The organism is Streptomyces sp. NPDC048353 (genome assembly GCF_055587165.1).
Window position 1 is genome coordinate 109297 of record NZ_JBVJGU010000009.1, and the last position, 53239, is coordinate 162535.

Consider the following 53239-nt stretch of genomic DNA (forward strand, 5'->3'; position numbering starts at 1 on the left):
ACGTGACGTCTGCGGTCTGCGTCCACGTGGTCATCCTCGCAGACGGCTCCCCGGCCGCGACCCGGAAGCCACGCGCCCCCGCCACCGCGCGCCCGCAGTCCCCTCCGACGCTGCTGTTCGCGTCAACATCCGGCTGATTCCCTTCGAAAACCTTCGTACGGCAAGGGTGTTGCAAGGCTCCGCTCACGTGCGCGCATTACTCTTCATTGACTCATCCTTGAGCTTGCCTTGGTGAATTCCGTCGAGGGCGTGACCGGAGGGAGGGGCCGTCACCATGCCGTCCGTCCGCGCGTCCGCGGCCCGCCTGATCCTCCTCCTCGTCCTCGCCCTCACCTGCGGCACCAGCGTCCCGCCCGGCCCCGCCGGGTCCGCGCCCCGGCTCCAGCAGCTCTCCGTACGACAGGCCGCGCCGCCCCCGGCCTACGAGTCCGCGCATGCCGGGGGCGGCGAAGCGGAGGCTCCCGCCGGATCCTCCGTCCTCCACCGCGACCGGCGGCGGACCGTGACCGCGCCCGCCGGGCCTTCCGGCCCGCCGCCGCTCGTCACCCGCGCCGCCCCGCTCACGGACCCGCCGGCCGGCCGTGGCGGCGGCCCGGACCCCCGGCGCAGACCCCTCGCCGCCCCTGACGTCTCCACCCTCCAGGTGTTCCTCTGCTGACAGGCCGGCACCGCCTCGCGCCGACCTGTCAGCCCGACGCGCCCTCGTGGCGCGCCAGGAGGAAACATTCATGCAGCCCCTCATCGACAACGCCCGCCGGTTCGGACAGCGCCCTGAGGAGTTCGCCCGGTACGCCGCGGGCCAGTCCCCCGACGTCCTGTTCGTCACCTGCTCCGACTCCCGGGTGGTCCCCGCCCTGATCACCGGCGCCCGGCCCGGCCAGCTCTTCGAGCTCCGCACGGCGGGCGGCATCGTGCCCCCGTACGGCCCCGGCACCCCCAGCGGGGAGGCCGCCACGATCGAGTTCGCGGTCGAGGTCCTCGGCGTCGAGGACGTCGTCGTCTGCGGTCACTCCCACTGCGGCGCCGTGGGCGCCCTCGTCCGCGGCGACGACTTGAGCGCCGTGCCCGCCGTACGGGACTGGCTCGCCCACGCCGCCCCGGGCGGCGTCCCGGGGCGCGCCGACGACCCGGCCGTCGCCGACGCCGTCCACGGCCACGTCCTCTCCCAACTGCTCCGCCTGCGCTCCTATCCCTGTGTCGCACGGAGGCTGGCGGACGGCCGGCTCCGTCTGCGCGGCTGGTACTACGAGGTGCACACCGGTGCCGTCCTGGAGTACCGCTCCGGAGCCGACGCCTTCGAGGCGCTGTGAGCGGGGGCGTCCGGATGCCTCGGTCCTTCGCCTTCTCGCGGCAGGACGTCGCCGCCTCGCTCGTCGTCTTCCTCGTCGCCCTTCCGCTCTGCCTCGGCGTCGCCGTCGCCTCGGGCGTCCCCGCCGAACTGGGCCTCATCACCGGCATCGTCGGCGGGATCGTCACCGGCCTGATGCGGGGCAGCAGCCTCCAGGTCTCCGGTCCGGCCGCCGGTCTCACCGTGCTCGTCCTGGAGGCGGTCCGGGCCTTCGGCCTCGCCGCGCTCGGAGTCATCGTGCTGTCGGCGGGCGTCCTGCAGATCGCCATGGGCCTCCTCCGGTGGGGCCGCTGGTTCCGTGCGATCTCGCTCTCGGTCGTCGAGGGCATGCTCGCGGGCATCGGGCTGGTCATCATCGCCGGGCAGCTCTACGCCGCGGCGGGGATTCCCGCACCGGACTCCGGCCTCGACAAGCTCACCGGCCTGCCGGGCGCGCTGGTCGAGGCCCTGGGCAGCGGGACGGCCCTCGTGTCGCTCGCCCTCGGGGCCGGCACCGTCCTCGTCGTCGTCGGCTGGCGGTGGATGCCCCGCAGGGCCCGGGCGGTGCCCGGCGCCCTGGTGGCGGTCCTTCTGGCCGCCCTCGCGACCGCCGCGCTCGGCCTCCCGGTGGAGACCGTACGCGTGAGCGGCGTGCTGGAGGCCGTCCGCCTGCCGGGCTCCGAAGCCCTCTCCTCCCTCGCCGAGCCGGCCCTCCTCGGTACCGTCCTCGCGTTCGCCCTGATCGCCTCCGCCGAATCGCTGTTCAGCGCGGCGGCGGTCGACCGGCTGCACTCGGGACCGCGCACGGACTACGACAGGGAACTCGTCGCCCAGGGCGCGGGCAACACGCTGTGCGGCCTGCTCGGCGCCCTGCCGCTCACCGCGGTCATCGTGCGCAGTTCGGCCAACGTCGAGGCGGGCGCCCGGACGAAGGCGTCCCGGGTTCTCCACGGCGTCTGGCTGCTGCTCTTCGTCGCCCTGCTGCCCGCCGTACTCGCGTACATCCCGCTGGCGGCGCTGGCCGGGATCCTGGTGCACGCCGGATGGAAGCTCATCCCGTTCAAGGGTGTCCGGACGCTCTGGCGCCGGCACCGGGGCGAGGCGGTCGTCCTCGTGGCGACGGCGACGGCGATCGTCGCGGTCGGCATGTTCGAGGGTGTCCTGATCGGCCTCGTGCTGTCGGTGGCGAAGGCGGCCTGGGAGGCCTCGCACCTGCGGATCGAGCACAGCGACGACGGGAGCGACGCGGTCCGCGTACGGCTCCAGGGGACGGTCACGTTCCTGCGGCTGCCGCAGATACTCGACAGCCTGGAAGCCCTGCCCGGTGACCGCCGGGTGGTCCTGGACCTCTCCGGGGTCCACCATCTCGATCACGCCTGCCGGGCGGCGTTGGAGACATGGGCCGAACGGCACAGCGGCGCCGACCCCGACGCGGTCCGCGCCGACACGGCCCGGCACCCCCGCGAGGGCGCCACCGCTGGCTCGGCGACGACCCGACGCTGAGACCGCGGCCACCCGACGGACGGGGGCGACGCACGCCGCGTCGCCCCCGTTCGCCGTGCGGCGGCTGCCGCACGGCCCCGGTCGGCTTCGCCCGAGAGGGCATGCGGGAGTCGGAGAGGTGCCGGTCGAGGGCTCCGGCGGCGGGGCGCGGGCGCCGACGCGGGAGGCCGGTCAGGCCGGTGTCCCTGTTCGCGCGGTCTGGGGGTTACTTCTGAGTCACCGCAGGGATCGGGTAGCGTCCGGAGCTGCTGAATCCGCTTGTGTGTTCCCCCCACCTTGAGGACCTATGCCTGCCCGTCACGTCGCCGCCCGTCGCGCCCCTCTGCGGCGCCGTCCGTCCAGCGGAGCCGTACTCCGGCCCGCCCGGGTCCAGCAGGCCCGCATATCCGGCGGAGCGCTGCTCCCTTGAGATTCCGGATCAGACGCCCGGCCAGTACGCCCGCCGGCTCCTTCCCTCAGGACCCGTCCCTCGCCCCGGCCGTGGACACGGGCGAGCCGGAAGCGCCCGAGGCGCCCCTGTCGCCCCGCGAGATCGAGCTCATCCGCGCTTCCGCGTCGCTGGTCGAGCCGCTCGCCGCCGACATGACGGTCTATTTCTACGCGATCCTCTTCGCCCGGTATCCCGCAGTCCGGCCCCTGTTCCCGCCGGGAATGGACGTCCAGCGCGGCCGACTGCTGCGCGCCCTGCTCCGGATCGTCGACCTGGTCGACGATCCGGAGAACCTCGTCCGCTTCTGCGGACATCTCGGGCGGGATCACCGCAAGTTCGGCGCCCTCGAGGCGCACTTCCCCGCCGTCGGCGAGTGCCTCCTCGCCTCCCTGGCCCGCTACGCCGGTTCCGCCTGGACCGAGGAGATCGCCGCCGCCTGGACGAAGGCGTACCAGACGGTCGCCGAGGTGATGATCGGCGCCGCCGAGCAGGACGCGCGCGTACGGCCCGCCCTCTGGCCCGCGACCCTCGTGCACCGCGTCTCCCGGGCGCCGGGGATCGCCGAGCTCACCCTGCGCCCGCATCTGCCGTACGACTACGCCGCCGGTCAGTACGCCGCCATCGAGACCCCCTGGCACCCCCTCCTATGGCGTTCCTACTCCCCCGCCCACGCGCCGCGCGAGGACGGCACCCTGACCTTCCACGTACGGGCGGTGCCGGGTGGCGCGGTCAGCAACGCGCTGGTGCACCGCGCCGTGGTGGGTGACGTGGTCCGGCTGGGCGCCCCGATGGGTGACATGGTGCTGGACGCCGCCGTGCACGGCGATCTGCTCTGTGTGGCCGGCGGCACCGGATTCGCCCCCATCCGCGCGCTGGTCGAAGAGGTGGCGCGGCGCGGCGGCCGGCACCAGGTGAACCTCTTCATCGGGGCCCGCACCGGCGCCGAGCTGTACGGGGTGGACGACATGCTGCGCATGGCCCAGCGGCATCACTGGCTGACGGTCAGGGGCGCGGTCTCCGACGAGTACATCGCCGGGATCCGGGGCTCCCTGCCGGAGGTCCTGGCCGAGTACGGGCCGTGGTACCAGCACGACGTCTTCCTCAGCGGGCCGGCCGCGATGGTCGCGTCGGCCAAGGAGAGACTGGTGTACGACGGCACGCCGCCGGAGCGTATCCATCACGACCCCTTCGACACCCCGGTCCTGCACGCTTCCTGAGTCGGCGCCGGTGGAGGACACGGATCGCACCGTTCCGGGCCCGGTTCGTCGGAGGGCCGGACCCTCCGCACGGGGTCCGGCCCTGCGGCGAGCGCCGCGGGCGTCAGGTGCGGGCCGACAGGGGGCCGCACAGCTCGTTACCCGGCTCGGCCGGGTCGTCGCTGATCCAGAACTGGATCCACAGCTCGGTGAACCGGGGGCGGCCGAGGTAGCCGTCCCCGTCCTGGTCGAGGCGGTCGAAGACGTCGGCGACGTCGACGCTCTCGCCATGCCAGGTGTCGACCAACCGCTGGTGCTCGGCGGCGGAGATACGCCCGTCACCGTTCTCGTCGACGGCGTCGAACACGGTCTCGGCGGTCGCGGCGACGACCTCGCGCATCGCGGGCAGCCGGTCCACCATGGCGAGGATCTCGTCCAGGTCGACCTTGCCGTCCTTGTCCGTGTCCACGTGGGCCGCGAGGAGATCCCACCAGCCCAGCATGACCGTGTCCACGCGGTCGGCCAGTTCGGACCCCGGTCGGACGGCGGGCAGGCCTCTCCAGCGTTCCGCGAGTGCCTGGAAGTCGCGCTGGTCGAGGTAGCCGTTGCCGTCGGCGTCGAACGCGCGGAACATGTTCACCAGCTTGTCGCGCTGGAACTCACTGGCCACGGGCGGCCTTTCGGTCGGGGTCGTTCCCGGCGATCCTGCCCACGGCGCCCCCCGCCCGAACGGCGCCCAGGCGCACGCCGAGGCGCGCGCCGCACCTCCACGCGCACCCCCGGCGACCGCACAGGCCCGGCCGGCTGTCAGGCCGCCACGAGTTCCTCGGCGATGAACTTCTCCACGAACTCCCCGGCACGCCGGTCGAGGTCGGTGTACTGGGCCTCTCGCTCGGCGCCCGAGACCGCTTCTCCGACCAGGAGGTTGCCGTCGGCGTCGACGAGCTGCGGGCGCTCCTCCGCGTCGGTGAGCAGGCCGACGGTGGAACGGGAGAAGCCGCAGTAGTAGGCGATGCCTTCGCTCAGATTGGTTTCGAGGACGGCTTGCATCCCCGCCACGATGGGGTCGTCGCCGGTGGCGCCGGCCAGGCCCAGCCACAGGATGCGCTTGCCGGCGAGGCGGGGCTTGCTGCGGCCGTAGGCGAACCCGTAGTTCCACACGCGGTCGATCCAGCCCTTGAGGATGGCCGGCACGCTCTGCCAGTACACCGGGAAGACGGCGACGACGACATCGGCGTCGAGGATGCGCCGCATATGGGCGTGCGCTTCGTCCGAGTACGGCTTCTCCCTGTTGCCCCAGTCCGGCTGGTCGGACGTGTTCATCCGCGGGTCGAACCCTTCGGCGTGCAGGTCGAGCGTGTCGATGCGGTATCCGGCGGCTTCGAGCCGGGCGGCGGCACGGCGGGCCGTGTGAGCGGTGAGGGAATCGGAGCGGTGGTGCGCAATGACCACAAGGGCTGTCCTGGCACGGCTGTCGTGCTGCGTCACGGTCTCTCCCGGCTGGTGTCGGTCGGTTCGATGGATCCAGTACAACCGCCGTGACGTAGATGATCCATGGGAGAAGCGCTCCGGAACATAGGAGATCGTCTACGCTGGGTGCCGTGGATCCTTTGAGTTCGTTACTGAGCGGCATCCGGGCAGAGGGCTCGGTCGTCAGCCACGCCGTACTGACGGCGCCCTGGACCATCCGTTTCGCCGACGGCGCACCGCTCACCATGATCAGCGTGCTGCGCGGCGGGGGCACCCTGATGCTGCCCGACGGCACCGAGCGAGCGGTCGGCGCGGGCGATACGGCCATCGTGAACGGCCCCGCGCCGTTCCACCTCGCGGACCGGCCCGGCAGTGTCCACGGCTCCCATGTCCCGTACGAGATCGCCTGCTTCGCCACCGACGCCGACTGCGCCGCCCAAGAACTGGGCGGTATCCGATGGGGCACCGACTCGGAGGAGGCGACCGCGCTGATCGTGGGTGCCTACCGCGCTTCCGGGCACCGTCACGAGGGGCTCCTGCGTGCCCTGCCGCCCGTCCTGGTGGTCAAGGAGGACGTCGAGGTGTGCGCCTGGCTGGAGACGGCCGCCGCCGACGCCGCCCAACTCTCGGCCGGTTCGCAGGCGCTGATGGACCGGCTTCTCGACTGGGCCCTGGTGTGCACGTTGCGCACCTGGTTCGACCAGGCCGGCGCCGACGCGCCCAGCTGGTACCGGGGCCTCGCCGACCCCGTCCTCGCCCCCGCCCTGCAGGCCTTTCACGACCGGCCCGCCGAGGCGTGGACGGTGGCGTCCCTGGCCACTCGGGCCGGTGTCTCCCGGGCGCTGTTCGCCAGGCGCTTCACCCAGCTGATGGGCCGCCCGCCCCTCGCCTACCTCACCGAGTGCCGCATGGACGAGGCCCAGGCGCTTCTGGCCGACACCGATCTCAGCATCGCCCAGATCGGACGGTCGGTGGGCTACGCCGACGCTTTCGGCTTCAGCGCCGCGTTCAAACGCCACAAGGGCCGAAGTCCCAGCGCCTTTCGCACCGCGGTGGCCTGAACGCCGCCCTGGACGATCGCGGGATCCACATCCGCGGCCCAAGGGCGTCCGCCGGGGCGGACGCCTGCCGGCGGCCGTCGGCTTGCTGTGAGATGACGTACAGCGTGGGCGCCCGGCGGCGGCCCTGTCATCATCCACGGCAGCGCCGCGCCCGCACGGGCCGTTCACCCCGATGGCAGGCGTCGCCCTCCGCTGTCCGTGACCGCCCCCGCGCATGATCGTTACCGCTGTGGCAGGGCGTGAGGGCTGCGGCATCCTCACTCCTCGATTCCCGGACGCGCGGACGGAGTCCGAGCGCGACGAGAGGAATGACGCGTGGGTGGCTGGATCAGTGTGGGCCTGGGGGCAGCGGCGGCCCTGTGCCCGCTGCCGCAGCACGGGGACGTCGCCGTGCTCATGGACCACACCCCCACGAGCCCGCGCCTGACCGTGTGCGCCCCGGACGTGTGGGTCGACATGGGCTACGGCGATCAGGCGCCCGCCGCCGCACCTTCCCCGTGCACCTCACCGTCCCCGCCGACGCCGGTGCCGTCTCCACCGCCCCCGTCCCCCTCGGCTTCCCCGGCCCCCGAGCCGTCGCCGGCGGCGGTTCCGCCGCACGCGGCCGAGGCCGCCGCCCCACGGCAGGTGGCCCCCCTCCCCGCCGTACCGGCGAACCCCGCTCCCGCTCCGACGCCGCCACCACCGGCGAGCCCGGTGCCGCGTACGCCCGCGGCCGCGCCCTCGTCTCCGCCCGCACAAGCGCCCGCAGCGTTCCGGTGGGTGGCACGCGACCACTACAGCGGCGGTCCGTCGCGTCCGGCTCCGGCCGGGATCCCGATGACCATGTCCACGGTCGTGATCACCCTCCCGGCCGTGCTGGCCGCGGCCGCCCTGCGGCCGGGCTCCCGTCGCCGGGGCCGTGGCTGACCTTCGTCCTCCCGGTGGGCCGGCGCGTCCGCGTCCGGCCCGCCCCGTCCTTCCCCGTCTCGTTCACCTCGCATCGCCTGTCCTGGAGTTGTGCAATGCCGGAATGGCTCGTCTACACCCTGGCCTCGGTCATGGTCTGCGTTCTCGTCGTCACGGCGACCGTCGTGCGGCACCGCCGCGTCGACGTCGACGAGGACACCTCCCAGACTCCGGACGTGCTGGAGTACATGGTCATGATGGTCGGCGTCGTCTACGCCATCGTGCTCGGCCTCGCCATCGCCGGAGTGTGGGAGGCCCGTAGCGCGGCAGAGGACACGGTCCAGCGCGAGGCCCAGGCCCTGTACGAGATCGACCAGCGCCTGGACGTCTACCCGGCCGCCTTCCGGACGCAGATCAAGGAGCACATCGACGCCTACGCCCGGCACGCCGTCACCGCCGAGTGGCCCGCCCTGAAGGACGGCGCGCCCGTCGACGGCACCGGCGCCGAGCTGCTGGGCCGCATCCGGAGCGACATCGCTCACCGCACTCCCTCCGACGAACTGCAGGCGCAGGCCTACCAGCCCCTGCTGGACCAGGTGGCGGCCGCGGACGACGCCCGTCACCAGCGCCTGGACACGTCCGGCACCACGCTGCCCGCCGCACTCTGGTTCGGTCTCGTCGCGGGCGCCCTGGTGACCCTCGGCCTGCTGTACACCCTGCAGATCCGCCGCTCCGCGCGGGAGTTGCTGCTCGCCACCACCTTCAGCGCACTCGTGGTCTTCCTGCTCTTCCTCGTCTGGAGCTTCGACGCCCCCCTCGGCCACTCCGGGACGGACTCCGCCCAGCCCCTGAGCGACCTGATCACCACCGCGGTCTGATCACGCGGCCCGCTGGGCCTACCGCTGCTGCTCCGCGTCCCTGGCCTGCCGGGCGATGTCCTCCAGGACGGCCTTCGGGTCGGCGGAGGGTGCCACGGCCTTGCCGATGTTCCGCTTGATGGTGTTGCTGACCTGGAGCCAGGAGGGTTCGTTGACGGGGTAGAGCTCGGCGCCGCGCAGTGCGTTCAGGAACTGCGCGCCGCTGGGGTCCGCCGCCGCGTCCTTGGACGACTGGGTCGCGGACACCGTGGAGGGCAGCAGGTGGTAGCGGCCGGCGAACTCGTTGAGGTTCTTGTCCTCGTAGACGAATTCCAGGAACGAGCCGACCAGTTCACGATTGCCGTCGTGCTTGAAGGCCATCATCCAGTCGGCGACGCCGGCCGACGGCAAGGTCTGGCCGACTCTCAGCGTGTCCGACACCGGCATGCTCAGGGTGCCGACCTTCAGGCCCTTCGCCCTCGCCTCGTGGAGGAGCGAGGGGTAGCCGTTGAGCATGCCGACATCGCCGCGCAGGAACGCCGCGAAGGCGTCCTGCCGGTTGAGCTCGGCCGGTGCGATCGGGCCGGTCAGGCCGGGTGACACCAGGTTGTCCTTGATCCAGCGGAAGGTCTGGGTGTTCTGCTCGGAGGCGATGGCGTAGCCGCCGGTGTTGCCGGAGTACCCTCCTCCGTTGCTCAGTTCCCATATCAGCGCCTCGGCGTGCGCCTCCTCGGGACCGAGCGGCAGGGCGTACGGATAGAGCACGCCCTCCTCTTTCAGCGCCTCGGCCGCGTCCTTCAGGTCGGACCAGGTCTTCGGCGGCTTCGCTCCGGCCTGGTCGAACAGCTCCTCGTTGTAGAAGAGGAGACGGCTGCTGGCCACGAAGGGCAGGCCGTAGAGGGTGTTGTCCACCGAACCCGCCTCGGCGAGCGGCCGCAGGAAGTTCGCCTCCGCCCTGATCGACAGCAGGTCGCTGGCGGCGTAGAGGCGGCCCTGCGCGGCGAAGTCGGAGTAGGCGCCCATCAGCGCCACGTCCGGGGCGTTGCCCTCGTCGACCATGCGGGTGACCTCGCGGTCGACGTCCGCCCAGGGGTAGAGGGTCACCTCGACCTTCTTGCCGGGGTGGGCGGCGGAGAAGGTGGTGGCCAGTTTGTCCCAGTACGCCTGGGAGCTGGTGGCCGGGCTGGTGCCGTACTCGGCGGCCACCAGGCGCAGAGTCGTCCCGTCGTGGCGGTCGGACGAACCGCAGGCGGTGAGGAGGGGGCCTAGGAGTCCGAGTGCAGCCACGGAGGCGGTGGCGCCGGAGAGTCTTGGTCGCACGGATCGTTCCTCTTGCTCTTTCTGGACAGTGCGTCCGGAATCCTCTCCCGGCTGGGGCCGAAATGCGCCCCCTGCTCGGAGGTTGTGGCCCTTGCTCCAATCGCGGCGGTTGCGAGTGGTGTCTTCCGATATGCCGTCGGCGGTTCCGAGGGGCGTAAAACCTTCCGGAGTGGCCGGTACCGCTCCCGGATGGAGCATTGACGCCTCACCCGGAAGCGGCGTCGGACCTCGGGTACCGGGGGCGGTGGCAGGGGCCGCTACGGGCGTGTCGTTCCTCGTCCCACCACCACCGCCCCCGCACGTCGGTCCGTTCCGCTCAGGCGTGGGCGGAGGGGGCCGCAAGCGTGGCGAGGTCGGCCAGGGTGCGGGCCGCAGGCGCGGGGTCGACGAGCCACTTCAGGTGGCTGCCCTCCAGGGTGCGGACGTCGTACGGGTTGTCGGGCGTCAGCTCGTCGCCCTCGCGGATGAGGCGGTCCTGAAGGGCGAGGGGCAGGCTCCTGTCGTCGGTCAGGCGGATGTACGTCTTGGGGATGCGGCCCCAGGTCGCCGCCTGCGCCCGGTCGGCGGAGCCGCCGGCGTCGAGGTTCTCGTCGGGCTGGAAGGTGTTCAGGAAGGTGAGGAACTGCTCGTCGGTGCCGTCGGCGAAGAAGGCCTCCTTGAAGGCCGCGAGCGCGTCCGGGTTCGCCGTGCGGAAGTTGACCCGGAGCAGGCCGAGGTCGGCGGGGTTCCCGGCCAGCGCCGAGGCGAAGGCGGCGGGGTCGACCGCGGCCATCTCCGGCTCGGCGTAGTAGGCGCCGATGTCGAGAAGGACCGGGCACCAGGCGGAGACGTAGACGATGCGGTCGATCAGGTCCGGGCGGGCGTTGGCCGCGGCGGTGGCCGTGGCGCCGCCGCGGCTGTGGGAGACGAGGATGACGGGGCCGTTCCGCTTGGCCCGCTCCAGGATCCCGATCAGGTGCGCGGCGTTGTCGGCGAGCGTGACGCCTTTGATCGCACCGGGCGCGGTGGCGAGCCCTTCGGGGTCCTGGGGCGTCTGGTAGGCGCGGGTGAAGGTCGCCTGGAAGCCGTGGCCGGGCAGGTCGACGGCGATCGAGCGGTGCCCGAGGAGGCCCAGTTCGGCCTGGAGGGGAGCGAAGGAGAAGGAGTTCGCGAAGGCTCCGTGGACCAGTACGAACGTCGGCTGCTTCTGTGTACTCACGTGTACTCACTTTCCGGCCGCCGCGGTTCGGCGCCGGCCAGGGCGGGCGCCGGGGTGGGCGAGCCTACTCCGGGGGACATCCGTGTGGTGTCCGGGATTCAGGGGGTGGGGAGGAAGATCATCCGTGCCGGTGCGGGGGTCCCCCGCCCGCGGTCACTCGGATGTCCGGCGCAGGACGAGGCAGAGGAAGCCGAAGCTGTCCCGGTACCCGTGCAGCCACTGCGAGCGCTGGGCGGTGGCCGTCTCCAGGGCCTGCGCGGCGCCCGGATGGGCGGGGTGGTCCAGAGCCCACAAGGCCAGCGAGCCCCAGCAGGCCCACTCGTAGGCGTCCAGCTCGCCGCGGGTGCTGACGTGCCCGTGGACCGGGGTCCAGCCGTCGGCGACGACACTGTCCACGGTGGTCGCCAGATCGGCGAGGTCACCGAACATCTCGACGGCCGCCGGCGACGGGGCGCTGTCCCAGAAGGACTCGCCGATCAGTACGCGCCCTCCGGGAGCCAGGTGCTCGCGGGCCGCCGCGAGCGTCGGCAGCAGGCCGCCGAAGGCGTGCGTGGCACCGACGCTGACCACCAGGTCGAACGGCTGGGTCGAGACGTAGTCCGCCGCCTCCTGCCGGTGGAGGACCAGACGCTCGTCGACTCCCCGTTCGCCCGCTGCCCTGCGGGCCCGCGCCAGAGAGACCTGGGAGACGTCGACGCCCTCGGCGTACAGGCTCGGGCGCGCCGTCAGGGCGCGCAGGAGCCACTCCGCCGTACCGCATCCGAGGTCGAGCACGCGCTCGTCGCCGCGCGGGAGGCCGTGTCCGAGCAGCTGGTCGACCGAGTCGTCGTCGAGCGGGGCTTTGATGGGGTGGTCTGCGTGGGCGATCATGGAGATCTCCTCGCGGCTCATCGGCGCGGTGTGCCCCACGTCGAGGAGCAGCCGCGCGGCCACCGCCGCCCCGTCGGTGCGGATCGTGCCGGCGACGGCCTTCGCCCGCGCTTCCGTCTCGGGGGTCAGGGCCGTCCTGAGCGCGGCCGACAGGGATGCGAAGGTCGGGGTCGGCCCGTCGTGTGCCGCGCCGATGCCCAGGTCGGCGACGCGGGCGGCCCAGTGCGGCTGGTCCACGAACTGGGGTACCACCACCTGGGGCGCGCCGGCCCGGGCGGCGGTGGTCGTGGTGCCCGCGCCGCCGTGGTGGACGACGGCCGCCACCCGGCGGAAGAGGGCCTGGTGACTGACGTCGCCGACGGCGAAGCAGTCGTCCGCGTCGTCCACCGGGCCCAGGTCCGCCCAGCCCCGGGAGACGAGTACGCGGCGGCCCTGCGCGCGGGCGGCCTCGACGGCCGTCCGGGCGATGTCGGTGGCCGTGCTCATCGGCATGCTGCCGAAGCCGACGTACACCGGTGGGGTGCCGGCGTCCAGGAAGGCCTCCAGATCGGCGGGCAGGGGGCGTTCGTCGGGCAGGATCCACGCGCCGGTCTGCACGAGGTCGAGGTCGGTCAGGTCCTGCCACGGGCCCAGTACCGGGTCCACCGCAAGCCACGGACGGTCGGTCAGGACGTGGTCGCGGACGTTGTCCACCGGTGCGAGACCGATCGCCTCGCGGTGGGCGTTGAGGGGCTGGAGGTAGAGGGCGTTGACCTTTTGGGCGTCCAGGTCCCACAGGGCCTGGTGATCGGTCATGTCCGGCGGAGGCGGCGGGCCGGGCCGCGCCGACGGCAGGTAGTGCGCGGAGGGCATCTCGAAGGGGTGGAAGGCCGCGTAGACGTAGCGGATGCCCAGCTTCTCGGCCACCGAGCGGGCGCCGGCCGGCATCAGGCCGCTCGCGACCAGCACGTCGCAGTCCTCGGCCGCCTTGCCGACCGTCTCGAAGTGAGCGGCGACGAGCTCGGCCGCGAACGCGCCCGCGTCCGACGGCGGCGCTCCCGTCCGCAGCGCGCGTACGTCCCGCCCGAAGGGCACCATTTCCGCGCCGACACCGGCGAGCAGTTCCGCGAACTCCTCGTCCGGCGGTGCGCACACGCGCACCTCCGCCCCGAGTCTCCGCAACTGCGCCGCCACTCCCGCCAGCGGCGCGATGTCACCGCGGGATCCGTACGCCATCAACAGCACACGCATGTCGTGTTCTTCTCGTTCCTGTGCATGCCGGACGGGCCGGCGGCGGTACGGCAGGATCCGGTCGTCCGGGTCCTGCCTCGGGCAACCCGGGGGGCGGGGGCGTCCGGGCGGTGGTGTGGGGTGGGATCAGCGGGCCCAGGGCAGTTCGCGGGTCCCTTCGGTCCCGGGCACGGAGGCGCGCCCGTCGCAGCACATGGCGACGTGGGCCTCGGTCCGCTCCGGAGCGTGGATCCGGCGCAGGTGGCCGGCGGACAGGATGAAGCTCTGCCCGGCCTGGACCTTGTGGGTGTGGCCCTCGCAGGTCACTTCGAGGGCCCCCTCGGTGACCGTCCAGACCTGCTCACGGGTCACGGAGTGCTCGGGGCCGGTCGCACCGGCGTCCATGCCGACCGTCCAGGTGCTGAGTTCGGTGCTGCCGCGGCTGGGAGCGGCCAGGCCGGTCATGGTGGCGTTCGGGGAGACGGTGACGTTGTCGTCCGACGGAGTGATGATGTGCATGCGGGGTGCTCCTCGATTGCGTGCGGGGCGGGAGGAAGGTGGCCTGCGGGTGGGGCGGGTCAGGTCGCGGGCACGTCGAGCTGGAATTCGCGGGTGCGCCGGTAGGAGCGGAATCCCAGTCGGTGGTTGACGGCCAGCATGTGGGCGTTGTCGTCGGCGTTGTCCGTCTCGATCTCGACGACGTCGGGGTACTCGGCGCGCAGGCGCCGCACCATGGCTGTCTTGACCCATACGCCGAGGCCGTGGCCGCGGTGCGCGGGCACGACGGCCGTGTCGTACTGCTGGGCGCGCGGCCCGGAGCCCTGCGGGAGCAGGATCTCGGTGTAGCCGGCCATCGTGCCGTCGTCGTGGACCGCCGCGATGGTCAGCAGGGCGTCGCCGCGGTCGGCGATCACCTGGGCCATGGCGCGGACGCGGTCGGCGTCCCACGCCACGTTGCCGTAGTCCAGGTCTCCGACGGGCATGTCGTTCATCGCGTTCTTGGCCGCGGCGAAGGCGTCGGCGAGTTCGTCGGGGACCGCGCCGGTCCAGCCGGTCAGCCGGTAGCCGGGGTGCTCGGCCTCGGCGGTCCGTTGCAGGTCGGCCTCGGGCAGTTCGTCGAGGCGCAGCAGGAGGTGGTCGAGGGTGAGTGCCGGGCGGAAGCCCCGCCGTACGCCGAAGGCCTCGCCCGGGCCGTCGGCCGGGGCTGCCGCGATGAGGCTGCGCCGGTTCTCGGTGCGGCAGGCTTCCACGGCGACGGCCAGCAGGAGCGATCCGGTGCCCAGGCGCCGGTGTGCGGGGTCGACGTGCAGTTCCAGTTCGGACAGGTGCTCCTGACCCGGGGACGTGAACACCCGCAGGCCGGCGACGCCGACGGGGACGCCGTCCGCGCCGGTGGCCAGCCAGCTCAGCCGGCGGCTGCTCAGGGCGGGCTGGGTGAGCTGGGCGTGGATCTGTCCGGGGTCGGGGGCCGGTACTCCGGGCAGGTCGTGGGCCATCGAGGCCGCGACGACCCGATGCCACGCGGCGGCCTCGTCGGCCGAGACGCGCGGGAGCGGAAGGACACGTACAGATGAGGACAAGGCGATGTCTTTCGTGGTCGGGTCGGGTCAGATCGGGTCGTGTCAGGCCGGTCGGTGGTACGCGGGAGTGCCGCGCGGGTGGGTCCGCTTCGGCGGACGGGCCGTCGCGTCGGCGGCGGCGCACGGGGCGGCGGGGCGCCCGGCGCGGTGGGTCATGGGTGGTGTCAGGCCGCGGGGACCGGACTCCAGCGGTCGAGAAGGGCGTACGCCGGGATCCATCGGGCGGTGCAGGCGGCGTACACGGGTGCGGGCAGTCGGGAGAGGAGCCGCCGCGTGGTGGGTTCGTCGGCCCCGTCCAGCAGCCAGGGCAGCAGCAGGGGCGCGTCGCGGTCGATGTGGTGGGCGTGGACCCGGGTGAAGTGGCTCCACTGCTCGTAGGTGAGCGCTTGCCGGATCAACGGGAGCGCCGCCTCCTCCTCGTGCCGGAGGTGTCCGGCGAGGCCGCGGGTCAGTGCGTCGGTGAGCTGACTTACGTCCGTCCCCGAGTCGGCCCAGGGGTCGGTCAGCGCGTCGTCGACGGCCCTGATCACCGTGGCGAGGGCGGCGTGTTCGACCTCCATCACCTCCAGGAGCGCCAGGTCCCTCGGCCGGCCGGCCAGGTTCCGCCGCAGCGGCGGCCACAGAGCCGCGTCCTCGGCCGCGTGGTGGGCGCGGAGGGCCTTCTTGAACAGCGACCATCCGGCGGCGCCGGCCAGTACCTGGCGCGCGTCACGGTCCGCGGCGGTGGTGACCCGGTCCAGATGGACCAGTTCCCGGCGCAGGGCGTCATGCATCGCGTACATCACGGTCAGGTCGAAGGCGTGGCTCATGGGCGGTGCGGGGGCGTTCCGGTGCGCTCGGCGGCCGCGGCGTCGACGTGGCCGGATCCGAGCCCCACCGCTGACGGGACGACGGCGTCGGCCGGACACTTCGTCTCGGCCGGCCGTACGAACGGGGGGTTGTGCGCGCGTGACTGCATGCCTCTCACGATCGTGCGGTTCGCACGTATGATCAACGCCGACTTGTGTGCGGTTCGATAACCGCTGGGTTATCGACGGAGGGCCGGGGGGCCGGTGGAACTACGGGACATCGAGATCTTTCTTGTGCTGGCCGAGGAGCTGCATTTCGGCCGGACCGCGCAACGGCTGCACGTCTCCCAGGCACGCGTCAGCCAGGCCATCAAGAAGCAGGAGCGGCGCATCGGTGCCGAGCTCTTCAGCCGCACCAGCCGCACGGTGTCCCTGACCGAGGTGGGCCGGCAGTTCCGTGACGACCTGCAGCCGGTCTACGCGGGTCTGCACGATTCCCTGGAGCGGGCGCAGTTGGCGGCCCGCGGCATCACCGCACAGCTCCGCGTCAGCCTCATGCCCTTCAACGTCGCCGATCTGCACCACTACTGGAAGGCGTTCCGCGGGCGGTATCCGCACTGGGGACTCCAGATCCGGCAGGCGACCTTCACCGATGTGTTCGGCCAGCTCCGCAACGGCGACATGGACGTCATCGTCGCCTGGCTGCCGGTGGAGGAGCCCGACTTCACCGTCGGGCCGACCCTCTGCTCCGACTCCCGGATCCTCGCGGTGGCCCGCGAACACCGGCTGGCGGCGCGGGACTCGGTGCCGTTGGAACTGCTCGCCGACTTCCCGCACGCCTCCGCCCTGGGCATGCCGGACTACTGGGAGGACAGCTACCTGCCCTTCCACACCCCGCGGGGCCGGGCGATCGAGCGCATGGCGTACGCGGCCTCGGACACCGCCGACGAACTGATCGCTCATGTCGGCATGGGCGAGATCATCCATGCCTTCCCCGGCCATGTGACCAGGTATTGGGGCATGTCGAACATCCGGTGGCTTCCCCTCCCCGACATGCCGGCCATGCAGTTCGCCCTGGTCTGGCGGACGGAGGCGGAGAACGACCTCATCCGCGCCCTGGCCGACACGGTACGAGACCTCGGGGTGTTCCGCTTCTGACCGTACGCGCGGCGGACGGCGCTACGTTCGGAGCACGCCCTGGGGAGTGACCGGCTTCCAGTCGTGGACGAGGAGCCCGAGGAGGACCTCGTCCAGGAACTCGCCCATCACCCACGCCGAGGAGCGCAGCACTCCCTCGCGGACGAAGCCGTTGCGCTCGGCGGAGCGCAGCATCGCGGGGTTGTCCGACAGGGTCTCGACCTGCAGCCGGTGCAGCCCGCGCACGGTGAAGCCGTAGTGGCACAACACCGCGACCGCGTCGGTGCTGTAGCCCTTGCCCCGGGCCGACGGCAGCAGCGCGAGGCCGAGGTGCGCGGAGCGGTTGTGGGGGTCGACGCGCCACAGCTCGGCGGTACCGACGAGCGTGCCGCCGTCCAGTTCCACCACGGAGAACGGGACGAGTCGCTCGTTCGTGTCGTCCACGGCGAACGGTGAGTCCTTCGAGCCGGGCGAGACCGGGCGCCAGGGCTGGACTTCGGACCGCGAGTAGGTGGCCACGTCGTCGTGGAGCCCGGCCCGCAGGATCGGGATGTCGTCCTCGTGGCGGGCTCTGAGCCCGACCTTGTCGCCCGTCAGCATGGGAGCTTTGTATCCGACCGGTCCGGCCGGCGACAACCCGATTTACGGGACGCCGTCGGGGCCGCCGCGTGCTGGGGCCCGGGCCGGGCCGCCCCGCCCGCGGCGTGCCGGGCGGGGCCGCGCGGTCGGTCAGTCGCGGTCCGTGTGTTCGCGTACGACGGTTCCCTTGGCGGAGTCGATGTCGTAGGTGGTCTTGTTCCAGTCCCGGGTGACGATGTCGACGGACCACACGGTGTCGTCGAGTTCCACGGCGGTGACGGTGCCGGCCTTGCGGGCCGTGGCCGTCTTCACCGCCTGCGGGGCGGGGACGGTCGCCGCCGCCAGCTGTTCGGTCACCTCGCTCTTGTCGTCCGCGTCCTGTCCGGGCTCGACCCGTGAGCGGGTGACCTTCCCCGTGACGGCGTCGACCTGGACGTCATGGAGCGTGCCGTCCTTCGCCGCGACCCTGACGTCCCACACCGGCGGTCCGGGGGCGGCGGGGCCGGTCGGCGCCGGAGTGCCCGAGGCGGTGCCGCGAGCGGTGGTCAGTTCGATGTCGACGAGCCGGCCGTCCGGCACCTCGGCGACCGCGGTGTCCCCGGCCTTGTTCCACGTGATCTTCGCGGCGGGCACCAGAGCTTCGCGCTCGCGCTGGTCCTCGGTGAGCCCGGCGCCGCCCGAGGGGCTGGCCGCCGGGGAGGACGGGGCGTCAGGCGCGGCGGTGACGGGTGCCGTTGCGCCGCCGCAGGCGCCGGCGAGCAGCGTGGACGTGACGGCGAGGCAGACGGCCAGGCCGCGGAGTCGCGAGGGTGTCTTCATGGCCGCCACGCTTCACCCGCCCGCGCGCGGGCGGACACGGGCCGCGCCGTACACCACCCGAACGCGCCCCCGGTCACGTCCGAACGGGTCAGCGAACGGGCCGGCGGACGGGCCGGCGACCGGGGCCCGCCGTCGGTGGGCGGCACTCCCCCGCCCTGTCCTCTCGCCGTCCCGCTCTCGTCGGTGCCGGCCGGCGTCGTCATGCTTCCCCCACAGTGAGCGATGCATGCATCATCTTTGCTTGAGAACACTTGAAGCTGATGCTTTTCGAGCATGTATTGACACACCGCTGGCGGCCCGACAGAGTCAGGCGGCACACGAGCCCGCCTCTGGACCGAGGAGTGTCATGCCCATGTTCCCTTCGCTGTCACGTCGTTCACTGATGGGAGGAGCGGTCGCGACCGGAGCGGCCCTGGCCGGTGTCGGTGCGGCGGCACCGACCGCGTCGGCGGCACCCGCGACCGTCACTCCTCGACGGCGACCCGGACAGAAGTCCATGATCAACACCCCCTACGACGCCCACCGGACCGTCCGCGTCGGGGTGATCGGCCTCGGCAACCGGGGGTCGGGCATGACGCTGGGCTGGGCGGCGGTGCCGGGCTGCGTCGTGACCGCCGTCTGTGACATCCGCTCCGACCGCGCCAAGCGGACCGCCGACCAGCTCGTCGCGGCGGGCAAGCCCCGGCCCGCCGAACTCGGCGGCTCCGACGCCTCGTTCCGCGAGCTGCTGAAGCGCGACGACATCGACCTCGTGTACATCGCCACGCCCTGGGAGTTCCATCACTCGCAGGGCAAGGCGGCGCTCCTCGCCGGGAAGCACGTCATCGTCGAGCTTCCCGTCGCCACGGAGCTGGACGAACTCTGGGACCTCGTCGACACCTCCGAGCGCACCCGCAGGCACCTCATGCTCGCCGAGAACTGCAGCTACGGCCGTAACGAACTGGCCATGCTCAAGATGGCCCACGAGGGCCTCTTCGGAGAGGTCACCAACGGCCACGGCGGCTACCTGCACGATCTGCGCGAGCTGCTGTTCTCCGACACGTACTACACCGACGCCTGGCGGCGCCTCTGGCACACCCGCAGCACCGCCAGCTTCTACGCGATGCACGGTCTCGCCCCGATCGCCGCCGCCATGGACATCAACCGCGGGGACCGGATGACCACCCTGCGCGCCACCGCGACCGAGCCCAAGGGCCTCGCCGACTACCGGGCCCGTTTCGTCGACCGGTCGCATCCGTCGTGGAAGGAGACGTACATCAACGGCGACCTCGTCACCTGTCTGATCGACACCGCGCAGGGCCGCGTCATCCGCGCCGAGCACGACGTCAGCTCCCCGCGGCCCTACAGCCGCATCAACACCCTCGCGGGCAGCCGCGGCATCTTCGAGGACTACGCCGGCGTCACCTCGTCCTCCGGCGGGCGCGTGTACGTCGAACCGGACCATTCCGGCCACAGCTGGCGGGACTTCGCCTCGTACCGCAAGGAGTTCGACCACTGGCTGTGGAAGAAGATCGGTGACGACGCCGAGAACAACGGTGGTCACGGCGGGATGGACTACGTCCTGCAGTGGCGCACCGTCCAGCAGATGCGCGCCGGACTCGTGCCGGACATCGACGTGTACGACTCGGCCGCGTGGTGCGCCCCGGTGCCGCTGAGCGCGGCCTCGCTCGCCGCCGGTGGGCGCCCGGTGGCCGTCCCCGATTTCACCCGCGGTGACTGGGTCAACCTCCGGCCCGGCCTGGACTCCCGCGCCTCGGACATGCCGCCGGTCGGCTGACCTGCCCGCAGCAGCACCCCACCCCTTCCCCAGGAGCAGTCATGACACGTCCCAGCGCGTGGCGCATCGTCCGCAGAGCCGGGGCCGCCGCCGCGGCCGCCGTCGTCCTCCTCGTCCCCACCCACGCCTCCGCGGCCCCGGCCGTGGGCTCGGCCGCGGGCTCGGCGACCGAGACCAGGACGGAGGTGACCCTCTCGCCCGTGGACCTGGACGGTCCCGTCATCGCCGCCGTGAAGGTGACGGTCAGGAACGCCGGCCCCGATCGCCTCCGGTCCTTGCGGATCGCGTTCGCCGGGCCGGTGGGCTGGGCCGTACAGCCCTCCGTCCAGGGGGTCGACGGGAGCGTCGCCGCCGGTGCGACGGCCCACGCGACCTTCCGTATCCAGGTGCCGGAACGCCGCCCGGGGTTCACGGTACGGACCTTCACCGCGACCGCGACCTACCGCGGAGGCGACGGCGCGGGCACCGCCATCGGCACGCGCTCCGAGATCAGCGGCACCCCGGTGGCGAACCTCGCCGCCGCGTACAACAACGTGGGGGTCACCGACGAGACGGACACCGCACCCGGCGACTACGACGGGGAGGGCAACAGTTTCTCGGCGCAGAAGCTCGCCGCCGCCGGCCTTGCCCGAGGGACCACGGTGACCGCTCTCGGCGCCCGCCTGACCTGGCCGGACGTCGCGCCCGGCACCAAGGACAACGTCTCCAGCGCCGGTCAGGCCATCGCGCTGACCGGCTCGGGCGGCAAGCTGGTGTTCCTCGGGTCCGGGGTCACCAGCGGCGCGACCGGACGTGCCACCGTCCATTACACGGACGGGACGACGACGTCGGGCACCTTCGGCTTCCCGAACTGGTCGTTCGACCCGGCGAACGCCCATGGAGCGACGCTGGTGGCGTCGTCCGACGGTCGCAACCGCCCCAGCGGTTACGGCAACGCGGGGATCGCGTACCGCGTGTTCGCCCACTCCGTGCCGCTCGATCCCGCCAAGGAGGTCGCCTTCGTGGTCCTGCCCGGCAACGCCAACATCCACGTCTTCGCCATGGCTCTCGCACCTTGAGCCGGCCCCGGGACGGGGCGGTGGCGTCGGGGAGCGCTGCGGAGCGTCCTCCGGGTCCGCGTGGCACGGCGTCCGCGCGGACCCACCTCCGCCGCGCTCCTCCCGGGAGCGTTCATGCCTCGTACCGCCGTGTCAGCTCGCGGTCGTCGGCTGCGCCGACGCGGCGGCGCGGCGGTGTTCGGCGTTGATGCGCTGGGCTTCTTCGAGCTGGTCTTCGAGGATGATGATGCGGCAGGCGGCCTCGATCGGGGTGCCCTGGTCGACCAGTTCGCGCGCGCGGGCGGCGATCCGCAGCTGGTAGCGGGAGTAGCGGCGGTGGCCGCCCTCGGACCGGAGCGGGGTGATGAGGCGGGCTTCGCCGATGGCGCGCAGGAAGGCGGGGGTGGTGCCGAGCATGTCGGCGGCCCGGCCCATGGTGTAGGCGGGGTAGTCGTCGTCGTCGAGTCGGCCGTACGAGTCGTCTGCTGTCATCTGGACCTCTCCGGTACTTCTGTCGGGAACGTGTGGAGGGGCCTTGGTGCCATACGGCACCAAGGCCCCGAGGGAACTGCTACACCATCTGCCGGCTCTCTTACTGCGCCGGCCTTCTGTTTCCGCCGCCCCGATCGCTGTGGGTTCGGGGCCGCGGGGATCGCGGTTGCTTGACCGGAGACCACCTCACTATCGATGTCCTGCGGTACCCGGGCGCGAGACTGCCCGCCCGGGCGATCCTGATGGCGTCCTCGTCCCTCCGTTCTTCCTCGGTGATCCACTTCGTCGACTGCGGTTGTGCATGCCCGGCAGGTCGTCTCTGTCGGGCCCTCTGTCTCTCTGAGCTACGAGAGAAACCATAATGAAGCAGTCGCCGAATGTCTACTCTGGCGAACATAGATTTTCGCGGGCTCGGCGGTGAGGTAATTCATCCTCGGGCAGTAGGGACGGTCGCGATGCGCGAGCACGGGGCCGAAGGGCTCAGAACGTCGGGGTCTTCGACCTCAGCGCTCACCGGCGACCAGTTGCCGCTGATCGCCGGGCTCGACACCGGCAGCACGCTCCTTCGACCACCGCGACCCCGAGACGGTCGCCTGGCTCGGCACGCGCCGCCTGGACAGCCGACCGGCGGAAGCCGCGTCCGTTCGTACCAGCCGCGATGGCGGCCGGACGGAAGGTCGGCGACGGTGAAGGTGATGCCGGCCGCTCTGCCGGCACGTCTTCCGCCTGGGCAAAGGGAGCCTGTCATGTCCGAACGCAACACGATGCTGCGCAGTCTGCACGATGTGGGGCTGGCCGCCTGGTTCGGCGGCTCCCTCATGGGCGCTGTCGGCCTGAACGGCGCCGCCCGCGACGAGGGCGGCACATGGGCGACGAGCGTACGGATCGCCGGCGCGGGATGGACGAAGTGGACGCCGGTCAACGCGGCGGCGATCGCCGCGCACCTCTTCGGCTCCGGCGGTCTGCTGGCCGTGAACGCCCCTCGCGTCGCCGCCCAGCAGGGCGTCGCTTCCTCCACCCTCGCCAAGACGGTCCTGACCGGTGCCGCTCTGGCGGCCACCGCCTACAGCCGCGTGCTGGGCAAGAGGATCGAGCTCGCCGCCTCCTCGGACCCCGAGGACGCCGCCAAGGCGGCCGAACACCCCCTCGACACGGACAAGGCGCGCAGGCACCTGGCCTGCATGCAGTGGGCGGTCCCCGCGCTCACCGGCGGCCTGGTGATCCTCAACGCCCTGCACGGTGAGCAGCAGCGCCCCGCCGAACAGGTGCACGGTGTGTGGCAGCGGGCCCGCTCACTCGCCCCGGACATGCCCTCCGTCCCGCACTGGAACCTCACGCACTGACCCCCGGTCCGCCCCCGGTGAGGTGAGCCCGCACCGGGGGCCGCGGGGGGGGCACCCCGTCAGGACGACGGGGCGAGGACGCAGAACTCGTGGCCCTCCGGGTCGGCCAGGCACCTCCACGGGACGTCGCCCTGGCCGAGGTCGACGTCGGTGGCGCCGAGGGCGCGCAGCCGGGCCACCTCCGCCTCCTGATCGTCACCGGGGTACGGCAGCAGGTCCACATGGACGCGGTCCGGCACGGTCTTCCCGCCGGGCGTGCGGAAGAACTCGAGATACGGGCCGACGCCCTTCGCCGAGCGCAACACGGCGCGATCGTCCGTCACTTCGAGCAGTGTCCAGTCCACCGCCTCGCCCCAGAACCGGGCCATGGCGCGGGGGTCCTCGCAGTCGACCGCCACCGCGGCGATCGGGCCGGTGTCCCGGTAGATCTCCCGGGGCTCCAGGACGCAGAACTCGTTGCCCTCGGGGTCGGCGAGGACGGTCCACTCCACGTCGACCTGGCCGATGTCGGCGGGCGTCGCGCCGAGCGCCCGGAGGCGCGCGACCAGCTCCGCCTGATGGGCGGCCGAGGTGGTGGCGAGATCGAGGTGCACGCGGTTCTTCGTCGCCGTCTTGGGCTCCGGGACGGTGACCACGTCGATGCAGACGGCCGTCGGGTCGGGCCAGACGAATCCGTCGCCCGGTTCGACGTTGGTCACGCCCGGTCCCTCGCTGGACACGCCCCAGCCGAGAGCCTCCGCCCAGAACCGGCCGACCGCCGAGTCGTCGAGAGCCTTGATGTTCACATTGACCGGTCGAAGTGCCATGCCCGCGATCCTACGCAGCCGCCCGGAACCGGCCTTCGCCGCGTCCGCGCGTCCGCCGTGTGGCCGTTCGGCGCCTCGGGCCGGCCAACTGCGCTTCCCGGCCTGTCGGCGGACGCCTTCGGCGCGTCCGCCCCGGCCGGTGTTCCTACGTGGCGCTGCGGCGGGCCGTGAGCAGGAGGTACTCCCAGTCCATCGCCCCGTCGGAGAGGTGCTTCGCAGCCAGGTCGTCGAGGGCCGCGTCGAGTTCGGCGACGCGCTCCGGGTCCTCGCCGATGAAGCGGTACGTGGCGATGGTCGGTCCGTAGCAGGTCTTGAAGAACTCCCGGAACTCCTCCGGCCGCGAGAACCGGTCGACGTGCAGCGGCTGCCTGCGGGCGTCGACGTCGGTCACGCGGTCCCCGAACAGGGTGCGCACGTGGTCCGGGTCGCCCCACAGCGGCGGCGGCTGCGCACCGGGCGGCGGCGGTGGGGCGTAGGGGCGCATCGTCGCGAACATCTGCCCGATGAACCCCGCGGGGGTCCAGTTGATGAGGCCGATCGTGCCGCCCGGGCGGCAGACGCGGACCAGTTCGTCGGCGGCCTGCTGGTGGTGCGGGGCGAACATGACGCCGACGCAGGACATCACCGTGTCGAACTCGCCGTCGGTGAAGGGCAGCGCTTCCGCGTCCGCTTCCCGCCACTCGAGTCGGGCGCCGCGCACCCCGGCGAGGTCCCGTCCGGCCTCCAGGAGCTCGGGCGTCAGGTCGGAGGCGACGACTTCGGCGCCGAGGAGGGCGGCGGGGATGGCGGCGTTCCCGGAGCCCGCCGCGACGTCGAGGACGCGGTCGCCCTGGCGGACGCCGCACCCCCGTACCAGCTCGCCACCCAACTCGTGGATGACCTGTGACGCCACGGAGGGATAGTCGCCCAGCGCCCACATCGCACGGTGTTTCGCCTTCACGGCGTCGGGTGCGGCATTCTCGTTGGTCATGTCCTTATATCTAACGCTCGCGGGGGCGCTGGAATCTGGGCCAAGAGGGTGACGTCGGAGCGCGCGGCCCCGGGGGGGCGCACGACGCACCCGCGGCGATGCGCGCCCGGTGCGCCCGGCGCTTCGTCTTACGGGTGCGGTGGGCGGGGAGCGCGGGCGCGGCGTCCGCGGACCAGGCGGCCCAGGGCCCAGCGAGCGGGACCGGCGTACGCGGCGAGGGCGACGGCCGGTCCCTCCATGCGCAGGGTCGTGGCCGAGCCGCCGGGCCGGGAGAGCACCGCGTGGTGCAGCCGGAGACGCACCGGACCGATGGCGACACGCCACACCCATCGCCGCCGTCGCTCGTCGACGGATTCCACGACGAAGCCCGCGGTGACACCGAAGAGGGAGACGACCTCGCCCCGCATGCCGGGCGTGATCCGCTCGCCCGCGACCCGTACCGCTCTGATCTGCGGCGACCACGTCGGCCAGCGGGCGGGGGCGACGTAGCACGACCACACGTCCTCGGCGGGGGCCGGGCCCGTGGCCCGCAGCGTCAGGACCGCCATCGGGTCCTCGCCGGCCCGGTCGTGGACGAAGGCTGGGTGATGCCGGACCTGTCCATGCGGCGCACGCGCTCCTCGACGATCGCGACCGGTGCGGTGGTGACCGCCCCGTCTCCCGGTCACCGCTGCTGGGGATCACCATCGTGACACCGCGTCGACGACCTCGCGCGATCGGGCCGGGGCCGGGGAGGTGCGCAGCACGACGCTCACACGGGGGTGGCCGGGGGGCCGGCCCGGTGGGGTCGCCGTAGCGGACGGCCGCACCGCGCCGGCGACGGTGTACCGGCGGCGCGAGGGGGCAGACGAGCACTCCCTACGCGGGTACGCGCGTGCCGGGCGCCCGTTTCCCCGCCGCCGGCGGAGAGGCGGGCCGGGCGCGGAGCCGCCGACCGCGCTCGGCCCCGCGTGCCGTACGGACATGACTCGGAAAGGTCGTCGCGAACGATGTCGTCGAAGATCCTCGAAACGGTGGACGTGAACGCCCCTGTCTCCGTCAGCTGGCAGCTGTGGAGCGATGTGACCCGCTGGCCCACCTTCCTCCGCCATGTCGAGCGCGTGGACCGGATCGACGAGAAGCGGTTCACGTGGTGGCTGTCCCTCCCCGGCGCGGACAAGTACTTCGCCGCGGAGCTGACCGAGGCCGTGGCCGAGGAGCGGATCGCCTGGAAGACCACGGCCGGCGTGCACCACACGGGCATCGTCGTCTTCCAACAGCTGAGCGACACGGCGAGCCGGGTGACGCTCCACATCGACTACGACCCGGAAGGTTTCATCGAACACCTCGGAGCCCTGACCAACCTGGACAAGGTGCTGGCCAACTACGACCTGGGGCAGTTCCAGCACATGGCCGAGGAGGTGGCGGCCGCCGCGCGGTAGGGGGTGTCTTGTCGCCCCCTGGGGCGAACCGGCCGAGATACGAACGCCCGGGACCGAGCGGTCCCGGGCTTTCCTCTGTGGTGCCTCGCCGGTTCCGTCCGTCGGGCAGGACGGTTATGCGCCGTACAGAGGCTCTTCGCCGTGCTCGGTCCGCGACGCGTCGACCTGAGCGCGGGCGTCCGCGACGCGTCGGGGAAGGTCCGGGGCGGCGGCCCACTCGAGCAGGACGTCCGCGTGGCACTTCTCGTCGAGGGCGCAGACACACGCCAGGTCCTTGCCGGCCAACTCGTCGAGACCCGCCAGGATGCGCTCCCGTGCCCGGTCGCCCTCGTCGCCGAGCCAGTGGTCCCGATGGCCGCTGAGCCATGACCGGAATGCGGCGACGACGTGAGCGCGTGCCTCGTCCCGGGTGTAGCCGAAGTCGCGGACGGCGTCGGCGATGCCGAAGGGATTGCCGAATCGGGAGGTCCGGTCGACGATGACGCAGTCGGCGGGCTTCCTCCACCCCTTGGTTCGCCGTCGTTGCACGCGGTGGGGCATCGGAGCTGCTCCTGACGGTCGGATCGGGAGGGCCGTCTGCCCGGTCAACGGGCGGGGCGTCGGGGCGGCGAGCTGCTGTTCCACGGCCAGGAGCCGGGCGCGGGTCTCGGGCGTCATCATGTACGCCCCCTACCCCGACGAGCGCCCGACCGTCGCAGCCCGGCCCCCGAAGATCGAAAGGTACGCGGCCCGCGGCGGGAGTCCTCCGCGCCGCGCCCGCGCGTCGCCTCACCGACGCGTCCTCACCTGCCCGTATCCCATGGTCTCGTGCCCTCTGTGTGGCGTGAGCGCGCCGTCTCAGGGCAGCAGGGAGGAGGGCCTGTCGGTCTACGCTCGGGAGGCGGCGGCCCGGGGGGTCGGGGCCGGAACGGAGCGGTGGGTTCATGACGATCGGAGTTCCGGTGAGCGGCGCGGCGCGCGATCGGGGCGGGCGCCGGGCGTACGCGCGTGCACTGGCCCGTACGCCGGTCGCCGTCTGGGCGGACGACCTCACGGACTGGGCCGCCGCCCTGACCTACTACGCGGTCCTGGCGGTCTTCCCGGCGCTTCTGGTGCTCGTCTTCTCCATGGCGCTGCTCGGCACGGGCTCGCCGCAGGAGGTCATCGCGCAGGTGGAGGCCTTCGTGCCGGAGGCGGCCCGTCCCGTGCTGGCGCAGGCACTGGGCGGCCCGCAGGAGGATCCGTCGGTCCGGTGGATGCTGGTCGTGCTCACGGGTGGCGCCGCCCTCTGGTCCTCCACCAGCTATCTCGCCGTGTTCCGCCGTGCGCTGCACGCGATGTACGGCGTTCCCGACTGCCGCCCCGCGTGGCGGACGCTGCCCGCCGTCCTGCTCAGGGCGTTGGCCGTGCTGGCCCTGCTGGTCAGCGGTGTCCTGACCCTGACGGCCGCCGAGCGGGTCGCGCGGGCCATCGGGCGGGGTACGGGGACGGACCATCAGGCCGCTCTCGTGTGGGCCGGGTTGAAGTGGCCGCTGTTGCTGCTGGTGGTCGTCGCCCTGGTGCTGCTGCTCTTCCGGTCCGGCCCGCCCGAGGGGCGCGGCGTGCGGAAGACCGTGGCCGGCGGGGCCCTGGCGGTGCTGCTCTGGCTGCTCGCGTCGCTGGGGTTCGCGTTCTACGCGGCGCATGTGGCGACGTACGACCGCCTGTACGGCTCCCTCGCGGGTGTGGTCGCGTTCCTCGTCTGGCTGTGGGTCTCGCACGTGGTGCTTCTCGCCGGTGCGCAGTTCAACGCGGAGCTGGACCGGGACCGGGAGCGGCGCCCGCAGGCGCCCGACCCTTGCGCCGAGGCGGCGTAAGCCGCCCTCCGCTCCCCCGCGGCTCGTCGGCCCCTCGACGTTCTCGTACGTCTCCTCCGCGCCACGCAGCGCCCGTAGGCCCCGGCTGTCCGTGGGCGGAACAGGGGCGTTGTCAGTGGTGCGCTGTAGCTTCGGATGCGTTCGAGAGGTTGTGCGAGAGAGGGGAATTCGTGGCGAACGAGCGTGCGTTGAGGGTCGTCCTCGTCGATGTGAACGAGGAGGTGGTGGCGGCCTGGCGGTCCGCGTTCGCGGACACGCCCGAGGTGGAGATCCGGCGGGGCTCCCTTCTCGACGTGGACGTCGACGCATGGGTCTCCCCCACGAACGCGCGCGGTCGGATGGACGGTGGCGTCGACGCCCTTGTTAAGCGGCGCCTCGGGGCGGGCATCCAGGTGCGGGTGCAGCGGGCGATCCGGGACCGGTTCGTTGGGAGCCTGCCGATCGGCAGCGCGGTATGCGTGCCGTCCGGGGCGTCCGTGCCGCGCTTCCTGATCTCGACCCCCACGATGCGTGAGTCGTCGCAGAACGTCAGCGAGACCGTGAACGTGGCGCTGGCGTGTGCCGCCGCGTTCCAGGCCGTGCATCTGCAGAACCGGGCGAAGCCCGGCAGCATCCGGTCGGTGGCGCTCGTGGGGATGGGCGCGCGGACGGGGCGGGTCCCCGCGGGGGTGTGCGCCAATCTGATGTGGACGGGCTACACCCTGTTCCACGACCACGGGTTCGCGGACTACGACGAGCTGCGCACCGCGGTGTTGGGCCAGCTCGACGACATCGAGGGAGCGGGGTCCGCGCGGCGGGTCCGGATCAACGTGCCGCAGCGGCCTTCCTTTCGTCGCTGACACGAGCCTGCCGCAGGCCGGCCCCGCCCAGGGGGCGGACGCCGGTGACGGCCCTGTCCCATCCGAACCACTTTCCGGGGGAGTCCACATGAGCGATGCGGGTGCTGCGAAGCCGGGCGGGGCAGGGGCCTCTGCCGGGGACCCGTTGGGGCTGGCCGAGCTGTTCACCGGTGGTGGGGAGCCGTGGCTGCCGCTGCTGGCCCCGGTGATCGAGGCGCAGGCGGGGGCCGCCGGGTTCATCGGGCCGCAGCGCAGCCCGGAGGTGGTTCCGGTGCGGGAGTTGACCTTCCAGGCGCTGAAGCCGCATCCACCCGAGAAGTGGAAGGTGGTCGTCTTCGGGCAGAACCCGTATCCGCGGCCGGAGAGCGCGACCGGCATCGCGATGTTCGACAACACCTTCAACGACTGGAAGGACAGCCAGTTCGGCCGGGTGGTCAGCATCCGCTGCCTCATCAAGGCCGCCGCGATGTGGAAGCACGGCATCGTCAAGAAGACGCCGATCGCCGATGTGCGGGCCCTGTTGCGGAAGGAGGACACGGTTCAGCCGCCCGAGTGGTTCCAGGCGATGCTCACCCAGGGTGTACTGCTCCTGAACGCGTCCTTGACCGCCAGCGCGGACGGGGCGGTGCCCACCCAGCGGCACACCTCTTTCTGGCGGCCCGTGGCCGAGCAGATCGTCGAGGAGATCCTGCGGGCGAAGCAGGACGCCGAGGAGGAGGACCGGGGTGTGGTCTTCGCCTGGTGGGGGGCGCACGCTCGGAGCCTGAAGAGGGTCGTCCAGCGGCTGGAGAAGAAGTACCCGGGGGTCGAGGTCCGCCACGTCGACCACGCCAATCCCGCGGCGCAGGGGGACATCTTCTGCGAGGGAGACCACTTCGCCCACGTGAACGACGCCCTGGCCGCGGTGGGGGCCGAGCCGGTCGACTGGCTGCCCCGGAAGGGCTGGGACGAGGGGACGGCGGGGGCCGACGGGGCGAAGGGCGGGGCGGTCGCCGAGCGGATGGGGGCGTTCATCGCGTCGACGATGGAGCTCCACCAGCTCTATCTGGAACGGCTCACGAGCGTCAAGGACGAGGGCCTCGTCCTGCCGCCGATCACGGGGGTGTTCGACACGCCCCTGATGGACTTCGCGAAGGCCCTCGAACCGGTGTCGCACGTCCTGGCGAACCTGGATCCGCACATCGAGCGGTCGAGGCGGTTCGGTGAGACCGCCCTCGTGGCAGGGGGCGCGGAGGCGGTGGACGGGTCCGCCTTGTCCGCCGACGCGATCTCGGCGCTGTACCTGTACACGTGCGAGTCGGCGTTCTATCGCGAGATCAACGCGGTGCTGCGTTCCCCGGACCGGCAGCGGCTGGAGCCGTACCTCCCCTATCTGCGCCTGCTGTGCTCCGCGATGGAGGCGTTGCCGGCGCACACGCGGCCACTGTGGCGAGGAGTGGCCCTGGACCTGCGGTCGCAGTATCCGCTGGGCAGGACGGTGACGTGGTGGGGCGTGTCGTCGTGCACGTCGGAGTTGAGCGTGGCCCGGGCGTTCCTCGGGAGCCGCGGCAAACGGACCTTGTTCGAGGTGACGCCGGCGCGGGCGGTCGGCATCCGGAGGTTCTCCGCGTTCACGGGCGAGGAGGAGTACATCCTCGCGCCGGGCACCCGGCTTCAGGTGACGGAGGTGAAGGCGGAACGCGGAGGGCTGTGCACCGTGCGTCTTACGGAGCTGGAAGGGCAGGGCCTGCTGTCCTGAGGGGGTCTCCCCCCTCGGCCCCGCTCGGGGGGGGCGACGTCAGTCGGCAACCGGGCGGGGCGTCAGGGGGGTGCCGCACCTGCTGCAGAACTGCGCGTCCGCCTCTATCGCGTGGCGACGGCACTGGCCGCACACCAGGTGCATGGTGCAGTGCTCCGTGAGCGGTTCGGAACGGGGGGGCCTCCCGATGGTCATCCCCGCACGTCTGCGGTGGGCGGTGAGGTAGACCAGCCCCTTGGGGCCGGCCCGCAGTGCCCGGGCCGCGCCCCGCGGCACGTGCCGGAAGGCACCGGGCACGATCTTGTGCTCCGTACCGTTCACGGTGAGGGAGCCTCCGCCGGCGACGGCGAGGAGGAGGACGTCGACCTCGGCCTCGGTGTGAGCGGCGACGTCCGTGCCCGGCAGGAGACGGACCAGGTTGGCGTCCAACTGCCGCCCGGCCGCGCCCAGCCGCCACAAAGCGCCGCTCTGCCCGTCCGGAGCCGCCGCGATCAGCTCCCCGACCGTAGCAGCCACGGCCTCCTTCTCGCCCACCTCGACCTCTCCCCGTCCCACATCAGCTCTACCGACCCGCCCCATCTTCGCATCGACCGGCCGTGGTCCCTTCGCAGCCGGGAATCCCGCGCCCACGCTCCGGGCCCTGAGGGCGGCCCCGTCAGGCCGTCGAGCCGAGTCGGTCCAGTTCACCGCCGATCGCATCCCGCAGGACGGCGTGCCGCGGTCCGAGCCGGGTCGCCTCGTCCTTCCAGCGGTCGCGCGGATACAGCCACACCGGCATGCACGCCAGCTCGGCCGGCTCCCATGCGAACCGCGGCCAGACATGGGCGTGCAAGAAGGGGTCCGTGTTGCCGAGGATTTCCAGGTTGACGCGGCGGAAGTCTCGGTCCAGCCGGCGGCAGGCTCGCTCGACAGCTTCACCGAGTCGGTCCATGTCGGAGAGGAACGACAGCCGGCGGGGCCTCGGCAGGTCGGAGAGTCGTTGGACGCCCGGGTCGTCCGCCAAGAGGACGGAGTAGCCGGGAAGGAACTGGACGTCGCCGATCACCGCGAAGCCGGACGTGAGTCGCCGGAGCACGGTCGGGTTCTCGCCGCGCAGTGCGGAGCCGATCCGGTCCGTGCGCCAGTCCACCGTCATGGCGCGAGGCTACCCGCCCGTGATGAGGACGGAAGGCCGTCTCCTACGTACCCTGGCGGCATGCGCATGCGGCCCACATTGAGCTGGAGCTCCACCGAGGACCTGCCGCCGGGCACCACGGACCTGGCGCCGGTCGCCGGGGTCCTGGAGGGTGGCGGGGTGCTGGTGCTCAGCGGGGCCGGGATCTCCACCGAGTCGGGCATTCCCGACTACCGGGGTGTGGGCGGGAGTCTGAGCCGGCACACGCCGATGACCTACCAGGACTTCACCGCCGGCGACCAGGCCCGGCGCAGGTACTGGGCGCGCAGCCACCTCGGCTGGCGGACGTTCCGGCGCGCCCGACCGAATGCCGGGCACCGGGCCGTGGCCGCGTTCGGGCGGCACGGGCTGCTCTCGGGGCTGATCACGCAGAACGTGGACGGTCTGCACCAGGCGGCCGGCAGTGACGGTGTCGTGGAGCTCCACGGGGGCCTGGACCGGGTCGTCTGCCTGTCCTGCGGCGCCCTGAGTCCGCGCCGTGAACTCGCCCGGCGGCTGGCGGAGGCCAATGCGGGCTTCCGGCCGGTCGCTGCCGGGATCAACCCCGACGGGGACGCCGACCTCACCGACGAGCAGGTCGGAGACTTCCAGGTGGTGCCCTGCGCGGCCTGTGGAGGCATCCTCAAACCGGACGTCGTGTTCTTCGGCGAGGCCGTGCCGCCCGCACGCGTCGAGCACTGCCGCGAGCTGGTGCGTCAGGCGGCAGCCCTCCTGGTGCTGGGATCCTCGCTGACCGTCATGTCCGGACTCCGTTTCGTCCGCCAAGCGGCCGAGGCGGGCAAGCCGGTCATGATCGTCAACCGGGACCCCACGCGGGGCGACCGGCATGCCGCCGCCCGGGTCGCGCTCCCCCTGGGGACGGCCCTGACCGCCGTGGCCGAGGGGTTGGGTGTCGCCGTCGACGGCGAGACAGCGGCTCCGGACTGACCGCACGTTCCGCGTCGATGGCGCGGCGCGCGAACGGCGGGCAGGGCAGGCCAGGTCCGGCGAGGGGCCGGAGGCTTCGCGGGGCGCCGATCCGGGGGACGGGTACGGCGGCGCGTCAGCCGGTCGGCTCCTGCGGGGCGGGCGTGCCCGGGCCGGCGGCCGGCCGGCCGTCGCTGCCCTCTTCGCCTCCGCGCTTCTTCTCGTCCTGCTCCTTGGAGCCGTCCTCGCCGTCCTCGCCGGACTTCCCCGTCCCCGGGATCCGGATCTCCGGGGCGCTGGGACCTGCCGCGGGCAGGTCGGGCGTGACGGCGTCGTCGCTCACCGGAACTCGGTCCGGCAGCTCCGGCTCAGGGGCACCCTGCATCATCGACTCCTCACTCGAGTCTCGCGTCCACACGTCGTACACAGCATCGAGTGCCCCACCCCTCGGCCGTCACACACCGCTGCCCCGACCGGAACCGATCACCCCGGGCGGCCCCAGCTGTCGACCACAACCGGAAGGCCCCCGACGGCGTCCTTCCCTCCGAGTCGTCTCCGGCCGTCCGGTGCGGAGGAGCGCCATCGTCCTGGAGGGGCATCATCGCCACGCACACGCCCGAGAATCCGATCGCACCCTCCGGCCGGGCCGCCGGACTGGCCAGGATCCTGCTGGGCGGTGTGGCCGGAGCGCTGCTGACCGGCGCGTTCCTGACCGTGCTGTGGTGGCCGCAGAGCGACGTGGTCTACCGGAGCACGGCACCCTCATCCGTGGCCTACGCCGATCAGTCCCCGCACTTCCTGGGGTTGGTGCACGAGCACACGCCGTCCGGGCGGCATTCCTACCGACTGATCATCGGCCGTGACCCCAGCCTTTCCTACGGACACTGGCTGGACGTCGACGCCGCCCTGGGCGCCGAGGGGATCCGCTCCACCACGTGGACGGAGTCGGGGGTCCGCGTCCTGTTCCGTACCGACCACGAGGTGTTCGTCCCGGCCCGGAATTTCATGTTCGGCAGGTGATCGCATAGGGCAGCCCGAGGCGCGCACAGGCGCTCCGGATCCGTCTCGGCGGACGCGGGGATCTCAGCGGACGCGGGGGCCTCAGCGGACGCGGGGGTCTCAGCGGACGCGGCGGATGCGGATCGGGCCGCGGGCCTGGGTCGGCTCGACCGGCCGGCCGCCCTGAGTGATCTCGACCTCCCCTGCCGTGACGAGGTGCCGGGCCGCGCGGCGGGCCGGCTCCATCAGGGAGCGCCAGCCGTCGTCGTCTCCTTCGTACGCAGCCCGCGCCGCGTCGGAGGGGCAGATCGTCGCCGTCGGACCGCGTCGCTCCAGCAGCTCCAGGATGGTTCGTTCCAGGCGCCGGTTCGTCTGCCGTTCGCTGCCCCTCACTCGGCCAGTGTCCCACCGGCAGTCGACCGGTGCCCCGCGGGCACGTGCCGTCGGTGGCGACGGGACCGGGCCGACCAGAAGCCTCGGTACCCCGCCGGTCCTCGCCCGCCCTGCCGCTCGGAGCCGTGACGCAAGGGGTCTGTGCGTCACGTGAGGGCTGCTGTTGCGGCAGCCGCTGTTCCGAGCCAAAGAAGGGGCCGGCCGAAGGGCCATTGTTGGCCGGGCTCCCCCCTGTCCTTCGGCGGCGCGGCTTCTAGCATTCGACCACCCCCGCCCGCACCGGTGGGGAGCACCGGAGACGTACATGGCATGTCCATGATGCTTCAACCGTTGTCGGTTGCACCACCCCCGCGCATCGCGCCGCTCCACCGAACCCTCGATCCACCGATCCACCGATTCACCGATCCACCGCACCAGGTCCGTGACGGCCGCCCGCCTCCGTGGCGCGCCGCACCCCCCGCCCCGCGGCCGGACGCATCCGTGCGCCCGCACCCGCCCGGCACCGAAGCACTGGATGGGAGAACCATGAGAGCCCCCCTGCTGGTCAGCGGAGCGATCGCCGCTCTGTTCGCCTCCGCGCTGCCCGCGCAGGCCGGCCCGTCGTCCATCGTCGACCCGCCGCCGGACCGGATCGTCATCGACATCGCGACCGTGAACGGTTCCGGCTGTCCCCTGGGCACCGCGGCCATCGCCGTCTCCGAGGACAACACCGCCTTCACCGTCACCTACAGCGAGTACATGGCGCAGGTGGGCGGGGGCTCCTCCCCCACGGCGGCCCGCAGGAACTGCCAGCTCAACCTCCTGGTCCACGTGCCGCAAGGGTTCACGTACGCGATCGCCAGCGCCGACTACCGCGGCTACGCGTCGCTCCGCCCCGGCGCGAGCAGCACCGAGAAGGCGTCGTACTACTTCCAGGGCTCGCCGAGCACCGCGTCCCGGACGCACACCTTCCGGGGACCGTACGAGGACAACTGGCAGGCCACCGACGACACCGACTGGGCTCAGCTCGTGTGGGCGCCCTGCGGTGTGCAGCGCAACTTCAACATCAACACCGAACTCCGGGTGAGCGCCGGCACCTCGAACCCGGCCTCCACCAGCTACATGACCATGGACTCCACCGACGGTGACATCAACACCGTCTACCACCTCGCCTGGAAGGAGTGCCCCGAGAACTGACCCCCTGCCGCCCCGACCGGGCTCCCCCTTCCCGGTCGGGGCTCCGCCTTGCCCTTCGGGGCTCCGCGTCCTCCGCCGAAGCTCCGCTCGCCCGGCGAGCGCCGGGTACTGCTCCGAGGTCGAGCGCGGCCGTGGGCACATCATCCGGCGACGACGGGGCATCGAGAACTCCATGACGACGGGGTGTGGGACGGCCGGGAGAGCGACATGGCTCGTCGTTCTGGTGCCCGTGCAAGTGGCCTTGCTGGCGGGTCTGGGACTCGCCGTGACCTCCGAGGGGGTGGGCGACCGGCTGCCCTCCGCGGAGGAACGGATCGTTCACGCGATGGTCGCCTCTCGCGGAGCGGGGGCGGACACGGTCTCGGACTGGCTGTCGACGCTGGCCCGTACGGAGATCGTCGTCGGGCTGACGCTGGTCCTCGTCGCCGCGCTTCTGCTGCTATCCGGCGGGCGGCGGTGGAGGGAGGCGCTGTTCCTCGGCGCGGCGGTCGCCGGCCAGTCGGCGGTCTTCCTCGTGGTCACCGCCTGCGTGGAGCGGCCGCGTCCGGATGTCCCCCATCTGGACACGGCGCCGCCGACGTCGAGCTTCCCCTCAGGGCATGTCGGCGCGTCCGTCGCGCTGTACGGCGGGCTGTTCGTGCTGGCGCTGACCCGCGGCCGTGGTCCGTGGCGCTACGCCTCGGTGGTCCTGCTGCTGGTTCCCGCGGCCGTGGGTCTTTCGCGGATCCACCGGGGCATGCACTACCCCACCGACGTGGTGGGCGGCCTGCTCAACGGCGGCCTCACCCTCCTCGTGGCGTACGCCGTGCTCCTCGCGGCCCGCCGCCCGTACGAGGTTCGCGCGCCACGTCCCCTCGCGCCGCCGCCGCACACCTACACATCCCGCCCGCCCGGGCCCCAGCAGGAAGGACGATGATGGGCACCGCCACCCGCGTACCCCAGAGGCGTGACGTCCTGGGAGAGGAACTGTCCGGCGACGAAGCGTGGACCGCCCTGCGCCGGTACGGAAGGTGGAGCCTGGCACGGGACTCGTTCATACGCTTCCGCTACGCCGACGGCTTCAGCCACTCGCGCGCCTTGGCGCTGCAGACGGTCCTCTCCCTCGTGCCGCTCGCCATCGCGGCCATCGGCCTGTCGGGCGCTCTCCACACGGAGGGCATCGGACGGGTCGCCGAACTGACGATCCGCCGGATCACCAGCGGCCCCAGCCAGCAGATGGTCGACGAGGCGTTGCGGCTGAGCCGGCAACACGCGGGCGACGGCGGGCAGGCGGCCCTCTGGCTCGGCCTGCTGTTCTCGCTGGTCAACGTCACCACGAGTCTGTGCCAGGTCGAGCGCGGCGCCAACCGCATCTACGGCACCGAGCGGGACCGCCCCTTTCTGCACAAGTACCTCCGGGGTGCGCTGATGGCCGTCCTCGCGGGCCTGCCCCTGGGGTTGAGCTTCCTCCTCACGGTCCTCGGCTCGCACCTCACCCAGGCGTTCGCGGAGGTCTACCACCTCGGGCCGGGCGCCATCCAGGCCTGGGAGGCCCTGCGCTGGCCGGCCGGAGTCCTGCTGGCCGTGCTGGCCACCAGCGCCATCTTCCGGCTCTCCCCCCGCCGCGACCAGCCCGGTTACACCTGGCTCGCCTTCGGCGCCGTCCTCTATCTGGTGCTCTGGAACGCGGCGACCTGGGGCTTGAGCCTCTACGTCAGCGCCAGCAGCTCCTTCACGAGCGTGTACGGGCCCCTCAGCGCGATCATGGCGCTGTTGCTGTGGTCCTACCTCACCTCCCTGGCCCTCTTCATCGGGGTGGCGTTCGCCGCGCAGTTGGAAGCCGTACGGGCGGGAGTGCCGGAGCCGGCCCAGCCGGACCCCGGAGTCTGATCCGTCCTCGTCCGGCCCGGGTCCTCCGCGTGCCTGGCGCGTAGAGGGCCCGGGGCGTCCCCGCACTCCCGTAAGAGTCCCGGCGAGATGACGGCGCGCGGACGGCTCGGGGGGACACATGGGGAACGTCGGCCGGCCGGGGCGGCGGGGCTTCCTCGCGCTGGCAGGCGTCTCGGTACTCGTCCCGTCGTTCGCCGCGACCGCCTGCACCTCGCCGACGGGCCGGGCCGGGGCCGACCACGGGGGCAGGGCCGGAGACGGGCCGCGCGACGGGGGCGGGAGCGGTGCGCCGCCGGACCCTCTGCGGGTGCGGACCGACACCGGGCCCCTGCACAAGCGGTTCGTCGCGCTGGGTCGGCTGACCGACGCCCACTGGCTCGGCTACGACATCGACACGGTGGGAGAGCGCGAGACGATCCCGAGCCCGGACGCGCGGATCCGGGTGGTCGGGGTGGCACGGCCGGTGAGGGGCGCGGCGGAGATCGTGCGCTCCGTGCCGCCCGCCGAACGGTTCGCTCCGGCGGCGCTGCCCGCCGACCTGCCGGACCCCCTCGTGCCGTATCTGCCGACGCGATCGGGCTGGCAGGGCAGTACGGCGTACGACCTCCGCGTCCTCGCGCCGGCCTCGGCGGCATCGGGGACGGGGACGGGCACGGGGACGGCGACAAGCTCGGGGCCGGGGGCGGAGGCGGGGTTCCCGGGCGGTGAGCGGGCGAACGGGCGCTTCCTCCTGCACGTGAAGCTGAACCTGGTCTGGTTCGACACGCTGTTCCTGGTGACCTGACCGGCGCGTATCAGGGCCGCCCGGGCCTGCGACGTAGGCTGAACGCCGCGCGCGAGGAAGAGGAGGACAGGGTGGCTGGGACGACGCCGGTCGAGGCGACCGTGGACGGGGTGATGGCCGAGCTGGCCGAGCTGGAGGACCCGAAGGCCCGAGCGGTCAACGAGAAGCACGGTGACGACCACGGTGTGAACCTCGGCAGGCTGCGGGCACTCGCGAAACGGCTCAGAACGCAGCAGGACCTCGCGCGCGGGCTGTGGGCGACGGGTGACACCGCGGCGAGGCTGCTGGCCACCCTGATCTGCCGCCCGAAGGCCTTCGAGCGGGACGAGCTGGACTCCATGCTGCGCGAGGCGCGCACCCCCAAGGTGCACGACTGGCTGGTGAACTACGTGGTCAAGAAGAATCCGCACGCCGAAGAGCTCCGCCTGACCTGGACCGATGATCCGGATCCCGTCGTCGCGAGCGCCGGGTGGGCGCTCACCACGGAGCGCGTCGCGAAGAAGCCGGAGGATCTCGACCTCCCCGCACTGCTCGACGTCATCGAGGCGGAGATGAAGGACGCCCCGGACCGTCTGCAGTGGGCGATGAACCACTGCCTGGCCCGGATCGGGATCGACCACGCGGAGCTCCGCCCCCGTGCGCTCGCCATCGGCGAACGCCTGGAGGTGCTGAAGGACTACCCCACGTCGCCGGGCTGTACGTCCCCGTTCGCGCCGGTCTGGATCACGGAGATGGTGCGCAGGCAGCAGGGGGCGTGACCGCTCCGCTGCGGCGGGCGCCCGGGCGGCGGCCCCTCGTTCGCCGTGGCCCGGGTCAAGGCCGGCATCCACCCCCGCGGGGACGGAAGGCGCACTACAGTGCGGTCATGTTCAAGTCAGGGGTGGGGTTCCTCGCGTTGTTCGGTGTCGGCTGGTGGCTGCTGGGGACGAGCGCCTTCGACGGGTGGGTCCGCCCCGTGTCGATCGTCGTCGGGTGCTTACTCGCGCTCGGCCTGATGCTGGCCGCGAAGCGGTTCCTGCCGGCGTCGGCGGAAGGCCCGTTCCCGGCCGAGCAACGGCGGCGGTTCAACCGGATCAACGCCGTGCAGTGGCTGCTCATCATCGCCGTCGCCGTCGTGTGCGGCCTCAGCCGTACGCCGGTGCTGATCCCACCGCTGGTCGCGCTCGTCGTCGGCCTGCACTTCCTCCCTCTCGCGGTGGTCTTCGAGCAGCCGCGGCTGCGCGTTCCCGCCGCGCTCCTGATCCTGGCGGCGGCGGCCGGTCTCGCCGTGTGGGCGACCGGAGGACCGGACGAGACCGTGCGCCTCGTGGTCGGCGTCGCCGCCGCGCTCTCCCTGTGGGCCACGGCCGCCTGGACGGTCGCCGGCGCGGCGCCCGCTCCTCGGACGGCGACACCGACGCCGTAGGTCGTGTCCGGAGTACGTCCGTCGGACCGAGGCGCGTCCGTCCGCCCAGGTGCGGCCGTCGAACGCAGGCGCCTCACCGTCCGGCTTTCGGGCGCCCCCTCAACGCCCCGACTGCAGAAGCGTCATGAGCGCGCGAGCGGCGGGGCTCGTGGCCTGTACGGGTGGCAGAAGAGCCACAGTCTCGTAGACCGCCTCGTCCGCGCCCTTCACGGGGAGGGCGGCCAGCCCCTCGCGCTTGCGCCGGAAGTGGCGCGGAACGGCGGCGACACCCAGATTCTCGTCCACCAGGTCCAGCAGGCTGTGGACGTCGTTCACCTCCAGGGCGACCGTGCGCACGACCCCCGCAGCGGCGAACGCGGCGTCCGTGGCCCGCCGCGGCCCCCAGTCGGGGTGGAAGTCGACGAAGACCTCGTCGGCGAGGTCCTCGGGCGCGACCTGGCCGGCCGTCGCGAGCGGGTGCTCGGGATGGCACAGCAGCGACATCGGTTCGGCCGCGAGCGGCACCGAGCGCAGACGGTCGGAGTCGGCCCGCGTGCGGTAGGCGAACGCGAGGTCGAGACGTCCGGCGGCGACCTCCTCCGCCAGGTCGAGGGAGCCCGACTGGCGCAGCCGTATCTCCACGTCCGGGTGGCGGCGCCGGAAGGCGGCCAGCAGCCCCGCCGCGTACACGCCGGCGATGCACTGCTCCGTGCCCAGCGCGAGCGTGCCGCGCAGCACGCCCTGCACCGCCGCCACCGCCTCGTGGGCGGCCCGCACCTGCGCCAGGATCCGCTCCGCCTCGCCCAGCAGGGCCCGCCCGGCCTCGGTCAGCGTCACCCGGCGGGTGGTCCGCACGAACAGCGGCGCCTGCAGTTCGCGCTCCAGTGCCCGGATCGACGCCGACAGGCCCGACTGGGAGACCATGAGCCGATCGGCGGCCCGGGTGAAGTGCCGGTCCTCGGCGACGGCGACGAAGTGCTGGAGGTGGCGCAGTTCCATGATTGAGCAGCGTATCCGCTGAATCCCATCGGATTCTTCTGTTGGACCGATGGGCGCGGGTGAGGGCAGATTGGGTGCGGCCCCTCCCGGGGATCCCGGCCGCCGGGATCCCGGATCGCACCCCTCTCGCCATGGAGTCGCGTTGTACACCGCACACACCGACCGCTATGCCGCCATGCCCTACCGGCGCGCCGGCCGCAGTGGCCTGAAGCTGCCCGCCCTGTCGCTGGGGCTGTGGCACAACTTCGGCCCGGACCGTACGGCCGAGACCCAGCGCTCGATCCTGCGCCGCGCCTTCGACCTCGGGATCACCCACTTCGACCTGGCGAACAACTACGGTCCGCCGCCCGGCTCCGCCGAGTCCGCCCTCGGCGGCTTCCTGAAGACGGACTTCGCGCCGTACCGGGACGAACTGATCATCTCGACCAAGGCCGGATACCTCATGTGGCCGGGTCCGTACGGCGAATGGGGCTCGCGCAAGTCCGTGCTGTCGTCGCTGGACCAGAGCCTGCGGCGGCTCGGACTGGACTACATCGACGTCTTCTACTCGCACCGCTTCGACCCGGAGACTCCCCTGGAGGAGACGATGGGCGCCCTGCACTCCGCCGTGCGGCAGGGCAAGGCGCTGTACGTCGGCGTCTCCAACTACTCGGCCGAGCAGACCCGTGAGGCCGCCCGCATCCTCGGCGAGCTGGGCACCCCGCTGCTCATCCACCAGCCCCGCTACTCGATGCTCGACCGACGCCCCGAGGACGAGGGCCTGCTGGACGCGCTCGACGACCTGCAGGTCGGCTCCATCGCGTACTCGCCGCTGGAGCAGGGGCTGCTCACCGGGCGGTACCTGGACGGCATCCCCGAGGACTCGCGGGCGGCGAGCGACAGTCCGTTCCTGAACCGGGACGTCCTCACGGCCGATCTGGTGGCGCGCCTGCGCGCGCTGCACGACGTCGCCGCGTCCCGGGGCCAGAGCCTCGCCCAGCTCGCCCTCGCCTGGGTGCTGCGCGGCGGCCGGGTGACGTCGGCCCTGATCGGCGCGAGCAGCGCCCGTCAGCTGGAGGACAGTGTGGCCGCGATCGGCAACCTCGACTTCGATCCGGAGGAGCTGGCCCACATAGACAAGCTGGCCCGTCCGTGAGCCGGGAGTGAGGGCACGGGAGTCCGGCGGTACCCGTCCCGGCGCCCGGGCGGGGCGCCGGGACGGGGGCTACGCCGCGGGGGCGGGCGGCCGCGGCCGGTCGGCGGCCCGCATCAGCAGGTGCCCGCGGCGGAACCGCTCCTCCTCACCGGGCTCGCGCAGCATCCGGCCGATCTCGACGAACCCGGCCTCGCGGGCGAGGGCGGCGAGATCGTCGATCGGCCAGCGGTAAGCCGTCGTCACCTTGTGGTCGAACGCCTCCACCGGCCCTCCCTCGGACTCGAAGAAGCCAAGCAGGAGAGTGCCCCGGGGAGCCAGGACCCGGCTGAACTCGGCGAAGTACGCGGGGAGTTCCGACGGCGGCGTGTGGATGACCGAGTACCAGGAGACGATGCCGCCCAGTGCGCCGTCGGCCAGGTCCAGGGCGTCCATGGAACCGAGGTCGAAGCGCAGGTCGGGGTAAGCCGCGCGGGCGAGGTCGATCATCACCGGCGACAGGTCGATGCCGCGGACGTCCAGGCCCAGGTCCCGAAGGTGGGCCGTCACGTATCCGGGGCCGCACCCCAGCTCGGCGACGGGCCCCGCGCCCGTGGCGCGGGTGAGATCGGCGAAGGCGGCGATCACGGCGCGGTCCAGCGGGAGAGCGTCGAGCGCCTCGCGCGCGAGGTCGGCGTAGAGAACGGCCATGGCGTCGTAGGCATCCGCGGTGACGCGGAGGTGCGCGTGGGTGTCGGTCACGGGGAAGAGCCTAGGTGTGGCACCCGGCCACCTTCCACCCCCTCTGCTTCGGCCCGCACACCGCCCGGTCCGTCACCTGCCGGCGTGCGGGGGCGAGACGGAGCCGTCGGTTCCCGTGCTCACCGCCGCGTCGAGGAGGGGTCCGAGCTCCTCGGCGACGGTCGTCAGCGCGCGGACGTCCCGCTCCGCACGGGCGATGAGGATCGCCCCCTCCAGCGTGCTGATCATCAGCGTGGCGAGTGGCCGGGCCCTGGCCTCGGGCACGCCCATGCCCGCCAGGGCGTCGGCCACGGCGGCGTTCCAGGTGCGGAAGGCGGCGGTCGCCGCCTCGCGCGTGGAGGCGGTGGACTGCGCGAGATCGACGGTGGCCGCGGCCACCGGGCAGCCGCCGCCGTAGCCGATCGCCTCGTACTCGTCGGTCCACTGGCGCAGCATCGCCGAGAACAGACCGCTGGGGGTCGGCTCCGGGAGTGCGGCGAGGAAGCGGGCCACGCGCCCGGCGGCGTAGCGGCCCGCCCAGTCCACCGCCTCGTTGACGAGCTGTTCCTTGCCGCCGGGGAAGTAGTGCTGGAGTGACCCGCGGGGCGCCTCGGCGTGGGCGGCGACATCGCGCATCCCGGTGGAGGCGGCGCCGTCCCGCCGGATGAGCTGCGCCGCGCTGAAGACCATCCGCTCACGCGGGCCCCGTTCGGGCGCTGCCATGTCGTGTCTCCCTGCCGTCTCGGGCCGGGTCGTACCGGCGGCCCCCTCCCCCACGAGCGGGAAACCCATCCTATGACAGCGGTCATAGGTGTGCCTATTATGACCACTGTCATAGTCGGGCGTTCCGGGGCCCGGTCTCGTCCCGAGAAGACGGAGGTGCCCGATGTACGTCGGATTCCTGGGCCTCGGAGTCATGGGGCAGCCCATGGCCCTCAATCTGGCCCGTGCCCGTACGCCCCTCGTCGTCTGGAACCGGAGCCCCGCCCGGTGCGCACCCCTGCGCGCCCTCGGGGCCGAGGTCGCGGCGAGCCCGGCCGAGGTCTTCGACCGTGCCGGTGTCGTGGTCGTGATGCTGGCCGACGAGGACGCCATGGACACCGTCCTGGGCCGCGGCACGCCGGATTTCGCCGCCCACGTCGCCGGGAACACCGTCGTCCACATGGGGACGACCTCGCCGGAGTACGCGCGGGGGCTGGCCGGCGAGATCCGGGCCGCGGGGGGCCGTTACGTGGAGGCACCGGTCTCGGGCTCCCGCGTTCCGGCGGAGCAGGGGCAGTTGGTGGCGATGGTGGCCGGCGACGACCAGGCCGTCGAGCCGGTTCGTCCGCTGCTCGCCCTCATGTGCCGCGAGACCTTCCGCTGTGGCACCGGGCCGGGCGACGCCCTGCTCATGAAGCTCTCGGTCAATCTGTTCCTGATCACCCTCGTCACCGGCCTGACCGAGGCGTTCCACTTCGCCGACCGGCACGGGCTCGACCGGCGCCTGTTCCTGGAGGTGGTGGAGGCCGGCCCGATGGCCAGTGCGGTCGCCCGCATGAAGGCGCCGAAGCTGCTGGCCCGGGACTTCGCCGTCCAGGCGGCGGCAGCGGACGTCCTGAAGAACAACCGGCTGGTCGCGGGGGCCGCCCGCGCCGCCGGCGTGGCCTCCCCGCTCCTCGACGTCTGCCACGCCCTCTTCGACGAGACGGTGGCCCAGGGGCATGGCGCCGAGGACATGGTGGCCGTGCTCCACGCGCTGGAGGCCCGTACGGACACCGGGCGCCGACCCGCGGGGTGCGAGGGTCCGGACGCCCCCGGAGCCGACGGCCGGGAGGTCCGTACGGACACCGGGCGCCGACCCGTCAGGACGGCATGTTCTGTTCGGCCCACACCACCTTGCCGGTGACCGTGCGGCACGAACCCCATCTGCGGCACAGCATGTTGATGAGCTGAAGCCCTCGCCCGCCCTCGTCGCTGACGTCCGCGTGCTGGATCTGGGGCAGGTCGGGGCCGGTGTCGGAGACCTCCACGACGAGGCGTTCGCCGCGCAGCAACCGCAGTTCGCCGGGGCCGTTGCCGTAGCGCAGGGCGTTGCCGACGAGTTCGGAGACGACGAGTTCACAGACGTCGGCCAGCTCCGTCAGGCCCCAGTCGGCGAGTTGACCGGTGACGAGGCTGCGTGCGGCGGAGGCGGCGCGCCCGTCCTGGGGCAGTTCCCACACCCGCAGATCGGAGGGCGGGAACGACATGCCGCGGCCGATGAGGAGCACGGCCTCGTCGAACCGGTCGGCGCCGGCGGGAGCCCCCTCCACCAGGCCGCCCGCCTCCAGCGCCGCCGGCGGGAGGCCTCGCGCCAGTGAGCGCAGACGCTCCAGCTGCTCCTCCAGGCCCGCGTCCCTCGACTTGACGAGGCCGTCGGTGTACATGACCAGATGGCCGCCCTCCGGGACCCGCAGCCGCAGCGGGTCGTACGGGATCACTCCCGCTCCGAGAGGCGCGCCGGTCGGCACGGGGACGAAGTCGGCCGAGCCCCGCCCGTCGACGAGCAGGGGCGGCAGGTGCCCGGCACTGGCCAGGGTGTACGTGGAGTCGGCGGGGTCGTAGACGGCGCAGAGGCAGGTGGCGACCTGTTCGTCCTCCAGGTCGCGGGTGGCGAGGTCGAGCCGGGCGAGGATCCGTTCGGGGGCCATGTCCAGGGTCATGAGGGTGCGGGCCACCGTGCGCAGACGCCCCATGGTGGCGGCGGCGGGCAGACCGTGCCCCATGACGTCGCCCACCATGAGGGCGGTGCGTCCGCTGGGCAGGGCCATGACGTCGTACCAGTCCCCGCCCACGCCGTGGTGGGCCGAGGACGGCGCGTATTCGGCGTGCACCCGCAGTCCCGGGGTCACCGGCGTCACGCGCGGCAGCAGGCTGCGCTGCAACGACACGACGTGCTCGCGCTCGCGCCCGTACAGCCGGGCGTTGTCGATGAAGACGGCGGCGGTGGAGGCGAGTTGTTCCGCCAGGGCCAGGTCGGTGGAGGAGAACGGCGGCGTTCCCGGGCCGCGGACGAAGTCGGCGCTGCCGAGCAGCAGTCCGCGGGCGATCAGGGGCACGGCCAGATAGCTGTGCACTCCGGCGGCGCGCATCTTCGCGGCGGCGCTCTCGGTGGGGGCGACGCGGGCGAAGTCGTCGTCGCGGATCCGGCTGACGAGGACCGGCTTGCCCTGCCGCAGGCAGTAGCGGTGGAGCAGGGTCTCGTGCGGGATCTCGGCGTGGACGAAGGTCTCGCCGACCGGTGTCGGCTCCAGGGAGGACAGCTCCTCGATGGCGCACAGGGCCGTGGCCCGCATGGCGGGCAGGCCCGTCCCGGTCCAGCGGGAGCCCTCGTCGCCTCGGAAGACGCTTTCCAGGATGTCCACGGCGGCTCCGTCGGCGAACCGGGGCACGGTGAACTCGGCGAGCTCCTGGGCGGTGCGTTCGAGATCGAGGGTCGTGCCGATCCGGGACGTGGCCGAATTCAGCCAGGCGAGCCGGCTGCGGGTGGTGATCCGGTCCGGCGGCAGGAGGCCCCTGCTCCGGCGGAACCGGGCGCCGGCCGCGCGGTGCGCCGACGGGTCCCCTCCGGCCGAGCCACGGCCGGTCAGGCGCCGTCTGCCGCTGCCGCCGTTCACTCTTTCGGCCCCCTGACAGGAATGGACGTCATGTGGTGCACAGTCTGCACCGGAAGCCGCCCGATCGCACGTGAAGTCGTACGGTCCGGAGACCGAAAATATGCAGAGGGGGCGCACGGCGTGCCGTGCGTGTCCGCCGGCGGTGCGGGAGGCCGTGTCGCACGGCTCGTGCGTCTTCGGGAAGGGGGCCGCGGGCGTCGCCGCCGGCGGCCGGGGCCCGGCGGCCGCGGCGTTCCGGGCCGGGCGCGCCGAGCCGACCGGGAAGAGAGACGCGGCCCCGCCGGCTCGGGGCAGGCGGGGCCGGGGCGCGGCCCCGTCTCCGGGGGTGAGCTGGAGGACCGCGCACCGCCACCTTGCCACCGACGGCCCGGCTGCGACAGGGCCGTGCACGAAAGAACCTTCGGCATATGCCGGAGCATTTTCGTACACGCCGTGGCCCTGCGTGACCGGCCGCCCCGCCGGCCGGGCGCTCCCCCCTCGGCGGTCCGGCCGAACAGGTCCCGTCTGTGGGCCGGCTCGGCGGGATCAGCCGATGGTGACCACGTGCGCCCACGCCGGTGGCGTGTCCGGGGTGTAGTCGGGGTTGTCCTCGACCACGCGGGCGGGCCGGGGGAAGAGGCCGACGACGGTGCGGCAGGGCGGTGGCGCCGAAGGCCAGGGGGTCTGGCCGTCCGTCAGGGCGACGATGACGTCCGGGCGGGCCGGGGAGCGCAGGGCCCGGGCGAAGCCGGAGCGCAGGTCCGTCCCGCCGCCGCCGACCAGGTCGATGTTCTCGGCGCGGCACAGCGGGACGGCGACGCCGGCAGCCGCGTCGCAGGAGATCACCGAGACCAGGTCGCGCCGCCCGCCCACCGCCCGGGAGATCGCCGTCACCTCCAGCAGCGCGCTGCCCAGTTCGGCGTCGCTGACCGACCCCGAGGTGTCGATCACGACACAGACCCGGGGCGGTGTACGGCGCAGGCTCGGCAGGATCACCCGGGGAACACCGGCCGAGCGCCGCGAGGGGCGACGGTAGCTGTGGTTCTCACCCACCCCGGGCGCGCCCGCCGCCGACCGGATCGCGGCCCCCAGCAACCGCCGCCACGGCTGCGGCGGATGGAACGCCTCCTCCGCCCATCGGCGCCATCCCTCCGGCGCGTCGCCCGGCCGTCCTTTGATCCCCTCCGCGACCCGGAAGCGGACCGCGTCCTGCTGTTGTCTGCTCAGGCCGTGCGCCCCGTCCGGTCCCAGCTCCCACGGCCGGTCCTGGCCGTCCGCGCCGCCGCCACAGTCCAGCCAGGCCAGGTCCGCGGCGAGCCCGGACATCGACGCGGTACGCAGGTACTCCTCCATCAGCTGGTCCTCCGGCAACCGCAGCATCGACGGCAGCACCGCCCCGGCGGGCCGGGGCAGACCGTCGCCGTAGATGTCGTCGTTGATCTCGAAGTCGGCGGCGATGTTGCGCCGCAGCCGCTCCCCCGGCCCGTGCTCGTCGTGCTCCTTCGCGTACCGCTCGCTCCGCCCGTGGTGGTCGCGGAGCAGATGGGACACCTCGTGCACCCAGACGCCCGCCAGTTCCTCGACCGGGGTGCACGCCACGAAGGCCGGGGAGACGTAACAGCGCCAGTGGGCGTCCACCGCCATCGTCGGCACCGACCGGTCCTCCACCACGTGCAGGGCGAAGAGCGCGCCGGCCAGATAGGGGCGTACCTTCACCGCGTGCAGCCGGGCGGCCAGCAACTTCTCGCTGTCCAGCGGGAAACCGGGCGGGGTGGCTCGACCCGAGTGGCCTGACGGATCCGTTCCGCGCGCCTGGTCCGTGCCGCCCGAGGGGCCGGCGGCGCCGGACGCGGCGGGCCGTCCGCCGTAGCCCGCCGGCGGCGGTACGGTGGCCCGCACCGGGCGGGGCGGGGGCGGCGGGGACATCGGCCGCGGCAGCGGGACGGGGGTCTCGCGGTGCGGCCGCCGCGCGGGCTTCGCCGGCCCCGTCATCGGCGGGTCCCCGGCGCGCGGTCGGCTTCGTCGGCCGCCACGGCCCGGCCCACGGACCGGTCCGCGCGGCGGGCCAGGCCGACGACCCCGGTCAGCCGTTCCACCGCCTCCGGAATCTCCCAGTCGTCGCGCCGCAGCCCGGCGAGCGCCGTCGCCGGTGCGACGAGGAGGTCGGGGGCGCCGGTCTCCAGCGCCCGGACCAGAACCGCCCATCCAGCCTCCCACCGCTGCCGTTCCGGGCGTGCCCCGACGGCGGCCACCACCGCCTCCAGCGTCGCCTGGCGCAGATCGCCGCGCTCGGGCAGGTCGGCGGAGGCCGGGTCGGCCAGCAGCGTCTCCGGGTCGGGCAGGTCCATCCGGTCGAGATGGGCGAGGAGTTCGAGACCCGGCCCGTCCCCCACCGCTCCGCGCACCAGCAGCGCGAGGACCTCGCGCGAGGCGGCGGCCGCCGTCCCGAAGGCCAGCAGGGTCAGGGCGGCCTCCCAGCTGCGGGGTGAGGGCCAGGCGCCGCCGCGTCGCGTCTCGGTGGTCGGCAGCCGGTGGATCATCGTCGGCCGGGCCTTGAGGAAGCCGCAGACCGCGCGGCGGGCGAAGGCCACCGCCTCCGGCAGCTTCTCCGGCATCAGCCGGGGCAGCTCCGCCCGGGGCCAGACGCCGCCCAGGCCGCGCACCACCACCTCCCGGTCGTGGACCCAGTAGAGGTGCACGAACCGGTTGGCCAGCGGGGGGCTCAGCTCCCAGCCGTCCGCCGCCGACGCGCGGGGGTTCGCGGCGGCCACGATCCGTACGCCCGGAGGGAGTTGCAGCGCGCCCACCTTTCGCTCCAGGACCACCCGGAGCAGTGCGGCCTGGACCGCGGGCGTGGCGGTGGAGAGCTCGTCCAGGAAGAGCAGGCCGCGCCCCGCGCGTACGAGTTCGACGGCCCACTGCGGCGGCGCCATCGGCACGCCCTGGACGGCAGGGTCGTCGCCCACGATGGGGAGTCCGGAGAAGTCGGACGGCTCGTGGACGCTGGCGATGACGGTCGTCAGCGGCAGGTCGAGGGAGGTGGCGAGCTGGGTGAGGGCCGCGGTCTTGCCGATGCCCGGTTCGCCCCAGAGCAGGACGGGCAGGTCGGCCGCGACGGCGAGGGTGAGGGCTTCGAGCTGCTCGTCGGGGCGCCGCTCGGTGGTCGTCGTCCGCAGCAGGGACAGGAGGTCGGCGGCGACCCCGAGACGGGACGGGGTCGGGGAGGCGTCCGCCGGGGTACGGGTCGGGGCAGCGTCGGCCCGGGGGTGGGGGCGCGCCCCGGTGGCGGGCGCCGGGGCGGGGGCCGAGTCGGGCGCGGCGAGGGGGGCGAGGGTGCTGGTGCTGGGCGTCATGGGCATCACCTGGGTGGCTGAGGGGACGGGACGACCCGTCGCGGAAGGCGGAAGGGCATGGGGACGGGCGCGCAGAGGCGCGGCGCGTACAGGGCGGTTCAGGTACAGGGCGGTTCAGGAAGGGGAGCGGGTCATGGGGACAGGCCGGTGCGGGGCCGGGACCGGCTGCTCCGCTTGCGGCGCCAATCGAGAGGCGTGTGGCGGTCGAGCCGGGGACGGTGGCCGGCCGCGGTGCGTCCCGCGTCCGATGCCTGGCCGCTCCCGGCCGAAGCCGTCGCGGCGGCGGGGTGTTCGGCCGGCAGCCCCGAGCGGAAGAGGCCGTGGTCGACGCGGCGGGCCGCGGCCGACATCAGCTCCTCCCGGAGCGGCCCGTCGCTCAGGACCGCGCCGGGTCCGAGCAGGCCCTCGACCACGGCCAGGGCGCCGGCCACGTCGCCGTGGCCGAGCCGTTCCCGTACCGCCGGCAGGGCCTGCGGGTCGCGGTGCACGGTGTCGATGGCCCGCAGGCAGGGCAGCGCCGGACCGCCGAGGGCGACCAGCAGCTCCTCCCGGCGCAGGGTGGTCGGATCATGGTCGATCGCCGACAGCACCCTGTCGCGCAGGGCGATCCGGTGGACCTCGCCCCGGCACTCCACCCGGTGCGGATCACCGGGTTCGGGGGCGAGCCCCGGGATGCCGCCGGACACGGGTGCGCGGGCGGCGGGTGCCAGTGCCGTCGCGACGAGGGGGTGGAGCCGGTCGACGGCGACCAGCCCGGCGCGTAGCAGCTCCAGGTCGGGCAGGGTCCGGGCCGCCACCTCCGGCAGCACCGGGAGCGCCGCCGCCTCCCGCGGCGGGAGTGGCTCTCGCGGCGGTCCGCAGACCGGGACATGGCCGGCGTCGGGGGCGACGAGTTCGAGGACGGCGCGTCGTCCCGCTCCGAGGCGTACGACGAAGGCTCCGCGGGGGCGTCCCTCGGCGCGCAACAGCAGCTCCGCCTCGGCGGCCCAACGCGACACCGCCCACGCCCCGTCGAGGTCACCGGTGAGGCCGGGGGGCGGCACCGCGAGCCGAGCGCCGCCGGTGAGGCCGCACCGCCGCGCCAGTTCGCCGGCCTGTCCGGCGTCCCACAGGTGCCGGTGCAGGTCGAGCCGGAACCGCCGGTCGGGGTGCGGGTGCGGGTGGGAGGAGGCGTAGGTGTACGGAAGACGGCCTGCGGCGGCCTTTCCGGATCCTTCCCAGAGGGTCAGGGAGATGCGCTGTCCGGCGTCCGCCCAGGCCGGAGGTGTCCGTACGACCAGTTGGAGCGGGTCGTCGGCGGAGCGGTGGTACGCGGCCAGGGCGAGGGTGAGGCCGGGGCGGAGGCGCCCGTCGGGGGCGATCCGGGGCATGTGCCAGCGCAGCAGGTCCGGCGCCAGTCGGCGCAGGTCCGCACGGATGCGGGTGGCGATGTCGGTGCCGTGGCAGGTGGCCACGGCGCGCAGATCGAGATCGACGTCGATCCGGGCGGCGGCGCAGGCGCCCGCCCAGTCACCGACCGTACGCCGCGCGGTGGCGATCTCGATCATGGACGGGGGTACGGCGTACTGGCGTACGCGCGCCCACATGGACAGGCGGGGCGGAAGCTCGTCGGCGAAGTGATGTGCCATCAGCACTCACCTTGCGCGAACGAGTCCCCCCATCGGTACGAGGCGAAGTTCATCATCGCGGGGATCGTAACCCATGATCCCTCGAACCCTCCTGCGGTTTTCGCCGCAGCTCCGGGCGACTCCCACGGGGGCGGTGTGAACCGGCCGTGCCGGGCAACAAGGAAGGTCCGCACAAGGCCCCCGTGGGGCCCCCGCAGGAAGGAAGCCTCCATGCTCCCCGACATCTGGTCCTACTCCGAGACCGCGATCCACGCGGCGGACATGAACCTGACCGGCTACCAGGTCGAGGCGACGGACGGCGGTATCGGAAAGGTCGACAAGCATTCCGCGGACGTCGGCGGCTGCCACCTCGTGGTGGACACCGGCCCGTGGATCCTCGGCAAGCAGGTCGTGATCCCGGCGGGCATCGTCACCGCCGTCGACACCGCGACCAGGACCGTCCACGTCAGCCGCACCCGGGAACAGGTCAAGGACGCCCCCGAGTTCGTCCCCGACCCGACCGGGAAGGACGACGACCACCGCATGAAGTTCGCGGACTACTACCTGGCGTTCTTCCGCTAGGGCGTGTCCGGAAGGTCCCGCCCGGCCCGGCGCCCACGGGCAGGGGCGGGGCGGGCGGACGGGCGGTGAAAAAGAGTGGTGTGCGGTCCGACGGCCCGTCTATCGTGGCGGCGCGACCGCGCCCCCGATGCGCTCGGCTGCGGCTACTTCATCTGACAACCAAGTGACGCCGCGGCCTCCTTGGATCTCGGACGGCGCGGTCGTCCTCGCCCCGGCCCACCGCCTCTCGTGGTGGCCGGGGCCGTCCGATCGTCCGGATCCGGGGGGATTCACTGCCTCGCATCACCCGACGTGTCTCCAAGGTCTGGCCGGAGATGCTCGTGGCCCCGCACGTCTCGGCGGCCGCCGCCCGTACGCCCGCCTCCACCAGCCCCGCCGCGCGCGTTCTTCGGCCCACGGCCCAGGGCTCCCACACCTATGAAGGAGGCCCGGCTTTCGTACGTGAGCCGCGGGAAGAGCTCTTCCTGTTGGCCGTCGGAAACCTCGTCACCCAGCAGACCTTCTACGAAAGCGGCCGGGAACGCGACGACCGGTACCTCCGGCTCGTCGGGGAACTCGCGGTCGAGGACCCGGTGTGGACCGCCGGTCTGCTGGGCTGGCTTCGCCAGGAGGGCCATCTGCGCACGGCGCCCCTGATGGGCGCCGCCGCGTACGTCCGGGCCCGTCTGCTGGCCGGATCGCCCCCGAGCCCGGGCCCTTCCCACCGCGCAGTGATCGATTCGGTTCTCCAACGGCCGGACGAGCCCGGCGAACTGCTCGCGTACTGGATGTCGGCGTACGGCCGGAACGTGCCGCAGCCCGTGAAGCGGGGCATCGCCGATGCCGTACGCCGCTTGTACACCTCCCGGTCCCTGCTGAAGTACGACACCGCGTCCAAAGGCCTCCGCTTCGGTGACGTGCTCAACCTGGTGCACGCCTCCCCCGACCCCGACAAGCCGTGGCAGGGCGCCCTCTTCCGGTACGCCCTGGACCGCCGCCATCACCCCGAGCGGGCGGTTCCGCCGCCCTCCGACCGGCTGCTGGCCGCGCACCGGGCGCTCATGGAGCTGCCCCGCGCCGAACGGCGGTCCGTGGTCACCGGGCCGGACGGTGCCGAGCGACTGGCGGCGGCGGGCATGACGTGGGAGGCGCTGGCGGGCTGGCTCCAGGGTCCGCTGGACGCCGCCGTCTGGGAAGCGGTGATCCCTTCGATGCCGCCGACGGCGCTCCTGCGGAACCTGCGGAACTTCGACGAGGCGGGCGTCAGTGACGAGGTGGCGGCCCGGGTCGCCGCACGGATCTCGGACGCCGACGAGGTCGCCCGGTCCCGGCAGTTCCCCTTCCGCTATCTGGCCGCCCACCGGCACGCGCCCTCCTCTCGCTGGGCGGCCCCGCTGGAGCGGGCCCTCGGCCACTCGCTGGCCCAGGTGCCCGCGCTGCCCGGGCGGACGCTGATCATGGTGGACCGGTCCGACTCGATGTTCTGGGACACCGTCTCCGAGCGGTCCACGCTGACCCGGGCGGACGCGGCGGCCGTCTTCGGGGTCGCGCTGGCGATGCGCGCCGAGCAGGCGGATCTGGTGGAGTTCGGCTGGACCAGCCCGGTGGTGCCGTTCCGGGCGGGGGAACCGGTGCTCGACGTGCTGTCGCGGTTCCACCGCCTCGGCGGCACGTACACGACGAAGGCGCTGCGCACCCGCTATCAGGGGCACGACCGGGTCCTCATCGTCACCGACGAACAGGCGGCGGAACCCGGCCGCGCCGGGGTGCCGGAGCCGGTACCGGCCGAGGTGCCGGTCTACACCTGGAACCTGGCCGGGTACCGGCCGGCGCACGGGCCCACGGGCCCGCGCCGGCACACCTTCGGCGGCCTCTCGGACGCCGCGTTCCGGATGGTGGGCCTCCTCGAGTCCGGGCGCGGGGCCGCGTGGCCGTGGACCGCCGACCCGGACTGACCGCGAGGTCAGCGGCTCTGGTCCCGGACGCCCCACGGGCTTCCGTACGCGGTCAGCAGGTCGAGGAATGGGCGCGGCGGAAGGGCTTCGGGGCCCAGCACTCCGGCGCCCGACCACGCA

General features: G+C 73.0%; 55 protein-coding genes and 1 pseudogene (1 of these 56 cut by a window edge). 27 read left to right on the forward strand and 29 right to left on the reverse strand.

Annotation, left to right across the window (positions count from 1 at the left end; translation table 11 throughout):
- Positions 1 to 274 precede the first annotated feature (274 nt).
- From ACZ6RC_RS28350 to ACZ6RC_RS28365, 4 genes are all read left to right on the forward strand, one after another.
- Positions 275 to 658 carry a hypothetical protein gene (locus ACZ6RC_RS28350; protein WP_469588395.1) on the forward strand — a complete coding sequence of 128 codons (384 nt, stop codon included), beginning with the start codon at positions 275 to 277 and terminating at the stop codon, positions 656 to 658.
- Positions 659 to 728: 70 nt separating this feature from the next.
- On the forward strand, positions 729 to 1310 hold the full coding sequence (locus ACZ6RC_RS28355; RefSeq protein ID WP_469588398.1) for a carbonic anhydrase: 582 nt from the start codon (positions 729 to 731) through the stop codon (positions 1308 to 1310).
- 14 nt (positions 1311 to 1324) lie between these two features.
- A complete protein-coding gene (locus tag ACZ6RC_RS28360; protein WP_469588401.1) occupies positions 1325 to 2830 on the forward strand; it encodes a SulP family inorganic anion transporter in 1506 nt (501 codons plus the stop codon).
- A gap of 405 nt (positions 2831 to 3235) precedes the next feature.
- Complete coding sequence (locus ACZ6RC_RS28365; RefSeq protein WP_469588404.1) at positions 3236 to 4477, forward strand: globin domain-containing protein; 1242 nt, start codon at positions 3236 to 3238, stop codon at positions 4475 to 4477.
- Positions 4478 to 4580: 103 nt separating this feature from the next.
- Here the strand turns inward: ACZ6RC_RS28365 and ACZ6RC_RS28370 are convergent, their stop codons facing one another.
- Both ACZ6RC_RS28370 and ACZ6RC_RS28375 read right to left on the reverse strand, forming a co-directional pair.
- On the reverse strand, positions 4581 to 5126 hold the full coding sequence (locus tag ACZ6RC_RS28370; RefSeq protein ID WP_391136151.1) for an EF-hand domain-containing protein: 546 nt from the start codon (positions 5124 to 5126) through the stop codon (positions 4581 to 4583).
- A gap of 137 nt (positions 5127 to 5263) precedes the next feature.
- Positions 5264 to 5944, reverse strand: a complete 681-nt coding sequence (locus ACZ6RC_RS28375) for an NAD(P)H oxidoreductase (RefSeq protein ID WP_469588407.1) — start codon at positions 5942 to 5944, stop codon at positions 5264 to 5266.
- A gap of 113 nt (positions 5945 to 6057) precedes the next feature.
- Between ACZ6RC_RS28375 and ACZ6RC_RS28380 the strand changes: the two genes are divergently transcribed.
- From ACZ6RC_RS28380 to ACZ6RC_RS28390, 3 genes are all read left to right on the forward strand, one after another.
- A complete protein-coding gene (locus ACZ6RC_RS28380) occupies positions 6058 to 6987 on the forward strand; it encodes an AraC family transcriptional regulator (protein ID WP_469588410.1) in 930 nt (309 codons plus the stop codon).
- A 762-nt stretch (positions 6988 to 7749) separates the two neighbouring features.
- Positions 7750 to 7896: a hypothetical protein gene (locus tag ACZ6RC_RS28385; RefSeq protein WP_469588413.1), complete on the forward strand. Its 147-nt coding sequence runs from the start codon at positions 7750 to 7752 to the stop codon at positions 7894 to 7896.
- A gap of 95 nt (positions 7897 to 7991) precedes the next feature.
- Positions 7992 to 8753, forward strand: coding sequence for a bestrophin-like domain (locus ACZ6RC_RS28390; protein ID WP_469588415.1), 762 nt, complete (start codon positions 7992 to 7994; stop codon positions 8751 to 8753).
- 18 nt (positions 8754 to 8771) lie between these two features.
- On the opposite strand, the gene ACZ6RC_RS28395 is transcribed toward ACZ6RC_RS28390, so the two are convergent.
- From ACZ6RC_RS28395 to ACZ6RC_RS28430, 8 genes and pseudogenes are all read right to left on the reverse strand, one after another.
- A complete protein-coding gene (locus tag ACZ6RC_RS28395; protein WP_469588418.1) occupies positions 8772 to 10052 on the reverse strand; it encodes an extracellular solute-binding protein in 1281 nt (426 codons plus the stop codon).
- Between the two features lie 316 nt (positions 10053 to 10368).
- Positions 10369 to 11250, reverse strand: a complete 882-nt coding sequence (locus ACZ6RC_RS28400) for an alpha/beta fold hydrolase (protein ID WP_469588420.1) — start codon at positions 11248 to 11250, stop codon at positions 10369 to 10371.
- 153 nt (positions 11251 to 11403) lie between these two features.
- Positions 11404 to 12141: an SAM-dependent methyltransferase gene (locus tag ACZ6RC_RS28405; RefSeq protein WP_391138479.1), complete on the reverse strand. Its 738-nt coding sequence runs from the start codon at positions 12139 to 12141 to the stop codon at positions 11404 to 11406.
- Positions 12142 to 12159: 18 nt separating this feature from the next.
- Positions 12160 to 13350: pseudogene (locus ACZ6RC_RS28410) on the reverse strand (glycosyltransferase); the annotation flags it as partial.
- 126 nt (positions 13351 to 13476) lie between these two features.
- Positions 13477 to 13848 (reverse strand): cupin domain-containing protein, encoded by a 372-nt coding sequence (locus ACZ6RC_RS28415; RefSeq protein ID WP_391136169.1) that lies wholly within the window; start codon positions 13846 to 13848, stop codon positions 13477 to 13479.
- Positions 13849 to 13907: 59 nt separating this feature from the next.
- Positions 13908 to 14909, reverse strand: coding sequence for a GNAT family N-acetyltransferase (locus tag ACZ6RC_RS28420; RefSeq protein ID WP_469588424.1), 1002 nt, complete (start codon positions 14907 to 14909; stop codon positions 13908 to 13910).
- 164 nt (positions 14910 to 15073) lie between these two features.
- Complete coding sequence (locus ACZ6RC_RS28425) at positions 15074 to 15718, reverse strand: hemerythrin domain-containing protein (RefSeq protein ID WP_391136175.1); 645 nt, start codon at positions 15716 to 15718, stop codon at positions 15074 to 15076.
- Positions 15715 to 15867, reverse strand: coding sequence for a hypothetical protein (locus ACZ6RC_RS28430; RefSeq protein WP_391136178.1), 153 nt, complete (start codon positions 15865 to 15867; stop codon positions 15715 to 15717). Before ACZ6RC_RS28430 ends, ACZ6RC_RS28425 begins: the two co-directional genes overlap by 4 nt.
- A 94-nt stretch (positions 15868 to 15961) precedes the next feature.
- On the opposite strand from ACZ6RC_RS28430, the gene ACZ6RC_RS28435 reads away from it, so the two are divergent.
- Positions 15962 to 16855 (forward strand): LysR family transcriptional regulator, encoded by an 894-nt coding sequence (locus ACZ6RC_RS28435; RefSeq protein ID WP_391136181.1) that lies wholly within the window; start codon positions 15962 to 15964, stop codon positions 16853 to 16855.
- A gap of 21 nt (positions 16856 to 16876) precedes the next feature.
- Here the strand turns inward: ACZ6RC_RS28435 and ACZ6RC_RS28440 are convergent, their stop codons facing one another.
- Entirely contained in the window at positions 16877 to 17434 is a 558-nt protein-coding gene (locus tag ACZ6RC_RS28440) for a GNAT family N-acetyltransferase (RefSeq protein WP_453619066.1), read from the reverse strand.
- A gap of 129 nt (positions 17435 to 17563) precedes the next feature.
- Entirely contained in the window at positions 17564 to 18232 is a 669-nt protein-coding gene (locus tag ACZ6RC_RS28445) for a PepSY domain-containing protein (protein ID WP_469588430.1), read from the reverse strand.
- 346 nt (positions 18233 to 18578) lie between these two features.
- Between ACZ6RC_RS28445 and ACZ6RC_RS28450 the strand changes: the two genes are divergently transcribed.
- Positions 18579 to 20009 carry a Gfo/Idh/MocA family protein gene (locus ACZ6RC_RS28450; RefSeq protein ID WP_391136190.1) on the forward strand — a complete coding sequence of 477 codons (1431 nt, stop codon included), beginning with the start codon at positions 18579 to 18581 and terminating at the stop codon, positions 20007 to 20009.
- A 41-nt stretch (positions 20010 to 20050) separates the two neighbouring features.
- Positions 20051 to 21067: an NEW3 domain-containing protein gene (locus ACZ6RC_RS28455; protein WP_469588433.1), complete on the forward strand. Its 1017-nt coding sequence runs from the start codon at positions 20051 to 20053 to the stop codon at positions 21065 to 21067.
- A gap of 132 nt (positions 21068 to 21199) precedes the next feature.
- Here ACZ6RC_RS28455 and ACZ6RC_RS28460 read toward each other — a convergent pair whose 3' ends face one another.
- Positions 21200 to 21538 (reverse strand): helix-turn-helix domain-containing protein, encoded by a 339-nt coding sequence (locus tag ACZ6RC_RS28460; RefSeq protein WP_469588435.1) that lies wholly within the window; start codon positions 21536 to 21538, stop codon positions 21200 to 21202.
- A 746-nt stretch (positions 21539 to 22284) separates the two neighbouring features.
- Between ACZ6RC_RS28460 and ACZ6RC_RS28465 the strand changes: the two genes are divergently transcribed.
- Positions 22285 to 22881, forward strand: coding sequence for a hypothetical protein (locus ACZ6RC_RS28465; RefSeq protein WP_453619075.1), 597 nt, complete (start codon positions 22285 to 22287; stop codon positions 22879 to 22881).
- Between the two features lie 59 nt (positions 22882 to 22940).
- Here ACZ6RC_RS28465 and ACZ6RC_RS28470 read toward each other — a convergent pair whose 3' ends face one another.
- From ACZ6RC_RS28470 to ACZ6RC_RS28480, 3 genes are all read right to left on the reverse strand, one after another.
- Complete coding sequence (locus ACZ6RC_RS28470) at positions 22941 to 23687, reverse strand: VOC family protein (RefSeq protein WP_391136203.1); 747 nt, start codon at positions 23685 to 23687, stop codon at positions 22941 to 22943.
- A 145-nt stretch (positions 23688 to 23832) separates the two neighbouring features.
- Entirely contained in the window at positions 23833 to 24657 is an 825-nt protein-coding gene (locus ACZ6RC_RS28475; protein WP_469588440.1) for a class I SAM-dependent methyltransferase, read from the reverse strand.
- A gap of 128 nt (positions 24658 to 24785) precedes the next feature.
- Positions 24786 to 25205: an SRPBCC family protein gene (locus tag ACZ6RC_RS28480; protein ID WP_469588443.1), complete on the reverse strand. Its 420-nt coding sequence runs from the start codon at positions 25203 to 25205 to the stop codon at positions 24786 to 24788.
- Positions 25206 to 25646: 441 nt separating this feature from the next.
- Between ACZ6RC_RS28480 and ACZ6RC_RS28485 the strand changes: the two genes are divergently transcribed.
- The gene (locus ACZ6RC_RS28485) at positions 25647 to 26078 is read left to right on the forward strand and encodes an SRPBCC family protein (protein WP_469588445.1); all 432 of its coding nucleotides are present in this window, start codon (positions 25647 to 25649) and stop codon (positions 26076 to 26078) included.
- A 114-nt stretch (positions 26079 to 26192) separates the two neighbouring features.
- Here ACZ6RC_RS28485 and ACZ6RC_RS28490 read toward each other — a convergent pair whose 3' ends face one another.
- Positions 26193 to 26738 (reverse strand): DUF4326 domain-containing protein, encoded by a 546-nt coding sequence (locus ACZ6RC_RS28490; RefSeq protein ID WP_453619081.1) that lies wholly within the window; start codon positions 26736 to 26738, stop codon positions 26193 to 26195.
- Positions 26739 to 27001: 263 nt separating this feature from the next.
- On the opposite strand from ACZ6RC_RS28490, the gene ACZ6RC_RS28495 reads away from it, so the two are divergent.
- The 3 genes from ACZ6RC_RS28495 to ACZ6RC_RS28505 all read left to right on the forward strand — a co-directional run bounded on the left by ACZ6RC_RS28495 (position 27002) and on the right by ACZ6RC_RS28505 (position 30490).
- A complete protein-coding gene (locus tag ACZ6RC_RS28495; RefSeq protein ID WP_469588448.1) occupies positions 27002 to 27913 on the forward strand; it encodes a YihY/virulence factor BrkB family protein in 912 nt (303 codons plus the stop codon).
- A gap of 170 nt (positions 27914 to 28083) precedes the next feature.
- Positions 28084 to 28752 carry a macro domain-containing protein gene (locus tag ACZ6RC_RS28500; protein ID WP_469588451.1) on the forward strand — a complete coding sequence of 223 codons (669 nt, stop codon included), beginning with the start codon at positions 28084 to 28086 and terminating at the stop codon, positions 28750 to 28752.
- A gap of 88 nt (positions 28753 to 28840) precedes the next feature.
- Positions 28841 to 30490, forward strand: a complete 1650-nt coding sequence (locus tag ACZ6RC_RS28505; RefSeq protein WP_469588453.1) for an ADP-ribosyltransferase domain-containing protein — start codon at positions 28841 to 28843, stop codon at positions 30488 to 30490.
- A gap of 39 nt (positions 30491 to 30529) precedes the next feature.
- On the opposite strand, the gene ACZ6RC_RS28510 is transcribed toward ACZ6RC_RS28505, so the two are convergent.
- The gene (locus ACZ6RC_RS28510; RefSeq protein ID WP_469588456.1) at positions 30530 to 31006 is read right to left on the reverse strand and encodes a hypothetical protein; all 477 of its coding nucleotides are present in this window, start codon (positions 31004 to 31006) and stop codon (positions 30530 to 30532) included.
- Between the two features lie 139 nt (positions 31007 to 31145).
- A complete protein-coding gene (locus ACZ6RC_RS28515; RefSeq protein ID WP_453619089.1) occupies positions 31146 to 31625 on the reverse strand; it encodes a diadenosine tetraphosphate hydrolase in 480 nt (159 codons plus the stop codon).
- A 60-nt stretch (positions 31626 to 31685) separates the two neighbouring features.
- Here ACZ6RC_RS28515 and ACZ6RC_RS28520 point away from each other — a divergent pair, with 60 nt between their 5' ends.
- On the forward strand, positions 31686 to 32591 hold the full coding sequence (locus ACZ6RC_RS28520; RefSeq protein ID WP_469588459.1) for an NAD-dependent protein deacetylase: 906 nt from the start codon (positions 31686 to 31688) through the stop codon (positions 32589 to 32591).
- Between the two features lie 115 nt (positions 32592 to 32706).
- On the opposite strand, the gene ACZ6RC_RS28525 is transcribed toward ACZ6RC_RS28520, so the two are convergent.
- Positions 32707 to 32955, reverse strand: a complete 249-nt coding sequence (locus ACZ6RC_RS28525; protein WP_469588461.1) for a hypothetical protein — start codon at positions 32953 to 32955, stop codon at positions 32707 to 32709.
- Between the two features lie 293 nt (positions 32956 to 33248).
- Between ACZ6RC_RS28525 and ACZ6RC_RS28530 the strand changes: the two genes are divergently transcribed.
- Positions 33249 to 33590: a hypothetical protein gene (locus ACZ6RC_RS28530; protein WP_469588463.1), complete on the forward strand. Its 342-nt coding sequence runs from the start codon at positions 33249 to 33251 to the stop codon at positions 33588 to 33590.
- A gap of 99 nt (positions 33591 to 33689) precedes the next feature.
- Here the strand turns inward: ACZ6RC_RS28530 and ACZ6RC_RS28535 are convergent, their stop codons facing one another.
- Positions 33690 to 33962 carry a DUF3253 domain-containing protein gene (locus ACZ6RC_RS28535; protein WP_469588465.1) on the reverse strand — a complete coding sequence of 91 codons (273 nt, stop codon included), beginning with the start codon at positions 33960 to 33962 and terminating at the stop codon, positions 33690 to 33692.
- A gap of 525 nt (positions 33963 to 34487) precedes the next feature.
- Here ACZ6RC_RS28535 and ACZ6RC_RS28540 point away from each other — a divergent pair.
- The 6 genes from ACZ6RC_RS28540 to ACZ6RC_RS28565 all read left to right on the forward strand — a co-directional run bounded on the left by ACZ6RC_RS28540 (position 34488) and on the right by ACZ6RC_RS28565 (position 39196).
- Positions 34488 to 35138: a DUF4360 domain-containing protein gene (locus tag ACZ6RC_RS28540; protein WP_391136244.1), complete on the forward strand. Its 651-nt coding sequence runs from the start codon at positions 34488 to 34490 to the stop codon at positions 35136 to 35138.
- A gap of 235 nt (positions 35139 to 35373) precedes the next feature.
- Positions 35374 to 36054, forward strand: a complete 681-nt coding sequence (locus tag ACZ6RC_RS28545) for a phosphatase PAP2 family protein (RefSeq protein WP_469588468.1) — start codon at positions 35374 to 35376, stop codon at positions 36052 to 36054.
- Positions 36054 to 37007 (forward strand): YihY/virulence factor BrkB family protein, encoded by a 954-nt coding sequence (locus tag ACZ6RC_RS28550; protein ID WP_469588866.1) that lies wholly within the window; start codon positions 36054 to 36056, stop codon positions 37005 to 37007. The genes ACZ6RC_RS28545 and ACZ6RC_RS28550 overlap by 1 nt, the downstream gene beginning before the upstream one ends.
- A 307-nt stretch (positions 37008 to 37314) precedes the next feature.
- Positions 37315 to 37791, forward strand: coding sequence for a hypothetical protein (locus ACZ6RC_RS28555; RefSeq protein WP_469588470.1), 477 nt, complete (start codon positions 37315 to 37317; stop codon positions 37789 to 37791).
- A gap of 113 nt (positions 37792 to 37904) precedes the next feature.
- Entirely contained in the window at positions 37905 to 38549 is a 645-nt protein-coding gene (locus ACZ6RC_RS28560; RefSeq protein WP_469588869.1) for a DNA alkylation repair protein, read from the forward strand.
- Positions 38550 to 38656: 107 nt separating this feature from the next.
- Positions 38657 to 39196, forward strand: coding sequence for a hypothetical protein (locus tag ACZ6RC_RS28565; RefSeq protein ID WP_469588472.1), 540 nt, complete (start codon positions 38657 to 38659; stop codon positions 39194 to 39196).
- Positions 39197 to 39295: 99 nt separating this feature from the next.
- Here the strand turns inward: ACZ6RC_RS28565 and ACZ6RC_RS28570 are convergent, their stop codons facing one another.
- On the reverse strand, positions 39296 to 40174 hold the full coding sequence (locus tag ACZ6RC_RS28570) for a LysR family transcriptional regulator (protein ID WP_469588475.1): 879 nt from the start codon (positions 40172 to 40174) through the stop codon (positions 39296 to 39298).
- A 142-nt stretch (positions 40175 to 40316) separates the two neighbouring features.
- Between ACZ6RC_RS28570 and mgrA the strand changes: the two genes are divergently transcribed.
- On the forward strand, positions 40317 to 41309 hold the full coding sequence (mgrA, locus tag ACZ6RC_RS28575; RefSeq protein WP_469588478.1) for an L-glyceraldehyde 3-phosphate reductase: 993 nt from the start codon (positions 40317 to 40319) through the stop codon (positions 41307 to 41309).
- Positions 41310 to 41378: 69 nt separating this feature from the next.
- Here the strand turns inward: mgrA and ACZ6RC_RS28580 are convergent, their stop codons facing one another.
- Both ACZ6RC_RS28580 and ACZ6RC_RS28585 read right to left on the reverse strand, forming a co-directional pair.
- On the reverse strand, positions 41379 to 41996 hold the full coding sequence (locus tag ACZ6RC_RS28580) for a class I SAM-dependent methyltransferase (RefSeq protein ID WP_469588872.1): 618 nt from the start codon (positions 41994 to 41996) through the stop codon (positions 41379 to 41381).
- Positions 41997 to 42119: 123 nt separating this feature from the next.
- A complete protein-coding gene (locus ACZ6RC_RS28585) occupies positions 42120 to 42749 on the reverse strand; it encodes a TetR/AcrR family transcriptional regulator (RefSeq protein ID WP_469588481.1) in 630 nt (209 codons plus the stop codon).
- Positions 42750 to 42912: 163 nt separating this feature from the next.
- Between ACZ6RC_RS28585 and ACZ6RC_RS28590 the strand changes: the two genes are divergently transcribed.
- The gene (locus ACZ6RC_RS28590; RefSeq protein WP_469588484.1) at positions 42913 to 43914 is read left to right on the forward strand and encodes an NAD(P)-dependent oxidoreductase; all 1002 of its coding nucleotides are present in this window, start codon (positions 42913 to 42915) and stop codon (positions 43912 to 43914) included.
- Here ACZ6RC_RS28590 and ACZ6RC_RS28595 read toward each other — a convergent pair.
- The 4 genes from ACZ6RC_RS28595 to ACZ6RC_RS28610 form a co-directional block, all read right to left on the reverse strand.
- A complete protein-coding gene (locus ACZ6RC_RS28595; RefSeq protein WP_391136269.1) occupies positions 43871 to 45664 on the reverse strand; it encodes an ATP-binding SpoIIE family protein phosphatase in 1794 nt (597 codons plus the stop codon). The two genes, ACZ6RC_RS28590 and ACZ6RC_RS28595, sit on opposite strands and share 44 nt — an antisense overlap.
- A 525-nt stretch (positions 45665 to 46189) precedes the next feature.
- Entirely contained in the window at positions 46190 to 47635 is a 1446-nt protein-coding gene (locus ACZ6RC_RS28600) for a vWA domain-containing protein (protein WP_469588488.1), read from the reverse strand.
- Positions 47632 to 48996 (reverse strand): AAA family ATPase, encoded by a 1365-nt coding sequence (locus ACZ6RC_RS28605; RefSeq protein WP_469588491.1) that lies wholly within the window; start codon positions 48994 to 48996, stop codon positions 47632 to 47634. The genes ACZ6RC_RS28600 and ACZ6RC_RS28605 overlap by 4 nt, the downstream gene beginning before the upstream one ends.
- Positions 48997 to 49127: 131 nt before the next feature.
- Entirely contained in the window at positions 49128 to 50624 is a 1497-nt protein-coding gene (locus ACZ6RC_RS28610; protein WP_469588493.1) for a hypothetical protein, read from the reverse strand.
- Positions 50625 to 50834: 210 nt separating this feature from the next.
- Here ACZ6RC_RS28610 and ACZ6RC_RS28615 point away from each other — a divergent pair, with 210 nt between their 5' ends.
- Both ACZ6RC_RS28615 and ACZ6RC_RS28620 read left to right on the forward strand, forming a co-directional pair.
- A complete protein-coding gene (locus tag ACZ6RC_RS28615; protein WP_469588497.1) occupies positions 50835 to 51185 on the forward strand; it encodes a PRC-barrel domain containing protein in 351 nt (116 codons plus the stop codon).
- A 314-nt stretch (positions 51186 to 51499) separates the two neighbouring features.
- Entirely contained in the window at positions 51500 to 53119 is a 1620-nt protein-coding gene (locus ACZ6RC_RS28620) for a TROVE domain-containing protein (RefSeq protein ID WP_469588500.1), read from the forward strand.
- A gap of 8 nt (positions 53120 to 53127) precedes the next feature.
- Here the strand turns inward: ACZ6RC_RS28620 and ACZ6RC_RS28625 are convergent, their stop codons facing one another.
- Positions 53128 to 53239, reverse strand: the final stretch of a protein-coding gene (locus tag ACZ6RC_RS28625) for a saccharopine dehydrogenase family protein (protein ID WP_453619116.1). 1118 nt of this gene lie beyond the right edge of the window; the window shows 112 of its 1230 coding nt (coding positions 1119-1230); its start codon lies off the right edge, out of view; it ends in the stop codon at positions 53128 to 53130.

What these genes read in the sequence shown, in the direction of transcription:
- ACZ6RC_RS28350 (WP_469588395.1), top strand. Translation starts at nt 275, where the DNA reads ATGCCGTCCGTCCGCGCGTCCGCGGCCCGCCTGATCCTCCTCCTCGTC.
- ACZ6RC_RS28355 (WP_469588398.1), top strand. Translation starts at nt 729, where the DNA reads ATGCAGCCCCTCATCGACAACGCCCGCCGGTTCGGACAGCGCCCTGAG.
- ACZ6RC_RS28360 (WP_469588401.1), top strand. Translation starts at nt 1,325, where the DNA reads ATGCCTCGGTCCTTCGCCTTCTCGCGGCAGGACGTCGCCGCCTCGCTC.
- ACZ6RC_RS28390 (WP_469588415.1), top strand. Translation starts at nt 7,992, where the DNA reads ATGCCGGAATGGCTCGTCTACACCCTGGCCTCGGTCATGGTCTGCGTT.
- ACZ6RC_RS28405 (WP_391138479.1), bottom strand. Translation starts at nt 12,141, where the DNA reads ATGAGCCGCGAGGAGATCTCCATGATCGCCCACGCAGACCACCCCATC.
- ACZ6RC_RS28415 (WP_391136169.1), bottom strand. Translation starts at nt 13,848, where the DNA reads ATGCACATCATCACTCCGTCGGACGACAACGTCACCGTCTCCCCGAAC.
- ACZ6RC_RS28425 (WP_391136175.1), bottom strand. Translation starts at nt 15,718, where the DNA reads ATGAGCCACGCCTTCGACCTGACCGTGATGTACGCGATGCATGACGCC.
- ACZ6RC_RS28430 (WP_391136178.1), bottom strand. Translation starts at nt 15,867, where the DNA reads ATGCAGTCACGCGCGCACAACCCCCCGTTCGTACGGCCGGCCGAGACG.
- ACZ6RC_RS28440 (WP_453619066.1), bottom strand. Translation starts at nt 17,434, where the DNA reads ATGCTGACGGGCGACAAGGTCGGGCTCAGAGCCCGCCACGAGGACGAC.
- ACZ6RC_RS28445 (WP_469588430.1), bottom strand. Translation starts at nt 18,232, where the DNA reads ATGAAGACACCCTCGCGACTCCGCGGCCTGGCCGTCTGCCTCGCCGTC.
- ACZ6RC_RS28450 (WP_391136190.1), top strand. Translation starts at nt 18,579, where the DNA reads ATGCCCATGTTCCCTTCGCTGTCACGTCGTTCACTGATGGGAGGAGCG.
- ACZ6RC_RS28455 (WP_469588433.1), top strand. Translation starts at nt 20,051, where the DNA reads ATGACACGTCCCAGCGCGTGGCGCATCGTCCGCAGAGCCGGGGCCGCC.
- ACZ6RC_RS28460 (WP_469588435.1), bottom strand. Translation starts at nt 21,538, where the DNA reads ATGACAGCAGACGACTCGTACGGCCGACTCGACGACGACGACTACCCC.
- ACZ6RC_RS28465 (WP_453619075.1), top strand. Translation starts at nt 22,285, where the DNA reads ATGTCCGAACGCAACACGATGCTGCGCAGTCTGCACGATGTGGGGCTG.
- ACZ6RC_RS28470 (WP_391136203.1), bottom strand. Translation starts at nt 23,687, where the DNA reads ATGGCACTTCGACCGGTCAATGTGAACATCAAGGCTCTCGACGACTCG.
- ACZ6RC_RS28475 (WP_469588440.1), bottom strand. Translation starts at nt 24,657, where the DNA reads ATGACCAACGAGAATGCCGCACCCGACGCCGTGAAGGCGAAACACCGT.
- ACZ6RC_RS28480 (WP_469588443.1), bottom strand. Translation starts at nt 25,205, where the DNA reads ATGGCGGTCCTGACGCTGCGGGCCACGGGCCCGGCCCCCGCCGAGGAC.
- ACZ6RC_RS28485 (WP_469588445.1), top strand. Translation starts at nt 25,647, where the DNA reads ATGTCGTCGAAGATCCTCGAAACGGTGGACGTGAACGCCCCTGTCTCC.
- ACZ6RC_RS28490 (WP_453619081.1), bottom strand. Translation starts at nt 26,738, where the DNA reads ATGATGACGCCCGAGACCCGCGCCCGGCTCCTGGCCGTGGAACAGCAG.
- ACZ6RC_RS28495 (WP_469588448.1), top strand. Translation starts at nt 27,002, where the DNA reads ATGACGATCGGAGTTCCGGTGAGCGGCGCGGCGCGCGATCGGGGCGGG.
- ACZ6RC_RS28505 (WP_469588453.1), top strand. Translation starts at nt 28,841, where the DNA reads ATGAGCGATGCGGGTGCTGCGAAGCCGGGCGGGGCAGGGGCCTCTGCC.
- ACZ6RC_RS28515 (WP_453619089.1), bottom strand. Translation starts at nt 31,625, where the DNA reads ATGACGGTGGACTGGCGCACGGACCGGATCGGCTCCGCACTGCGCGGC.
- ACZ6RC_RS28520 (WP_469588459.1), top strand. Translation starts at nt 31,686, where the DNA reads ATGCGCATGCGGCCCACATTGAGCTGGAGCTCCACCGAGGACCTGCCG.
- ACZ6RC_RS28525 (WP_469588461.1), bottom strand. Translation starts at nt 32,955, where the DNA reads ATGCAGGGTGCCCCTGAGCCGGAGCTGCCGGACCGAGTTCCGGTGAGC.
- ACZ6RC_RS28540 (WP_391136244.1), top strand. Translation starts at nt 34,488, where the DNA reads ATGAGAGCCCCCCTGCTGGTCAGCGGAGCGATCGCCGCTCTGTTCGCC.
- ACZ6RC_RS28550 (WP_469588866.1), top strand. Translation starts at nt 36,054, where the DNA reads ATGGGCACCGCCACCCGCGTACCCCAGAGGCGTGACGTCCTGGGAGAG.
- ACZ6RC_RS28560 (WP_469588869.1), top strand. Translation starts at nt 37,905, where the DNA reads ATGGCCGAGCTGGCCGAGCTGGAGGACCCGAAGGCCCGAGCGGTCAAC.
- ACZ6RC_RS28565 (WP_469588472.1), top strand. Translation starts at nt 38,657, where the DNA reads ATGTTCAAGTCAGGGGTGGGGTTCCTCGCGTTGTTCGGTGTCGGCTGG.
- ACZ6RC_RS28570 (WP_469588475.1), bottom strand. Translation starts at nt 40,174, where the DNA reads ATGGAACTGCGCCACCTCCAGCACTTCGTCGCCGTCGCCGAGGACCGG.
- ACZ6RC_RS28580 (WP_469588872.1), bottom strand. Translation starts at nt 41,996, where the DNA reads ATGGCCGTTCTCTACGCCGACCTCGCGCGCGAGGCGCTCGACGCTCTC.
- ACZ6RC_RS28585 (WP_469588481.1), bottom strand. Translation starts at nt 42,749, where the DNA reads ATGGCAGCGCCCGAACGGGGCCCGCGTGAGCGGATGGTCTTCAGCGCG.
- ACZ6RC_RS28590 (WP_469588484.1), top strand. Translation starts at nt 42,913, where the DNA reads ATGTACGTCGGATTCCTGGGCCTCGGAGTCATGGGGCAGCCCATGGCC.
- ACZ6RC_RS28600 (WP_469588488.1), bottom strand. Translation starts at nt 47,635, where the DNA reads ATGACGGGGCCGGCGAAGCCCGCGCGGCGGCCGCACCGCGAGACCCCC.
- ACZ6RC_RS28605 (WP_469588491.1), bottom strand. Translation starts at nt 48,996, where the DNA reads ATGACGCCCAGCACCAGCACCCTCGCCCCCCTCGCCGCGCCCGACTCG.
- ACZ6RC_RS28610 (WP_469588493.1), bottom strand. Translation starts at nt 50,624, where the DNA reads ATGGCACATCACTTCGCCGACGAGCTTCCGCCCCGCCTGTCCATGTGG.
- ACZ6RC_RS28615 (WP_469588497.1), top strand. Translation starts at nt 50,835, where the DNA reads ATGCTCCCCGACATCTGGTCCTACTCCGAGACCGCGATCCACGCGGCG.
- ACZ6RC_RS28620 (WP_469588500.1), top strand. Translation starts at nt 51,500, where the DNA reads ATGCTCGTGGCCCCGCACGTCTCGGCGGCCGCCGCCCGTACGCCCGCC.